General features: G+C 59.4%; 53 protein-coding genes, 6 tRNA genes, 1 pseudogene and 1 riboswitch. Of the genes and pseudogenes, 49 read left to right on the top strand and 11 right to left on the bottom strand.

Annotated features, from left to right (window positions below; all coding sequences use genetic code 11):
- Positions 1–915 (top strand): cell division protein ZapE (gene zapE, locus E4U03_RS05315; protein ID WP_135012175.1); only part of this gene is annotated, 915 nt, incomplete at its 5' end.
- A gap of 75 nt (positions 916–990) precedes the next feature.
- Here zapE and E4U03_RS05310 read toward each other — a convergent pair.
- Complete coding sequence (locus E4U03_RS05310; RefSeq protein WP_167752307.1) at positions 991–1,560, bottom strand: GNAT family N-acetyltransferase; 570 nt, start codon at positions 1,558–1,560, stop codon at positions 991–993.
- 228 nt (positions 1,561–1,788) lie between these two features.
- Between E4U03_RS05310 and E4U03_RS05305 the strand changes: the two genes are divergently transcribed.
- From E4U03_RS05305 to E4U03_RS05240, 13 genes are all read left to right on the top strand, one after another.
- Positions 1,789–1,861: transfer RNA gene (locus E4U03_RS05305), tRNA-Gly, on the top strand.
- Between the two features lie 24 nt (positions 1,862–1,885).
- A tRNA-Val gene (locus E4U03_RS05300) sits at positions 1,886–1,957 on the top strand.
- A gap of 33 nt (positions 1,958–1,990) precedes the next feature.
- Positions 1,991–2,063 (top strand) — tRNA-Gly (locus E4U03_RS05295).
- 274 nt (positions 2,064–2,337) lie between these two features.
- Positions 2,338–2,410: transfer RNA gene (locus tag E4U03_RS05290), tRNA-Gly, on the top strand.
- A 49-nt stretch (positions 2,411–2,459) separates the two neighbouring features.
- A tRNA-Cys gene (locus E4U03_RS05285) sits at positions 2,460–2,533 on the top strand.
- A 1-nt stretch (position 2,534) separates the two neighbouring features.
- A tRNA-Val gene (locus E4U03_RS05280) sits at positions 2,535–2,606 on the top strand.
- A gap of 81 nt (positions 2,607–2,687) precedes the next feature.
- A complete protein-coding gene (locus E4U03_RS05275) occupies positions 2,688–3,515 on the top strand; it encodes an MOSC N-terminal beta barrel domain-containing protein (protein WP_135012171.1) in 828 nt (275 codons plus the stop codon).
- Between the two features lie 200 nt (positions 3,516–3,715).
- Positions 3,716–3,916, top strand: a complete 201-nt coding sequence (locus E4U03_RS05265) for a hypothetical protein (RefSeq protein WP_135012167.1) — start codon at positions 3,716–3,718, stop codon at positions 3,914–3,916.
- Positions 3,917–3,984: 68 nt separating this feature from the next.
- Positions 3,985–5,205: a CapA family protein gene (locus E4U03_RS05260; protein WP_245207671.1), complete on the top strand. Its 1,221-nt coding sequence runs from the start codon at positions 3,985–3,987 to the stop codon at positions 5,203–5,205.
- Between the two features lie 126 nt (positions 5,206–5,331).
- Complete coding sequence (locus E4U03_RS05255) at positions 5,332–6,213, top strand: cytochrome (protein ID WP_135012165.1); 882 nt, start codon at positions 5,332–5,334, stop codon at positions 6,211–6,213.
- A gap of 23 nt (positions 6,214–6,236) precedes the next feature.
- The gene (def, locus tag E4U03_RS05250) at positions 6,237–6,884 is read left to right on the top strand and encodes a peptide deformylase (RefSeq protein ID WP_135012163.1); all 648 of its coding nucleotides are present in this window, start codon (positions 6,237–6,239) and stop codon (positions 6,882–6,884) included.
- 36 nt (positions 6,885–6,920) lie between these two features.
- Positions 6,921–7,847: a methionyl-tRNA formyltransferase gene (fmt, locus tag E4U03_RS05245; RefSeq protein ID WP_135012161.1), complete on the top strand. Its 927-nt coding sequence runs from the start codon at positions 6,921–6,923 to the stop codon at positions 7,845–7,847.
- 2 nt (positions 7,848–7,849) lie between these two features.
- Positions 7,850–9,637, top strand: coding sequence for an RsmB/NOP family class I SAM-dependent RNA methyltransferase (locus E4U03_RS05240; RefSeq protein WP_416220615.1), 1,788 nt, complete (start codon positions 7,850–7,852; stop codon positions 9,635–9,637).
- A gap of 104 nt (positions 9,638–9,741) precedes the next feature.
- Here the strand turns inward: E4U03_RS05240 and E4U03_RS05235 are convergent, their stop codons facing one another.
- Entirely contained in the window at positions 9,742–11,094 is a 1,353-nt protein-coding gene (locus E4U03_RS05235; protein ID WP_135012157.1) for a Na+/H+ antiporter family protein, read from the bottom strand.
- 169 nt (positions 11,095–11,263) lie between these two features.
- Here E4U03_RS05235 and rpe point away from each other — a divergent pair, with 169 nt between their 5' ends.
- From rpe to E4U03_RS05220, 3 genes are read left to right on the top strand one after another with little or no spacing between them, the layout of a single operon-like run.
- Complete coding sequence (rpe, locus tag E4U03_RS05230) at positions 11,264–11,929, top strand: ribulose-phosphate 3-epimerase (protein WP_135012155.1); 666 nt, start codon at positions 11,264–11,266, stop codon at positions 11,927–11,929.
- A gap of 6 nt (positions 11,930–11,935) precedes the next feature.
- Positions 11,936–12,526 (top strand): hypothetical protein, encoded by a 591-nt coding sequence (locus tag E4U03_RS05225; protein WP_135012153.1) that lies wholly within the window; start codon positions 11,936–11,938, stop codon positions 12,524–12,526.
- The gene (locus tag E4U03_RS05220; protein ID WP_135012151.1) at positions 12,462–12,731 is read left to right on the top strand and encodes a tetratricopeptide repeat protein; all 270 of its coding nucleotides are present in this window, start codon (positions 12,462–12,464) and stop codon (positions 12,729–12,731) included. Before E4U03_RS05225 ends, E4U03_RS05220 begins: the two co-directional genes overlap by 65 nt.
- A 6-nt stretch (positions 12,732–12,737) precedes the next feature.
- Here the strand turns inward: E4U03_RS05220 and E4U03_RS05215 are convergent, their stop codons facing one another.
- Both E4U03_RS05215 and E4U03_RS05210 read right to left on the bottom strand, forming a co-directional pair.
- Positions 12,738–12,974 carry a hypothetical protein gene (locus E4U03_RS05215; protein ID WP_135012149.1) on the bottom strand — a complete coding sequence of 79 codons (237 nt, stop codon included), beginning with the start codon at positions 12,972–12,974 and terminating at the stop codon, positions 12,738–12,740.
- Between the two features lie 134 nt (positions 12,975–13,108).
- A pseudogene (locus E4U03_RS05210) lies at positions 13,109–14,245 on the bottom strand (MFS transporter).
- A 213-nt stretch (positions 14,246–14,458) separates the two neighbouring features.
- Between E4U03_RS05210 and bioA the strand changes: the two are divergent.
- The 13 genes from bioA to E4U03_RS05145 all read left to right on the top strand — a co-directional run bounded on the left by bioA (position 14,459) and on the right by E4U03_RS05145 (position 27,765).
- Complete coding sequence (bioA, locus tag E4U03_RS05205) at positions 14,459–15,820, top strand: adenosylmethionine--8-amino-7-oxononanoate transaminase (protein ID WP_135012147.1); 1,362 nt, start codon at positions 14,459–14,461, stop codon at positions 15,818–15,820.
- A complete protein-coding gene (locus E4U03_RS05200) occupies positions 15,817–16,953 on the top strand; it encodes an aminotransferase class I/II-fold pyridoxal phosphate-dependent enzyme (protein ID WP_135012145.1) in 1,137 nt (378 codons plus the stop codon). The genes bioA and E4U03_RS05200 overlap by 4 nt, the downstream gene beginning before the upstream one ends.
- A 14-nt stretch (positions 16,954–16,967) precedes the next feature.
- Positions 16,968–18,134 carry a cytochrome P450 gene (locus tag E4U03_RS05195; RefSeq protein WP_135012143.1) on the top strand — a complete coding sequence of 389 codons (1,167 nt, stop codon included), beginning with the start codon at positions 16,968–16,970 and terminating at the stop codon, positions 18,132–18,134.
- 3 nt (positions 18,135–18,137) lie between these two features.
- Entirely contained in the window at positions 18,138–18,911 is a 774-nt protein-coding gene (bioD, locus tag E4U03_RS05190) for a dethiobiotin synthase (RefSeq protein ID WP_135012141.1), read from the top strand.
- Positions 18,912–18,927: 16 nt separating this feature from the next.
- A riboswitch (FMN riboswitch) is annotated at positions 18,928–19,061 on the top strand.
- Positions 19,062–19,200: 139 nt separating this feature from the next.
- Positions 19,201–19,911 (top strand): nicotinamide riboside transporter PnuC, encoded by a 711-nt coding sequence (gene pnuC, locus E4U03_RS05185; RefSeq protein ID WP_135012139.1) that lies wholly within the window; start codon positions 19,201–19,203, stop codon positions 19,909–19,911.
- Positions 19,912–19,913: 2 nt separating this feature from the next.
- On the top strand, positions 19,914–20,957 hold the full coding sequence (gene ribD / locus E4U03_RS05180) for a bifunctional diaminohydroxyphosphoribosylaminopyrimidine deaminase/5-amino-6-(5-phosphoribosylamino)uracil reductase RibD (RefSeq protein ID WP_135012137.1): 1,044 nt from the start codon (positions 19,914–19,916) through the stop codon (positions 20,955–20,957).
- Between the two features lie 93 nt (positions 20,958–21,050).
- The gene (ribB, locus tag E4U03_RS05175) at positions 21,051–22,364 is read left to right on the top strand and encodes a 3,4-dihydroxy-2-butanone-4-phosphate synthase (protein ID WP_135012135.1); all 1,314 of its coding nucleotides are present in this window, start codon (positions 21,051–21,053) and stop codon (positions 22,362–22,364) included.
- Positions 22,354–22,977, top strand: a complete 624-nt coding sequence (locus E4U03_RS05170; RefSeq protein WP_245207670.1) for a GTP cyclohydrolase II — start codon at positions 22,354–22,356, stop codon at positions 22,975–22,977. Before ribB ends, E4U03_RS05170 begins: the two co-directional genes overlap by 11 nt.
- 90 nt (positions 22,978–23,067) lie before the next feature.
- Entirely contained in the window at positions 23,068–23,538 is a 471-nt protein-coding gene (gene ribH, locus E4U03_RS05165; RefSeq protein ID WP_135012133.1) for a 6,7-dimethyl-8-ribityllumazine synthase, read from the top strand.
- Positions 23,539–23,888: 350 nt separating this feature from the next.
- Positions 23,889–24,152, top strand: a complete 264-nt coding sequence (locus tag E4U03_RS05160; protein WP_135012131.1) for a phosphoribosyl-ATP diphosphatase — start codon at positions 23,889–23,891, stop codon at positions 24,150–24,152.
- A 24-nt stretch (positions 24,153–24,176) separates the two neighbouring features.
- Entirely contained in the window at positions 24,177–25,022 is an 846-nt protein-coding gene (gene hisG / locus E4U03_RS05155; protein WP_135012129.1) for an ATP phosphoribosyltransferase, read from the top strand.
- 81 nt (positions 25,023–25,103) lie between these two features.
- On the top strand, positions 25,104–25,865 hold the full coding sequence (hisF, locus tag E4U03_RS05150; RefSeq protein WP_135012127.1) for an imidazole glycerol phosphate synthase subunit HisF: 762 nt from the start codon (positions 25,104–25,106) through the stop codon (positions 25,863–25,865).
- Positions 25,866–26,040: 175 nt separating this feature from the next.
- Positions 26,041–27,765, top strand: a complete 1,725-nt coding sequence (locus tag E4U03_RS05145; RefSeq protein WP_167752305.1) for an ATP-binding protein — start codon at positions 26,041–26,043, stop codon at positions 27,763–27,765.
- Here E4U03_RS05145 and E4U03_RS05140 read toward each other — a convergent pair.
- Both E4U03_RS05140 and E4U03_RS05135 read right to left on the bottom strand, forming a co-directional pair.
- Positions 27,762–27,968 (bottom strand): hypothetical protein, encoded by a 207-nt coding sequence (locus E4U03_RS05140; RefSeq protein ID WP_135012123.1) that lies wholly within the window; start codon positions 27,966–27,968, stop codon positions 27,762–27,764. The genes E4U03_RS05145 and E4U03_RS05140 overlap by 4 nt on opposite strands.
- Before the next feature lie 9 nt (positions 27,969–27,977).
- Positions 27,978–28,766, bottom strand: a complete 789-nt coding sequence (locus E4U03_RS05135) for a type I restriction enzyme subunit R domain-containing protein (RefSeq protein WP_135012121.1) — start codon at positions 28,764–28,766, stop codon at positions 27,978–27,980.
- A 517-nt stretch (positions 28,767–29,283) separates the two neighbouring features.
- Between E4U03_RS05135 and E4U03_RS05130 the strand changes: the two genes are divergently transcribed.
- The 4 genes from E4U03_RS05130 (at position 29,284) to E4U03_RS05115 (ending at position 34,340) form a co-directional block, all read left to right on the top strand.
- Positions 29,284–29,526, top strand: a complete 243-nt coding sequence (locus E4U03_RS05130; RefSeq protein ID WP_135012119.1) for a helix-turn-helix domain-containing protein — start codon at positions 29,284–29,286, stop codon at positions 29,524–29,526.
- Positions 29,527–29,533: 7 nt separating this feature from the next.
- The gene (locus E4U03_RS05125) at positions 29,534–29,845 is read left to right on the top strand and encodes a class I SAM-dependent methyltransferase (RefSeq protein ID WP_135012117.1); all 312 of its coding nucleotides are present in this window, start codon (positions 29,534–29,536) and stop codon (positions 29,843–29,845) included.
- 4 nt (positions 29,846–29,849) lie between these two features.
- Positions 29,850–31,373 carry an Eco57I restriction-modification methylase domain-containing protein gene (locus tag E4U03_RS05120; RefSeq protein WP_245207669.1) on the top strand — a complete coding sequence of 508 codons (1,524 nt, stop codon included), beginning with the start codon at positions 29,850–29,852 and terminating at the stop codon, positions 31,371–31,373.
- Between the two features lie 189 nt (positions 31,374–31,562).
- Entirely contained in the window at positions 31,563–34,340 is a 2,778-nt protein-coding gene (locus E4U03_RS05115) for an Eco57I restriction-modification methylase domain-containing protein (RefSeq protein ID WP_135012113.1), read from the top strand.
- Positions 34,341–34,723: 383 nt separating this feature from the next.
- Here the strand turns inward: E4U03_RS05115 and E4U03_RS05110 are convergent, their stop codons facing one another.
- The gene (locus E4U03_RS05110; protein WP_228065873.1) at positions 34,724–35,059 is read right to left on the bottom strand and encodes an HsdM family class I SAM-dependent methyltransferase; all 336 of its coding nucleotides are present in this window, start codon (positions 35,057–35,059) and stop codon (positions 34,724–34,726) included.
- 404 nt (positions 35,060–35,463) lie between these two features.
- Between E4U03_RS05110 and E4U03_RS05105 the strand changes: the two genes are divergently transcribed.
- A complete protein-coding gene (locus E4U03_RS05105) occupies positions 35,464–36,234 on the top strand; it encodes a PhzF family phenazine biosynthesis protein (RefSeq protein ID WP_135012111.1) in 771 nt (256 codons plus the stop codon).
- 394 nt (positions 36,235–36,628) lie between these two features.
- Here E4U03_RS05105 and E4U03_RS12780 read toward each other — a convergent pair whose 3' ends face one another.
- Positions 36,629–36,778, bottom strand: a complete 150-nt coding sequence (locus tag E4U03_RS12780) for a hypothetical protein (protein WP_167752300.1) — start codon at positions 36,776–36,778, stop codon at positions 36,629–36,631.
- Positions 36,779–36,835: 57 nt separating this feature from the next.
- Positions 36,836–37,267: a maleylpyruvate isomerase family mycothiol-dependent enzyme gene (locus tag E4U03_RS05100; protein ID WP_135012109.1), complete on the bottom strand. Its 432-nt coding sequence runs from the start codon at positions 37,265–37,267 to the stop codon at positions 36,836–36,838.
- 129 nt (positions 37,268–37,396) lie between these two features.
- On the opposite strand from E4U03_RS05100, the gene hisI reads away from it, so the two are divergent.
- From hisI to E4U03_RS05085, 3 genes are read left to right on the top strand one after another with little or no spacing between them, the layout of a single operon-like run.
- Positions 37,397–37,792, top strand: a complete 396-nt coding sequence (gene hisI, locus E4U03_RS05095) for a phosphoribosyl-AMP cyclohydrolase (protein WP_209304122.1) — start codon at positions 37,397–37,399, stop codon at positions 37,790–37,792.
- A gap of 31 nt (positions 37,793–37,823) precedes the next feature.
- On the top strand, positions 37,824–39,392 hold the full coding sequence (locus tag E4U03_RS05090; protein ID WP_135012107.1) for an anthranilate synthase component I: 1,569 nt from the start codon (positions 37,824–37,826) through the stop codon (positions 39,390–39,392).
- Positions 39,393–40,016, top strand: a complete 624-nt coding sequence (locus tag E4U03_RS05085; protein ID WP_135012105.1) for a Trp biosynthesis-associated membrane protein — start codon at positions 39,393–39,395, stop codon at positions 40,014–40,016.
- 72 nt (positions 40,017–40,088) lie between these two features.
- Here E4U03_RS05085 and hutC read toward each other — a convergent pair whose 3' ends face one another.
- Positions 40,089–40,835 (bottom strand): histidine utilization repressor, encoded by a 747-nt coding sequence (gene hutC / locus E4U03_RS05080; RefSeq protein WP_209304121.1) that lies wholly within the window; start codon positions 40,833–40,835, stop codon positions 40,089–40,091.
- A 147-nt stretch (positions 40,836–40,982) separates the two neighbouring features.
- Between hutC and hutU the strand changes: the two genes are divergently transcribed.
- The 9 genes from hutU (at position 40,983) to lgt (ending at position 51,065) form a co-directional block, all read left to right on the top strand.
- On the top strand, positions 40,983–42,647 hold the full coding sequence (gene hutU, locus E4U03_RS05075) for a urocanate hydratase (protein ID WP_135012103.1): 1,665 nt from the start codon (positions 40,983–40,985) through the stop codon (positions 42,645–42,647).
- Positions 42,648–42,649: 2 nt separating this feature from the next.
- A complete protein-coding gene (hutI, locus tag E4U03_RS05070) occupies positions 42,650–43,840 on the top strand; it encodes an imidazolonepropionase (protein WP_135012101.1) in 1,191 nt (396 codons plus the stop codon).
- Positions 43,840–44,847, top strand: a complete 1,008-nt coding sequence (hutG, locus tag E4U03_RS05065; protein ID WP_209304120.1) for a formimidoylglutamase — start codon at positions 43,840–43,842, stop codon at positions 44,845–44,847. The genes hutI and hutG overlap by 1 nt, the downstream gene beginning before the upstream one ends.
- A gap of 32 nt (positions 44,848–44,879) precedes the next feature.
- Entirely contained in the window at positions 44,880–46,421 is a 1,542-nt protein-coding gene (hutH, locus tag E4U03_RS05060; RefSeq protein ID WP_135012099.1) for a histidine ammonia-lyase, read from the top strand.
- A 146-nt stretch (positions 46,422–46,567) separates the two neighbouring features.
- Positions 46,568–46,816 (top strand): HGxxPAAW family protein, encoded by a 249-nt coding sequence (locus E4U03_RS05055; protein WP_135012097.1) that lies wholly within the window; start codon positions 46,568–46,570, stop codon positions 46,814–46,816.
- A 189-nt stretch (positions 46,817–47,005) separates the two neighbouring features.
- Entirely contained in the window at positions 47,006–47,833 is an 828-nt protein-coding gene (gene trpC / locus E4U03_RS05050; RefSeq protein ID WP_135012095.1) for an indole-3-glycerol phosphate synthase TrpC, read from the top strand.
- A gap of 110 nt (positions 47,834–47,943) precedes the next feature.
- The gene (gene trpB, locus E4U03_RS05045) at positions 47,944–49,296 is read left to right on the top strand and encodes a tryptophan synthase subunit beta (RefSeq protein WP_135012093.1); all 1,353 of its coding nucleotides are present in this window, start codon (positions 47,944–47,946) and stop codon (positions 49,294–49,296) included.
- The gene (trpA, locus tag E4U03_RS05040) at positions 49,296–50,144 is read left to right on the top strand and encodes a tryptophan synthase subunit alpha (RefSeq protein WP_135012091.1); all 849 of its coding nucleotides are present in this window, start codon (positions 49,296–49,298) and stop codon (positions 50,142–50,144) included. The genes trpB and trpA overlap by 1 nt, the downstream gene beginning before the upstream one ends.
- Before the next feature lie 12 nt (positions 50,145–50,156).
- Entirely contained in the window at positions 50,157–51,065 is a 909-nt protein-coding gene (gene lgt / locus E4U03_RS05035) for a prolipoprotein diacylglyceryl transferase (protein WP_135012089.1), read from the top strand.
- A 650-nt stretch (positions 51,066–51,715) separates the two neighbouring features.
- Here the strand turns inward: lgt and E4U03_RS05030 are convergent.
- Positions 51,716–52,738: a phosphotransferase gene (locus tag E4U03_RS05030; RefSeq protein ID WP_135012087.1), complete on the bottom strand. Its 1,023-nt coding sequence runs from the start codon at positions 52,736–52,738 to the stop codon at positions 51,716–51,718.
- Positions 52,739–52,918: 180 nt separating this feature from the next.
- Between E4U03_RS05030 and adhP the strand changes: the two genes are divergently transcribed.
- Together adhP and E4U03_RS05020 are read left to right on the top strand one after the other, a co-directional pair.
- Positions 52,919–53,962, top strand: a complete 1,044-nt coding sequence (adhP, locus tag E4U03_RS05025) for an alcohol dehydrogenase AdhP (protein WP_228065866.1) — start codon at positions 52,919–52,921, stop codon at positions 53,960–53,962.
- A gap of 564 nt (positions 53,963–54,526) precedes the next feature.
- Positions 54,527–57,626 (top strand): glutamate synthase central domain-containing protein (locus E4U03_RS05020; protein WP_245207668.1); only part of this gene is annotated, 3,100 nt, incomplete at its 3' end.

The raw sequence follows: 57,626 nt of genomic DNA, 5'->3' as shown, positions 1-57,626 counted from the left end.
GCTGTTGACGCCCTGCGCGCCTTCGGCGAAACTATCAATCGCGGCGGATTAACCAGCGGGGGCGGCTTCTTCGGCAAATTCTTCGGCGGCGGCAAAAAGAAGGACGACACCAAAGCCGGTCTCTACCTCGACGGCGGCTTCGGCGTGGGTAAAACCCACCTGCTCGCCTCCCTCTGGCACATGGTCGAAGGCCCCAAAGCCTTCGGCACCTTCGTCGAATACACCAACCTGGTCGGCGCCCTGACCTTCCGCAAAACCGTAGAAGCGCTCTCAAACTACAAACTGGTCTGCATCGATGAGTTCGAACTCGACGACCCCGGCGACACCGTGCTCATGTCCCGCCTCATGCGCGAACTCGCCGAAGCAGGCGTCAAACTCGTCGCCACCTCCAACACCCTGCCCGGTGCCCTCGGCGAAGGCCGCTTCGCCGCAGCCGACTTCAAACGCGAAATCCAGGTACTCGCCGACCAGTTCGACGTACTGCGTGTCGACGGTGAAGACTTCCGCCACCGCGGCCTACCCGCTGCCCCCGCACCCGTCACAGACACCGACTTCGACGCCCTCGTCGACACCCGCTTCGGTGAGCTCGGCACCGTCGCCATCGACGACTTCGAAGCCCTCATCGACCACCTTTCCCGCGTGCACCCCTCCCGCTACCGCCAATTCATCGATGGCCTCGACGCCATCGCCTGGCGCAACGTCACCACCATCACCCAACAAGCAGTCGCCCTGCGCTTCGTCGTCCTCGCCGACCGCCTCTACGACAAAGACCTACCCATCATCGCCTCCGGCGTACCCTTCGACCGGGTCTTCACCGAAGAAATGATGACCGGCGGATACCAGAAAAAGTACTTCCGTGCGGTTTCACGCCTCACCGCCCTGGCGCGTGAAGGTATGTTGGACGATAAGGCCTAAAACAAGGACGCCGGAGCGCACTCACCTGCTACAGGCAGACGGGCGCGCACCGGCGTCCTTATTTCCCACAGAGACCTAGCCAGGGAAACCCAGCTCAGCCCAGCGGTCGCGCGTCAGCTCAGCGGCGCGCATATCAAGCAGGGGAGTGGAACCGTCCTCAAGCGGGCGCCCCGGCTGGCTTTTCACCAAAGTACGGAAATTGGTAAATCCAACCCTGCGAGCCACGCGCTCGGACGCCCCGTTATCAGCGAGCGCCTTCCAACTCAGCTGGTCGAGACCCAGCCCCTGGGGATCCAGGGCAAAGCCCACTACCATACCTAGGGCCTCGGTTAGAAACCCCTGACCGCGACTCCCCGGCGCCAACCAGTAGCCGACCTCAGCCGAAGAATCCGTGACGTTAAACAGGCTCACCACACCGGCAAAAACCCCGCTTGCATCAATACCCCACACCAGCTCATGCCCGCTCTCACTCGCCTGATGGGTGTAGGCAACGAAATCACGGGCAGTCTCTTCCGTATAGTTCAGGGGTACGGATAGACAAAAACGAATAATGTCCGGGTCTTGGCAGGCTTGAGCCATCGCTGCCGCATCTGCCTCGCGCAAGGGGCGCAAGGTAAAACGTTCGGTGAGAAGCTGGGGGTGCATGAAAACTCCACGATGAATAGAAATGTTTTTTACAGTGTACGCGCCCAAAGATGTGGTGCAGGGCATAGAAGAAAAATTTTGAGCTGGGCGGGGCTGCGGTGGTAAAAACCGCGAAAACACGCGGTAAAAAAGGGTTTACGTGAAGGCATGTTTCGATTTGGCAGGAGCTAGAAAAGAGTGTAAAGTATTTACTCGTTGGCTCGGTTCCCTGAGGAACTGAAAGACAATGCGGTTGTAGCTCAGTTGGTAGAGCACCACCTTGCCAAGGTGGATGTCGCGAGTTCAAGTCTCGTCAACCGCTCGCAACACTCCTTGCGAGTGTCATGCGCGATTGGCGCAGCGGTAGCGCACTTCCTTGACATGGAAGGGGTCACTGGTTCGATCCCAGTATCGCGCACTGGACGAAAATCCAATGCAAATAATTGCATATGCGGTTGTAGCTCAGTTGGTAGAGCACCACCTTGCCAAGGTGGATGTCGCGAGTTCAAGTCTCGTCAACCGCTCCGCGTAAGCCCCGGTTCATTGAGCCGGGGCTTTTGTTTTATGTCGTGTGCGCGTGGTGGTGCATGGCTTAAGGTTTTTCAGCCGAGCGTGCGTCATATCGCTGTGTAGGGTGGCAGATGCGCGTGGTGGTGTGGGTGCTCGTGAGGGTGGTCGATGTTCGTGGGGGCGGACGCACGGGGCAGCCTCGGCCTGGCAAGGAAGTCGAGCGGGCGTAGAGTGACCTAGGCAGCTCGGTTGAAACTCTGCCTGGCTTCGTGTAAAGTAATGCGAGTTGCGGTTGTAGCTCAGTTGGTAGAGCACCACCTTGCCAAGGTGGATGTCGCGAGTTCAAGTCTCGTCAACCGCTCTCTCGAAAACAACTCGTTTTCGCAACTCAGGCCACGGTCTGAGCGTGTGGTGGGGTGGTCGAGTGGTTAGGCAACGGTCTGCAAAACCGTGTACGCGGGTTCGAATCCCGTCCTCACCTCCACGCGCGATTGGCGCAGCGGTAGCGCACTTCCTTGACATGGAAGGGGTCACTGGTTCGATCCCAGTATCGCGCACAAAGAAAGGCTCCCTAGCTAAAGCTAGGGAGCCTTTTGCTTACCCCGCATCATCAGAACACACTGTGCAAGACTAGAACCATGCACCTCACCGTCACGCACTTCGGTTACAGCCCCCTCAAAGGCGCCCGCCATCAAGTGCGCACCACAGCCGAGATCACCGCGTCCGGCCCCCTCTACAACCGCCGCTGGGCCCTCGTCTCACCCGCCGACCGCACCGTGCTACGCACCGTCGCCTACCCGGCCCTGATGGGCGTCACCACCGATCTGACCGCCCGCGACGGAAAGGCAGAGCTCACCCTGCACATACCCGGGGCAGGTAGCTACACCGTCCCTGCCCTCACCAGGGCTGCCACCAGTACCTTCACCTCCTGGGGCGCCGAGAAACAGCTTGCGGTCTACGACCACCCGGTCAACGAAGCCCTCAGCGCCTACCTAGGAAAGCCGGTGGCCCTGGCCTTCGCACCCCGGCAGAACCTGGTATACGCCGGGGCCTTCTCGCTAATCGGTACCGCCACCCTGGCCGAGATCGCCCGCCAGCTCAACCCTGAACAGCCGCCGAGCCCGGATGAGATAGCGGCCAGGCTACGCTGCAACCTGGTGGTCGAGACCTCAACGCCCTACATCGAAGATAGGTGGCAGGGGAAAACGCTTACCCTCCAGGCAGGACGCGGCGTGCCGGCTGAGCTGCACGGCCTGCCGCTGGTTGCCGGTGAAGGCATCGGCAGATGCGCCGTCATCGACGTCCAGCCAGACACCGGCCAGCGTACAGCCCGGTTGCTCAAACTTCTGGCCTGCTACCGGCCCCGCAATCTACGCGGTGAGCCAACGGCGGGTATATACGCGAGCCTTGTAGCCGCCGCGCCGGGTCTGCCGCTCGGCCCTGTAAAGGGTGATAATAAAGGGTAAAGACCCTCAACGAAGAAGGTACCCCCCGTGACCGTCCGCCGTTATATCCCCGCTGCCGCAAGCTTGCTAGCTGCCGGCGTCCTGCTCCTGACCGCCTGTAGCACACCCGCCACGACCGCAACCGACCAGGGGAGCGGGGTTGACATGGCGAGCCTGCTCACCGTGCAGGCGCCTACCGGCACACCCTCCACCGAACTGGAATGGGCGGACGCCACACCGCGACCCTGCCCGCCAGCACCCCGGCCATTGCCGGTCGGGTGACGGACTATAGCGACGGCTACTACATGCCCTCGGCCGTCCACCTGGCTCTGCCCAAGGAGCTGCAAGGGGCTACGGTAACGTCCATCGAGTTGCAGGGCGGGGCTTCAACCTACGCTCTGGCAGGCGTAGACATCTGGTAACAATATGTGCCCTGCGGCACTTTTGGGTAGGGTGGTGCTGGTAACACCCCTGCTGAAAGGACCCCACCGTGCACCGTCGCCTCTTCGCCTTTCTCTGCCTGAGCGCCCTGGCCCTGGCAGGTTGTAGCTCGCAGACTACGGAAAGTAGCGGGGCAGACGCCGCCGTCCAGCAGGACGGGCAAGGGCAGGTGACACGCGCAGAGGCAGGGCAGGCCAGCGAATCGGGTACCCTGACTGCTTCAGCCGCCGGCGGGGCCTGCGGCGAAGGGGACTGCGTCTCCCTGCTCTTCGCCGGCGATTTTCTGATGCACAATATGCTCTGGGACCAGGCAGAGGCTGACGCGGCGGCAGCCGGTAGCTCGGGCCTGGACTTCACACCCCTGATCAGCGAACAGCGCCCCTACCTAGACCGGGCTGACCTGGCGGTCTGCCAGATGGAAACAGTGGTTGCTAATGCGTCCGGCCCCTTTTCTGGCTACCCCAACTTCAACGTGCCGCCCCAGACTCTGACGGCGGCCGCTGAAACCGGGTGGGACGTCTGCATGACGGCATCTAACCACTCCTACGACCAGGGCACCGAGGGGCTGGAGCGAACCTACCGCGCGGTCGAGGCTGCAGGAATGGGCGTTACCGGCACTTCTCTCACCGAAGAAGAGGCAACCCAGCCCGATATTTTCACCACCGCCAACGGCGCCCGGGTAGCAATCATCACCGGAACCTACGGTCTCAACGGCTACGTTCCTGAACACCCCTGGCAGGTCGATATGCTCGACTCAGAAGCCATGATTGCTAAGGCTGCCCGTGCCCGAGAAGAGGGCGCTGACCTGGTCATTGCCAACATGCACGCTGGCGATGAGTACGTGCATAAGCCCTCTGCCCAGCAGGTCGAGGTGGCACACGCTCTCGTTGATTCAGGGGAGTTCGACCTGATCGTGGGCCAGCACGCCCACGCCGTGCAGCCCATCGAATACTACAAGGGAACCTGGATTGTCTACGGCATGGGGAACAACCTCACTGAGCTCTCACCCTCCTACGTTGCCAACAACGAGGGAATTATGGTCAACCCTATTTTTGAGCGAGGGGAGGACGGCACCTGGCAGGTGCGCGATTTCCGCTGGGTTTCTAGCACTATGGTCGATAACCCTGCCTACCGTTACTGCATTACCTCACCCAGCCGTCTTGCCTCCGATTGCGTTGATGAAGACTACGCCCAGCAGTCCAATGCCCGCGTCCAGCAGATTGTTGAGTCTTTGGGGGCAGCTGAGGCTGGTGCCCGCCAGTGGAGCTAAGGTAAGCGGTCTAACCCGCCCGCCCTCTCGTGCCCGGGAAGAGAGGTGCGTATAATCGATAGAGCGCCAGATACGCTGTGAAGGCTGGGCGCTTTTCGATTTTTCTCCCGACGTCAGGACGGCCGCGTGACCACACCCATGCTAGCGTCAGCAACCGACCACGGTCGCATGTACGCGCGCACGGTCGGCGGGGAGCTACTGGTTCCCTCGATCACCACGGTGATTGGGCAGCAGGCTAACGACCTCTCGGGCTGGCACGGCTACATGGCGGCCAAGGCCGCCCTGGAAGACCAGCGCTCCTACCGGGCTTCTAGCTCGGCCGGGCTTAAATTCGCGGTGATTCGGGACGCCGCAGCCGCCTCGGAGCGTTACCGCGACGCAGCAGCGGCGCGGGGGGACCGCGTGCACACCTATGCAGAGCAGGTTGCCCTGCGCGCCATGGGGCTGCCCCACGAAGTTGAGGGCTACCGGGAGAACCTCATTGCCTACGGCGAGCAGGCCTACGCCGACCGGTTTGATGAGTGGTGGGAACTCTACCGGCCCAAGCCTCTAGCTACCGAAGTCACCATCTGGAACGAGACTGTTGGTTACGCGGGCACCCTTGACCTGGTAGCCGAGATAGCCGGGCACACCTGCATCATTGATTACAAGACCAAGGGAACCGACCGGAAGGGGCGGGTGAAGCCGCTCGACGATAAGGTCGTCATGCAGCTGGTTGCCGGGGTCAAGGCTGAAGAAGCCCTCATCGACGCCGAACACGGCACCTGGGAACCCTGGAAGCACGGGGGCGCAAGCATTTTGATGGGCGTGGCCCTGGGCGAGACCCAGGTGGTACCCCAGCAGGCTAACCCCCAGGTGTTAGAGCGTAACTGGTACAAGTTCTGCGCCCTTAAACGGGTCTGGGATCTCAACCGCGACCTCTCAGAAACCCCCGAAGATTCCCTCATGCCGGTGGTGGCGCCTCCGCTTGCTGCCGGCACAGATTTACCCGACGCGGCGGCGTCCTAACCTCACCGACGAGAAAGAGAAGCATGACTATTCTGCCCATTCGCACTGTAGGCGACCCCGTTCTGCGCACCGAGTGCGACGACATCACCGTGTTCGACGCCGACCTTGAAAAACTGGTGGCCGACATGCTCGAAACCATGTATGACGTTGAGGGCGTAGGTTTAGCTGGGCCCCAGGTGGGCATCTCTAAGCGCATCTTTACCTTCGGCAACATTGACGGCCGCGAGGGGCACATCATCAACCCCGTGCTTGAGGTAGGCGACGAACCCCAGGAGGGCGGCGAGGGCTGCCTGTCGGTCCCCGGCCTATCGGCTGCCACCCCGCGTAAGAACTGGGCACGGGTTACCGGCGTGAGCTGCAAGGGTGAACCGGTGGTCTACGAGGGCGAGGGGCTCTTTGCCCGTATGCTCCAGCACGAAACCGACCATCTCTACGGCACCATGTTTATTGACCGGGTTGAGGGCGAAGATAAGAAGAATATTTGGCGCAAGATTCGCCAGGCAGACTACAACCAGGTTGCCGCTGCGGTGCAGGGTGAACGCGCCGCGAAAACCTCATCGGGCTTTGGTGCCCTGGGTGGTTCCTTCGGTGCTGCTGCCCAGACCGGCGGGGCTCAGACAAGCAGGGCCCAGCAGTCTGCCGCCAAAAAGCCCGGCGCTTTTGGTATCTAAACCTGCTGGTTCGAAAGTTTGAGTGGAAAGGTAAGCATGAAGGTTCTCTATGCCGGTACCCCGGAGGTCGCCGTCGCGCCCCTGAACGGTCTGCTTGAGGCGGGCTATGAGGTGGTGGGGGTGCTCACCCGCGAGGATGCCCCCGTTGGGCGCAAGCGGGTGCTGACCCCGTCCCCGGTGGCAGCCCGCGCCCAGGAGCTGGGCCTGCCTATCATCAAAGCTAATCGCTGGTCCGATGAGGTTGCGGACGCCGTCGCGCAGCTGGGTGCCGATATTGCGGCGGTAGTGGCCTTTGGCGTCCTTCTGCCGCAGAGCGCCCTCGACCTGCTGCCCCAAGGCTGGATTAATTTGCACTTTTCGCAGCTACCTGCCTGGCGCGGGGCTGCCCCTGTGCAGCGGGCCCTGATGGCGAGGGAGACCGAGCTTTTCTCCAACACCTTCCGTATTGACGCAGGGCTTGATACCGGCCCGGTTTTCCGGTCCGAATCGGCTACGGTGGGGGAACTCGATACCGCCGGGGATATGCTCAACCGTCTGGCTTCGACCGGCGGTGCCCTGCTGGCTGCTACCTTTGACGATATTGCTGCCGGGGCTACCGGCACCCCGCAGGCCGGGGAGGCCACCCACGCAGCCAAGCTCACTATCGCCGATGGCAGGGTGGACTTTGCCCGTTCCTGCGTTGACGTTATTGCCCAGCTGCGCGGTGTGACCCCCGAACCCGGGGCCTGGGCAGAACTCGACGGGGCCCGCTTCAAACTCGGCATGGCCAAGACCAGCCATGCGCAGCCTGTGGGGGAGCCCGGAACCCTCTTCTGGGCCGGTAAAAAGGTGGCTGTCACCTGCGCCGACGGTGCTCTAGAACTGATCCAGGTGCAACCTGCAGGCAAGAAAATGATGAACGCCGCCGACTGGGCGCGCGGTCAGGGCTCGGCCCTGGTAGAAGGGAAAGTGGTGCTGGTATGAGCATGAACGCAGGTGGACGCGGAGCAGGCGGACGCTCGAACGGCGGCAAGGGCCGGGCGGGGGCTAACCGCTCCGGTGCTAACCGGGCTGGCCAGGGCCGCAGTGGGGCCCGCAAGCGCGACGACCGCACCCAGCAGGGGCAGGCCGGGGGCACCCCGAACCCCCGTGGTTCGCGCGGCAACCGCAACCCAGGCGGCGAGCCCCAGGCCAAGCGCGGCGGCGGGGGAGAGACCCGCCGTAATACTAAGGGGCACGAGCGCAACCGCAAGGCGGTCAAGGACCGGGCGTTTTCGGCGTCTGCTCCCTCCCAGCGCGCCCGCACAGCAGATAGGGCCCGCGCCGTGGCCTTTGAGGTGCTGAGCGCTGTTGCCCTGGATGACTCCTACACGAACCTGGTGCTGCCCAAGGCGATTCGCTCTGCCCGGCTTGATGCCCGCGATTCTGGCTTTGCCACCGAGCTGACCTACGGCACCCTGCGCAACCAGGGCACCTACGACGCGATTTTGGCTCACTGCGTTGATCGCCCGGTGGAGAAAATCGGTACCAAGATTCTGCTGGTGCTGCGCTTGGGCGTCCACCAGCTGGTGGCCATGCGCGTGCCTGACCACGCTGCCCTCAACCAGACGGTTGCCCTGGCCCGCGCCGAGATCGGCACCGGCCCGGCTAACTTTGTGAACGCGGTACTGCGCAGGGTCTCTGAACGAACCCCCAAAAACTGGTACGCCCTCATCGCAGACGAAGCCCCCGACGAGCTCACCCGCCTGGCCCTTGAGAAGTCTCACCCGGCCTGGGTAGTGCGCTCCTTCCGTCAGGCCCTGACGGCCCACGGCCGTACCCCCGGTGAGGTTGAGGCCCTGCTGGATGCCGACAACGCTTCACCCGTGGTCAACCTGGTCGCCCTGCCGGGCTTGGGAACCCTGGATGAAGCCCGCGCCGCCGGTGCCGAGGACGGCCCCCTGGTGGAGGGCTCCGCCCTCTACTCGGCAGGTGACCTGGCCCGCCTTGAATCGGTGCGGGAGGGGATTGTACGAGCCCAGGACGCCGGCTCCCAGCTGGTTGCCCGCGCCCTGGCTGAAGCCCCCCTTGAGGGCAGCGACAGCAACTGGCTTGACCTCTGCGCCGGCCCCGGCGGCAAGGCCGCCCTGCTCGGTGCCCTGGGAGCCCAGCGTGGGGCCCGCCTGCTGGCCAATGAAGCTGCCGAGCACCGGGCCGAGCTGGTACGCCGTTCCCTGGCACCGCTGCCGTCCGCCTCCTACTCGGTGGTAGCCGGTGACGGCCGCCAGATTGCGCGCACCGTCGCTGCGGGTACCAACCTGCCTGCGGGCATGCCCAACGATGTGCTCTTTGACCGCGTCATAGTCGATGTGCCCTGCTCCGGCCTGGGCGCCCTGCGCCGCCGCCCCGAAGCCCGCTGGCGCAAGAGCCCCCGCGATATCGCTGAACTGCTGCCCCTGCAACTCGACCTGTTTAAGGCAGCAGCATCAGTCACCCGCCCCGGCGGTCTCATCGCCTATGTGACCTGTTCCCCCCACACCGCAGAAACCCAGAGCATCGTGCACGATATTCTGCGCAAGGTCGATGTGACCCTGCTGGACTCCGGTGCTGCCCTCCGGGCCGTTGCCCGCAGGGACGAGACAGGGGCGTCCGTCCTTGCCGGGGAACTGGACCCGGCTTTCACCCCCGAAGCGCTCAAGGGTGCCACCCTAGCTGAGGGGGCTACGACCGCCCAACTCTGGCCGCATATCCACGGCACCGACGCCATGTTCTTCGCCCTCTTCCGCAAGAACTAGGCTCCTGAGCTTTCACTGAACACAAGGGGACCGCAAAACTTAAAAAGGACCGCATAATACGCGGTCCTTTTTAAGTTTTGCGGTCCCCTTAGACCATAGGGCGATTAGAGAACCATCGCCGCTACCCAACCTGCAATCAGCAGGGGGATGTTGTAGTGGATGAAGGTGGGAATCACCGAGTCACGGATGTGGTCGTGCTGGCCGTCCGCGTTCAAACCGGCGGTGGGGCCCAGGGTGGAGTCGGAGGCGGGGGAGCCCGCATCGCCCAGGGCACCTGCGGTACCGATGATAGAAACCGTAGCCAGGGGTGAGAAGCCCAGAGCCAGGCAGAGGGGCACGTAGATGGTGGTGATGATGGGCAGGGTAGAGAAGGACGAGCCGATACCCATAGTCACAATCAGGCCCACTACCAGCATGGCCATGGCAGCTGCTGCCTTGTTGCCCGCGAAGAGGTCAGCCACGGTGGTCACCAGGGGGTTAACGTCGCCGGTGGCATCCATGACCGCGGCGAAACCCTGGGCCGAGATCATGATGAAGCCGATCAGGGCCATCATGCGCATACCCGCGGTGAAGACGTCGTCGGCCTCCTTCCACTTGACCGCACCGGTCACCATGAAGATGGTCAGACCCACCAGGGCGCCAATCAGCAGGGAATTGGCCTCGGTACCCATGGACTGCATGACCACCTGAACCACGAAGGTTGCCACGATAGCGATGATCGCAACGACCACGTTGAACTTCTTGACCTCGGTGGTTGTACTCTCGGTGGGTGCCAGTTCAACGGTCTGGTAGGCGCGGGGCTTGCGGTAGCTGAAGAAGACCGCAATCAGCAGGCCAATGACCATGCCCAGGGCGGGGATGGCCATGGCGGTCATGACGTTAATACCGCTGGTATCCATACCGGCTAGTTTGATGTTGCCCAGCAGAATATCGTTCAGGAAAATCGCGCCGAAGCCTACGGGCACGTACATGTAGGTGGTGACCAGGCCGAAAGTGAGCACACAGGCAATGAGCCTGCGGTCTAGCTTCAGGCGGTTAAAGACGGCCAGCAGGGGCGGAATAATCAGCGGAATGAAGGCGATATGAACGGGAATCAGGTTCTGCGACATAATCGACATGGCCAGAATACCGGCCAGCAGCAGCCACTTGACGGTGTATTCGATGCGATGGTTGGTCTCTGAGCTTTCTGAGCCGACCTTGGCAATGATGCCGTTGGCGATGAGCTGGGGCAGGCCCGAGCTTGAAACCGCCATGGCGAAAGCACCGAGCAGGGCGTAGGAGAGCGCCAGCATGGCGCCGCCCGAGAGGCCCTCCTGGTAGGCGACCATGGTGCCGTCCAGTCCGAGCCCGCCGAGAAGACCACCCACGAGAGCTCCGATGAAGAGCGCCAGGACGACGTGTACGCGTGCTGCGGAGAGGACGAGCATGACCAGGACCGCAAGCAGAACCAAGTTCATAGTTTTCCTAACCGTTGAATAAATATGTCAAAGACCGTTAAAGTGTAGTCCTCCACGGCCTTGCATCATCCCCGTAAACCACCAGTTGGACTGTGACGGGCCTTGCTTTTCGCCCCCTGCAAGCTCGCGGCACTACGATGGGTATAAGACCGGCAACGAAAGGACGCCCATGACCTGCCTGATTAACCCTTCCATTCTGAGTGCTGACTTCTCCCAGCTGGGGGAGGAGCTCACCGCTATCTCGACCGCTGACGCCGCCCACATCGATGTGATGGACGGTCACTTTGTTCCCAACCTGACCTGGGGGCTGCCGGTCGTGAAGCGTCTCAAAGAGGTTTCGCCCATTCCCTTTGATGTGCACCTGATGATTGAGGACGCCGACCGTTGGGCCCCTGCCTACGCTGAGGTTGGTTGCGAGTCGGTGACCTTCCACGCGGAGGCCGCTATCGCTCCCATCAAGCTGGCCCGAACCCTGCGTGAAGGCGGTGCTAAGGCGGGTATGGCCCTGCGCCCTGCCACTGGCGTTGAACCCTATATGGATATGCTCAGCGAACTGGACATGCTCCTGATTATGACTGTTGAACCGGGCTTCGGCGGCCAGGCATTCCTTGACGTCACCCTTCCCAAAATTAAGCGGGCGGCCACCGCCATTGAGGGCTCAGGGGCTGAGGTGATTCTGCAGGTTGACGGTGGTATCACCGAAGAAACGATTGTGCGTGCGGCCGAGGCCGGTGCCACCTGCTTTGTTGCCGGTTCGTCTGTTTACGGTGCGGACGACCTCGAAGCCGCTATCGCGGGCCTGCGCCGGGCTGCCGCGTCCGCCCACACCCACTAGGACGCCATGACCCAGAACCTAACTCCCCTTGAAGAAGCCGACCGCGAGCTAGCCCGCGCCCAGGAACTCATCGCCGCCGGGCAGCTGGCCGACGCCCTGCCCATCCTGCAGACTGCTGCTGGTGGTTTTGAGAGTGCTGGCGAAGTCTTCGGGCAGATTCTTGCCTTGAAAATTTTGAGCGAGGTCAACCGCGACCTGGGGAATCTCGCACCAGCTCTCACAGAAGTCACGCGCGCCCACGCCCTGCTGGCCGATGCTAAATCTGATGCCGAGCAGCTGCCCGACTTCGCCACCGAGGTGGGATCCCTGCACGCTGAACTGGGACACTTCGAGCGCTCTAAGACCTGGTACACCCAAGGGCTGCGCGGCTATGAAGCTCAGGGGAATGCCGAAGGCCAGGCCCACAACCTGGTGGCGCTGGCGGGACTTGCCCGGCAAGCCCAGAACGAAGCTGGTGCCCAGAGCTATCTGGCCCAGGCGTACGAGCTGTACGCCTCGGGCAATCACACGGTTCAGCTCATGCACGTGCGCAATGCCCAGGCTCAAGGGTTGCTGGCGGTGGGGGGAAGCGGACGCTGCCCGCCCCCTGCTCACTGAAGCTCTTGACCTTGCCCGAGAACTTGATGACCAGGCTTTTCTTGCCGAGACCTACCAGCTGCTTGCCCTGGTCACAGCTCAAGAAGGGGACGCGGACGCCGCCCAGGGCTACTTGGAGCGGTCGGCGGAGCACTACGCCGCCGCTGGGGATGCCGATAACGAGGCCTTTGTGAAGGAGCTGCTGAACCGGCTCCCCGGTAACTAGTGAGCCTTAGGCCAGGTTCTTCTCGGCCCGCTCGGCTGCCTGCTCGTTGCCCATAGAGCGGTGGATGGTGGCCAGCATGGTGTAGTAGGCTGCGGCGTCCTTAGACCCGGCAACTAGTACGGGCTTGGCAAGGGTCAGTACGTTCAGGGCCTGCTTGCCCTGGCCCTCGTCCAGTAGTTTCTGGGCGCCCTTCACAGCGCGGGCGACAGCCTGCTCGGGCTTACGCTTGACCAGGTGCGCCACGGCACCGTGCTCCTGCTTGAAGGTGGTATCACGTTTTGAATATTGGCGGGTTTCGCGTCAGACACAGCTCACCTAAGGTCGGGGGTAGAAAACTTTATGCACCTCAAGTGTAGCGACTGATGACCGTCTCGGGGTTAGGCGAGCTGCCTGCCGCGGGTTTCAGGCAGCAGGAAGGTCGCGCCAGCTGCCGTGCAGAAGGCTAGAGCAAACAGAACAAAGAGCCCCGAAATACCTACCAGCGGCATCAGGGCGGGCACGAGTAGGGGAGCGGTGATAGAGGCTAGACGGCCGAACCCGGCAGATGCACCCGTGCCGGAACCGCGCAGGTGGCCGGGGTAGAGTTCTGGGCCGATGGCGTAGAGGGCACCTCAGGCACCCAGGTTGAAGAATGAGAGCATGCAGCCGCTAGCTACCAGCGCCCAGACGTCGTGGGATAGGCCGTAGGCTACCGCAGCCAGCGCTGAGCCCAGTAAGAAGGTAGCCAGGGTGGAACGCCTGCCCCAGCGCTCAATCAGCCAAGCGCTCACCGCATAGCCCGGTAGCTGGGCCAGGGTCATAATGAGGGTAAAGGTAAAAGAGCTGACTAGGCCAGCTCGGTTGGGGCCTGCCCAACCGTGGCGGGGGCGGACGGCGTCCGCGCAGCCTCTGCTCGCAAGGGCAGGGACGCAGCCGATGGCAAGGGCCCAGCGCCAGCCGTCCTCGGAGCGGCTTACGACGAAGGTGCCGATCAGGGCAGCGAGGATCCAGCCGACCGCCCAGAAGGCTTCAAGAATAACGACCATACGGCCGCGCACAGCCCGCGGGGCAAACTCAGAAATATAGGTGGAGGCTACCGGCAGCTCAGCGCCGAGCCCCAACCCCACGATGAAACGCAGCACCAGCAGGACTGTGAAGGTCGTAGCGAGGGCAGAAAAACCGGTGGCTAATCCATAGACCAGAAGCGTGCCCGCAAAAATCACGCACCGCCCGAACTTGTCAGAAAGACGGCCGCCCAGGGTTGCCCCAATCGCCATGCCCAAAAATCCGATGGACCCCAGCACGGAAGCCTGCCCCGAGGAAATACCCCAGTGGGCAATCAAGGCGGCCATGACGAAGGAAATCAGGCCGATATCCATGGCAACCAGGGCCCAGCCGATACCCGTTATACCCAGGAGCTTTGCGTGTTTGCGTGTGATAGGCATGCGATCGAGCTGCTCAATGAGCTCTGAACTTTGGGTAGGGGGCACTTCCGGAGTGTGGTGAAGTGCCCCTGTACTTAGATTTGTGGGCATAAAAACCTCAAAGTGTGTGTAGGACATTATGGTGCGGGGGGGGGCTAGTTTTTAGGTTGTGGTGACTATAACCAATGTCTGACTTTAGCGCGGACAGCGTCCTCTTCGGGTGCTACTTGATGCCTTGTTTTGTTTAAGTCAGAAAATGACCTGCCGAGGACGTAATGAAAATCTACGGTTGGAAAAAATGCTCCAAAGTGCAATATTTGAACAGTGTTCAAAAAATATTTTTCTGCAGGCAAAAACCTTGTAGCCCGAGATAGGAACCTGCTCTGGCACCCCTACGCCCCCCTCAATGTCAACCCCCTCTACGCAGTAACCTCTGCTCACCGCAGCACACTCACACTCGAAGACGAACAAGGACGCACCTACCAAGGCCTCGATGCCATGAGCTCCTGGTGGTGCCAGGTTCACGGCTACACCAACCCCCACCTCAATCAGGTACTCAACGAACAAATTCAGCTCTTTTCCCACGTCATGTTCGGCGGTCTAACCCACGAACCAGCCATTCAGCTAGCAGAAAAACTAAAAGAACTAGCACCAGAAGGGCTAGACCACATCTTCCTTGCCGACTCTGGCTCAGTGTCAGTAGAAGTAGCACTCAAACTAGCAATCCAATACCAGAACGCCCTAGGGCGTTCCCACAAGGGTAGATTCATTGCCCTACGCAAGGGCTACCACGGCGACACTATAGGTGCCATGGGAGTCTCAGACCCCCAAAGTAGCATGCACCAAGACTTCCGCAAGGTAGTACAAAGCCAATTTTTCCTCCCTCAACCACCAGTAGCCACCTATGACTCAGAAGCCGAAACCTGGTCAGTAGACCAGGCAGAACAAACCGCCTGGGAAGAAGCAGCCCACTATATTATCGCTAAACACGCTTCGCAAAGTGCAGCCATCATCGTTGAACCCATCGTTCAAGGTGCTGGCGGCATGCACTTTTACCATCCACAATGCCTACAACGACTCAAAACCTGGGCCGAACAACACCAGCTTCTCCTCATCTTCGATGAAATCGCCACAGGCTTCGGACGCACCGGTAAACTTTTCGCCTCCCACTGGGCTGACGTCATCCCTCATATCATGACCGTAGGCAAGGCCATGACCGGCGGTTACATGACCCAAGGAGCAGTCATCGTCCACACCGAGATCGCTCAAGTCATCAGCAACTCCACCTACAAAGCCCTTATGCACGGACCAACCTTCATGGGCAACCCCCTCGCCAGCGCAGTCTCATCAGCCTCCCTTGATCTGCTCACAGGAACAATCCCCTCAGAGAGTAGCTGGGAAGACAACGTCCCACGGCTCACCCACCAACTCGTCAAAGGCCTTGAACCCGCCCGCCCCCTCGAACCGGTAAAAGACGTCCGCACCCTCGGCGGCATCGGCGTCATCGAACTCGCCACACCCGTAAAAACCGCTGAAATCGTCCAGGCAGCCCTAGAACGCGGAGTATGGGTCAGGCCCTTCCGCAACTTGATTTACACCATGCCCACCTATCTTTGCACCAACGACGAACTAGAACAGCTCACCGCCGGGCTCATCGGCGCCATCCAAGAGGTCTACCCATCATGAACCAACCCCACGCCTTTAACCCCCTGCTAACCCGATCAGCACGGGTACGATCGCGAAGAGGCAGAGAACGAGCCACCCAACCGATCACCGGAATCTGGTGCGACCTTGCATCGAATGACTACCTGGGGCTATCTAAAGACCCACGAGTGATTGATGCTGCCCACTGCGCTCTGGACAAATGGGGAACCTCAGCCCGCGCCTCACGGGTAGTGACCGGCACAACCCTCGCCCACCAAGAGGCTGAACAGGCTCTAGCTGACCTCACCGGAGCAGAAAGCGCCCTAATTTTTTCAAGTGGCTACACCGCTAACCTGGCTGTGCTAGCTGCCTTAGGACGACCCGGTACCAGTCTTCTTATGGATGAGCATATTCATGCCTCACTTCATGATGGTGCCCGCCTCTCAACAGCAAGAGTGACCCTCTTTGAGCACAATAACCTGGTGCACCTGCACCAGTGCTTAGACCAGCAGGAAGGCAAGCCCACCCTGATTATCACAGAGGGCATCTTTTCTGTTCTAGGCGATAGCGCACCGGTGAAAGAACTCCTCGATTTAGCCACTGCCTATGGTGCTTTGCTGATTGTGGATGAATCTCACTCTGTGGGGGTCCTAGGGCAGGGTGCAGGACGCTGCCACGAAGCGGGTATTGCAGGAGCCAACAACCTCATCATCACCGCTTCTTTGGGTAAGGCCCTAGGCTCCATGGGAGGAGCAATTCTAGGGCCAGCAGAATTTCGAGATTATTGGGTCAACACCGCCCGAACCTTCATTTTCGATACGGCCTTAGCCCCTGCCAATGCTGTTGCAGCTAGTCGGGCAGCTCGCATTATCGCAGACGAAGGCAATTCTCTCACCCGCCAGCTCTTCTCAAATGCTGCCCACATCAGTAAGGCCTTGGGGCTGAACCAAAGTAGCGGCGCTGTCCAGTCCCTCCCTATGAGGGCAGGGTCTGCTGCGACAGCAAAACTTGTCCAAGAGCTACTTGCTGCCGGAGTGGCGGTGGGATGTTTCCGCCCGCCAGCAGTGCCTGACGGAATCAGCCGACTGCGTTTTACAGCCTGCGCCGATATCGAAAAAGGCACCCTTGACCAGGCCCTTAACCTTATCAATGAACATCTGGAAAGCCTACAGTAACCAGGAGGATCCCCGTGACTTCGCAACCCACCTGCCCCTTCGATAAGCTCAAAGACGACTACGGCATGACCAGGGCATCAGCCTCTTTGTCCTTGGTCTCTGACCCCAAGGAGGTCAAAGAAATACTAGGCGCCCCAGATATCTTTGTTCCCGGGAACGCCCTAACCGCCGCAGTAGATCTCAGCCCAACCTCCCTCCGAATCCTTCTGAGGTACAAGTTCGAACTGCCTCCGATTCTGGCCAGTGCAAGCGGCGCAACCCATCGTCAGGTGCGCTCAATCGTTGCTTCATTCTTCTCTCCAGCACGCGTCCGCGCCCAAGAAAGCTCAGTACGCTCCGCCATATCCCGCTACCTCTCTGCCATCACACCGGATTCCCAGAACATAACTCAGGCCTTCTACGATCTCTCCCACGGGGTTCCAACCATGCTCATGTGGGACCTAACTGGGGTAAATCCGCAGGTACGAGAAGCAGTAAATCTCGACGATCGAACTCTCTGGGCCCACTCCATTGATGCTCTAGAACTTTTCTGGGGTTGGCCGGACGCTGAACGTCAGGAAGAACTAGCTCACAGTGTCGGCAAACTCCACCGAACCCTACGTCGCATGGTTACCTACTGCAAGGGCAATCCTTCATCACTCTACGGAAAGCTTTATGAAGTAGGTAAGAGCGAGGCCGAAGTGACCTCATTGGCCTTTTTCCTCACCGTGGCAGGGCAATACACCACCACCCTCCTAATCAACAGCATCATGTACTACGCCCTCACCGGCCAAAAAGATATTACCTTCAAGCAGTGTGCAGACCCTGAGCAAGCAAATCTGCTAGTGCGCCGCGTCCTCGAAACTCAATCTTCTGTACCAACCTGGCGCCGCATGGTTGCAGAAGAAACCACAGTGGGCGGGCGCACCTATTCTGAGGGGGCAGAAATATTACTGCAACTCTCTGGTCGCCCCTCAGAGAACGAAAACCCCGATACTTCCCTCTCATTCGGTTGGGGTCTGCATCGTTGCCTTGGCGCCCTGCTGGCTGAGTCCGAATCTACCTGGCTTATCAACGAATGGGCACGGTGGGCAGAAGACCAGAACCACACCCTGGAGCTAGTAGAGCAACCACAGTGGATCGAGCTGCTCTCCTTCCGGGCAGCAAACGACGTCAAAATCAAAATCGCTGAAAGCAAGTAAGTCATGTCTGAAAGCACCATCATTAACATCGTCGGAACCGACACCGATGTGGGCAAAACCGTGGTGACGGCTGCCCTGGCTGCTGCACTGGTGAACCAGGGGCGTTCGGTAGCCCTCTACAAGCCGGCACAGACCGGTGTCCAACCCCAAGAAATGGGCGATGTTCAGTACGCGGCAGCTCTCTCAGGCGCTAGCCCCTACGAAGGCGTTCGTTTCTTGTACCCGATGGCACCGGTAGCTGCCGCCCAACGCGAGAATCGCGAGAATAAAGACCTGCCATCTCTACAGGAACACCAAGAGGCTATCCAGGAGCTAGCTGACCAGTTTGATGTGGTCATCGTTGAAGGTGCTGGTGGAGTGACGGTAGATCTTACTGTCCCCTTGAGCACCGGAACCGGTTACACCTCCCAAAACCAGGCTGACCTAATCAGGCTCCTGCCCTCAGAGGCCGTGACCTTTATTATCGCCAGGGCAGGGCTGGGGACCTTGAACCACACCGCTTTGACCGCTGACTACCTTGGTCAGCGGGGCATTGAGACTCGTGGCGTCATCATAGGTTCTTGGCCTCAGAACCCCCAGCCAGTTGAAGAAAGTAACCTTCAGTCTCTGGCCCGCCAGGGCTTTACCGTGCTAGCCACACTACCTGCTGGCGCTGGAAAGTCCTTTGTGGTGGGGGGAGATGAAGCCCTACCTTTCAGCGAGCAAGAGATCAGGCAGTTTAGGCAGGACTCTTCCCAATGGATGCAACATGCGCTGGTAGCCTTGGATATGTCATAATGCCTATAGCTAATTATTCGTGCTCCGGGACCCGGTGAAAATCCGAACCTGCGGTGACAGCCCGCTAATTGACGGCACATTCACGTGCCCGATACCTGCAAGGTGGAATTCCTTGGCAGACAGTACAGTCTGGATGGAAGGTAGCACGAGCAAACCGTAAGGTGCCCCAGCGGCACCTGCCGTACCCGACTGCCTGGCCCACCGGCGTCCTCACCGACGCCCACCGAAGCCAGCCAACACCGGGTACCCTCGATTTGTTCTCCCGGAGCCACTCGCTTTGGGAGTTTTTATGGATTTCTTGCGGTGGCTCTTCGACGCTCAAATTGCGATTGGTGATAACCAGTCCCTCTTGGTGCGCGAAGTCCTTGGCAACATCTTTGGCCTACTATCAGCCCTCGGCGGCATGCGCCGCAAAGTCTGGGCATGGCCCGTCGGCATTCTCGGCAACCTGCTTCTGCTCACCGTCTTCTTAGGCACCCTCTTCGGGTCAACCTACGGCACCGCTAACCTGCTGGGGCAGGCAGGCCGCCAAATCATGTTCATCGCCGTTTCCGTCTGGGGCTGGTACCGCTGGAACCAAACCCGCAAGACCGGCGACGCAGACCAGGCAGCAGTGATTCCCCAGTGGGCCAGCTGGCGCGAACGAGCTTTCATGGTGGCCTTCATGCTGGTTGGCACCGGCGTTCTGACCCCCATATTCCGCGCCCTGGGCTCCTACGAGCCGGTCTGGTCAGACGCCTGGATCTTCACCGGCTCCCTGCTCGCCACCTACGGCATGGCTAAGGGCTGGGTAGAGTTCTGGCTGGTCTGGGTCGCCGTGGACGTGGTCGGCGTGCCCCTGCTCTGGTCCGCAGGCTACTACGCCAGCGCCTTCATGTACCTCTTCTACGGGGCCTTCACCCTCACCGGCTTCTTCGTCTGGTGGCGCACCCGCAACCGCGAAATGGGCAAGGTTGAGGTCGAAACAGCCTTCCCCGACCCCACCGTCGACGTACGCTAACCATGGCACTCCTTACCGACACCCAGGCTATGGGCCTTGCCCTCGATAAGGCCGGCAAGGGCGTGCGCGGGGCTAACCCCCTGGTCGGGGCAGTAATTGTGGACGCCACCGGGCAGCTGCTTGCTACCGGCTGGCACCGCGGCGCCGGCAGCCCCCACGCCGAAGCTAACGCCCTAGCAAACGCGCGCGAAGCCGGAATCGACGTGCGCGGGGCCCGCATGTACGTCACCTTAGAACCCTGCAACCACACCGGCCGCACCGGCCCCTGCTCCGTTGCCATCGCCAAGGCCGGTATCGCCGAGGTCATCTACGCCTACACCGACACCACCGAGGACGCCGCCGGGGGAGCCACCTACCTGCGCTCCCAGGGCATCACCGTGCGCGGCGGGGTACTCGAAGGCGAAGCCTACGCCCTCAACGCCCGCTGGTTCGCAGCAGCTGCCGGGAAGCGTCCTTTCGTTACCGCCAAAATCGCAAGCTCCCTCGATGGCTACATCGCAGCCGCCGACGGAACAAGCCAGTGGATCACCGGGGAAGAAGCCCGCGCCGACGGCCACGCCCTGCGCGCCCGCGCCGACGCCATCATGGTCGGCACCGGGACTGTGCAGGCCGATAACCCGCACCTCACCGCGCGGACGGGCACCGGGCAGCTCACCGAGCATCAGCCCCTGCGCGTGGTGGTGGGGGAAAGTGCTTTGCTAGAGGGCAGCCACCTGGCCCATTCTGTAGCAGAGGGCAGTGCCCTGCACTACCGCACCCACGACCTAGCCACCGTACTCACCGACCTACACGCCAGGGGAGTGCGCCACCTCATGGTAGAAGGCGGCCCCACCCTCATCACCGCCCTCATCCGCACCAACTTCGTCGACGAACTCTACTGGTACCGAGCACCCCTGCTGCTCGGCGCCGGAAAACCAGCCCTGGGCGACCTTGGAATCAACAGACTGAACCAGACAAGGCGCTGGCAGCTCGACCCAGCAGGGCAGACTTCCGCTCTAGATGTTCTAGGTGTGGATACTCTGACTCGCCTCATACCTGTGTCCTAGAGATTACTTAGGGAGCGAGCCAGCAGCTTCGCTGTGATTCTGCCTCGCTTACCCCAAACAAACTAATCTCCGAAACTTTCTGAAAGACTTCCTATGTTTACCGGAATCATTGCCGCTGTCGGCACCGTAGAATCTCTTGAACCCGTACTCGATAGCTCGGGCCGGGTTGAATCAGCCGTTGTGACGATCAAGGCGGGCTCGATTATCGACGACCTGGAACACGGTAGCTCCCTGTCCGTCAATGGCGTCTGCCTGACTGCTACCCGCACCCGCGAGCTTGCCGACGGCTACTTCGCCGCCGACATGATGGGCGAAACCCTGCGCCGCACCAACCTGGGGCAGCTGGCCCCTGGCGCGCGCGTCAACCTTGAGCGCTGCATGCCAGCCGACGGACGCTTTGACGGTCACGTTGTGCAGGGCCACGTGGACGGGCTCGGCACCGTGGTCAAGATTGAAGACCACGAATCCTGGCGTACCGTGCGCGTGCGCGTGCCGCGGGATATGGCAGCCCACCTGACCGAGAAGGGGTCTATCACTGTTTCGGGTGCGTCGCTGACCGTCACCGCTGTATCCCACCCGCAGGCCGACACCCACTGGTTCGAGGTAGGTCTGATCCCCGCAACACTTGAAGCCACCACCTTAGGCGAGCTGACTGTGAGCGATACCGTCAACCTCGAAACCGATGCCCTTGCCAAGTATGTGCAGCGTATTCTGGCGGTATCGGGGTCGGTTACCGGTCTGGGCGTTACCCCCACTGGTAGCGCTGGTGGCTGGGAACACCGCGCCGCCGCCCTCGACACCATCGACCGGGCGGTTGCCGAAATTGCCCGGGGCGGGGCCGTCGTCGTGGTCGATGACGAAGACCGCGAAAACGAAGGTGACATCATCTTCGCCGCCGAACACGCCACCCCTGAACTCATGGGATTCACCATCCGCTACACCTCCGGCGTCATCTGCGCCCCTATGAGCGCCGCCCGGGCAGATGCCCTGAACCTGCCGCCCATGGTTGCAGTGAACGAGGACGCCAAGGGCACCGCCTACACCGTCACCTGCGATGCCCGCGACGGTGTCACCACCGGCATCTCAGCTGCCGACCGGTCCCGTACCGTACAGGTACTTGCCAACCCGGCGTCTTCTGCGGGTGACCTGACCCGCCCCGGCCACGTGCTGCCCCTACGGGCAGTCGATGGGGGAGTGCGCCAGCGCCCCGGCCACACCGAAGCAGCGGTAGAGCTCTCCCTGCTCGCGGGCCTATCGGAGGTCGGCGTGATCTCTGAAATCGTGAACGACGACGGCACCATGATGCGCTTCGACGCCCTACGTGCCTTCGCCACCCAGCACAACATGCCCATGATTTCCATCGCTGACCTGGTCACCTACCTGCAGGAGCGCGACGGTGACCGATAAAAACACCCTGGTAGCCAGTAGCGAGCCGGTACTGGTACCCACCCCTCACGGCACCTTCGCCGTGTCTGCCTACGAGTTTGCCGACGGCACCGAGCACATGCTCGCCACCGCAGTCGGCGCGGACGGACGCCCCCTCACACCTGAGCAGGAAGGGCAAGACCACCTGGTTCGGCTCCATTCCGAATGTGCCACGGGCGACCTGCTGGGGTCCCATCGCTGCGACTGCGGGCCCCAACTGGAAAAAGCTCTTGCCACCGTACAGGAACTGGGCGGTTCTGTGCTCTACCTGCGCGGGCACGAAGGGCGAGGCATCGGCCTAGTCAACAAGCTACGAGCCTACGCCCTACAAGACGCTGGGGACGACACCCTCGACGCCAACCTACACCTGGGCTTCCCAGCAGACGCACGGGACTATACCCAGGCGTCCGCCATCTTGAAAGCTGCCGGGCTGACCCACGTCCGCCTACTCACTAACAACCCGGCCAAGGCGGAAGCCCTGATCGAGCTGGGAGTGCAGGTGACCGGGCTGGTGCCCGACGTGATTGCACCCCGGCCCGAAAACGAGCGCTACCTCGCCACCAAACGCGACCGTATGCGCCACATCCTCAACTAGGTACCATCTGAGTCAGAAAAACCCATCTAGTTTGTGGTCATTTCTGAATTAGCTGGTACCTACCCCAAACCCAACCCTAAGGAGAACACTATGAGCGGAGCAGGAGCACCCGCCCCCAAACCCAACCCCGCAGACACCGCAGGTCTGAAGGTCGCCGTGATTGCGGCATCTTGGCACACCCAGATCATGGACGGCCTGCTCGACGGTGCCCGTCGTGCCGCCGCGGACGCAGGTATCGAACCGACCATCGTGCGCGTGCCCGGCACCTTCGAACTGCCGGTAGCCGCCGTAACCCTGGCTGAGAAGTACGATGCGCTCGTCGCCCTGGGCGTGGTCATCCGCGGCGGAACCCCGCACTTTGACTACGTCTGCGACGCCGCCACCAGCGGCCTGACCAAGATATCTGTAGAAACCAAAACCCCCGTCGGGTTTGGCGTGCTGACCTGCGACACCGAAGAGCAGGGCATCGACCGTGCCGGCCTGCCCGGCTCCAACGAAGACAAGGGCTACGAAGCCATGGCAGCGGCGCTGGAAACCGTGGTAGCACTCAATCAGGTTTAGTTGCATTCAAGGCGCTCCAAGCTCGCGCTCGCTGCCGATCTTGAAGAACTAAAACAAATGCGCCCGGTCGATTCTCAAGACCTACAGCGTTTAGTAAACGACATGCATGCTGAGGCTCGTGTTTTTCAGCTACAGGAGCTCCGTAAAGATTTAGGCATGACTTCCCGGTAGGGACCCGCCACAAGATTTACAGCACCTTGTAAGAAATCGCGGACGCCCGCCCTCCTGCTCTGTCGTGGGCGGTGGAGCGGGCGTCCGTCCGAGCATCTCATCCTGTGCGCGTGACCGAAAGATGAAATCTAAACCTGCTCGGTAACGTCAGCACCTCAAAGAGCGGTACGCTAGAGACCGTGAAGAACTTTGAAACCCTATTCGCAGAGCTAGCCGAAAAGGCTGAAACCCGCCCTGAGGGCTCCGGCACCGTTGCGGAACTCGACAAAGGCGTGCACTTTATCGGCAAGAAAATCGTAGAAGAAGCAGCGGAAGTCTGGATGGCCGCTGAATTCCAGTCTGACGCCGAGTTCGCTGAAGAGGCTTCACAGCTGATTTACCATTTGCAGTGCATGATGATCGCCAAGGGACTGACTCCCGAAGATATCTACAAGTACCTCTAAACCATCACTGCAAAGGAAAAACCTATGCTGCGCGTTGCAGTTCCTAACAAGGGCATGCTCTCTCAGGCTGCCATCACCATGCTAACCGAAGCTGGCTACCTCCAGCGCCGCGACTCCCGCGAGCTGGTGCTCGTTGACCAGGACAACGAGGTCGAATTTTTCTACCTGCGCCCCCGCGACATCGCCGTGTACGTGGGCGAGGGTACCCTGGACGTCGGCATCACCGGCCGTGACCTGCTGCTCGACTCCGGCACCCACGCTGAGGAAGCGCTCAAGCTCGATTTTGCTCGCTCCACCTTCCGCCTGGCAGGGCCCGCCGGTACCTACATCGACCCGTCCGAACTTGAAGGTAAGCGCATTGCTACCAGCTACAAGCGCCTGCTGACCGACTACCTGGAACGCTCCGGTATCAACGCGTCGGTGGTGCGCCTGGACGGTGCTATTGAGTCCTCGATTCGTCTGGGCGTTGCGGACGCCATCGCCGACGTCGTGGAAACCGGCAACACCATGCGCGCGGCCGGCCTGGAACCTTTCGGCGACCCGATTATGCGCTCCGAGGCCCTGCTGATTAAGCGCCCCGGCGTTGAGGACCACGCCGGTCTTGAACGCCTACAGCGCCGCCTGCAGGGTGTACTGATTGCCCGCCAGTACGTGATGATTGACTACAACATCGAAGAGGCTAACCTCAAGGCTGCCACCACCCTGACCCCCGGCCTTGAAGCCCCGACCATCTCGCCGCTCTCGCGCGAGGGCTGGGTTGCCGTGCGCTCCATGGTGCCGCGCAAGGCGGCGAATAAGGTCATGGATTCCCTCTACGAGATCGGCGGCCGCGGCATCCTAGTCACCGCCATTCAGGCCGCGCGCCTGTAACTTTACCCGGCGGCGTCCTTGCCCCTGATATGGGCGGATGCCGCCGCTTCAGTTTTGCTTTCAAGGAAAGGGGGCGCGCCCGTGGGCGTTGCCATTCGTGTTATTCCGTGTCTTGATGTGGACGCCGGCCGCGTGGTCAAGGGCGTCAAGTTTGAGGGCCTGCGCGACGCTGGCGACCCGGTAGAACTCGCCAAGCGCTACAACGCTGAGGGCGCCGATGAGCTGACTTTCCTGGACGTCACCGCCTCTTCTTCTGCCCGCCAGACCACCTTCGATGTGGTGTCGTCGACCGCTGAGCAGGTCTTTATCCCGCTGACTGTGGGCGGGGGAGTGCGCACCGCTGAGGACGTCGACCGCCTGCTACGCACCGGCGCCGATAAGGCCTCTATCAACACTGCGGCTATTGCCCGGCCCGAGGTCATCAACGAGATAACCGAGCGGTTTGGCTCCCAGGTGCTGGTGCTCTCAGCGGACGCCAAGAAGTCGAGCGCCACTCCGTCCGGCTACGAGGTGACCACCCACGGCGGCCGCAAATCCACCGGGCTTGACCTGCTTGAATGGGTTGCTGAGGCCCAAGAGCGAGGTGTGGGCGAGATCCTGCTGAACTCCATTGACGCCGACGGCACCAAGGCCGGCTTTGACCTGCCCATGATTCGCGCGGTGCGCTCTGTCGTCACCGTACCCCTGATTGCTTCGGGCGGCGCGGGCGCCGCCGAGCACTTCCCGCCCGCCATCGAAGCAGGTGCGGACGCTGTGCTGGCCGCTTCCATTTTCCACTTTGGCGAGGTCAGCATTGGGGAAGTGAAGGACGAAATCCGAGCGGCGGGGTACGAAGTACGGTAGGAAAGCATCTTGATGATGACTACTGAGGTGAACTAGTTAATCCACCTAGTGCTTTTAACAACTTGTACCTTCTATGTGCAAAATTTTGTGCATCGAATGTACAATTTGACCTATGACGTTCTATCCCAGATTCCTTGAGCCCAAGATACTTGACCTACTTGCTGTTGCGCCTGTCGTGATTATCGAAGGCGCTCGTGCAGTGGGGAAGACAAGCTTGGTGAACAAGCTGGCTCATGAGGGGCATCTGAAGGCAGTTTATTCGATGGCTGATACCGGTCTGCGAGCAGTGGTTGAGGCTGATACAGTGGGTTGGCTCCGTGGTTTAGAGTGGCCCTGCGCAATCGACGAAGCTCAGCTGGTTCCTGAGCTGCCGGTTGCTGTGAAACAGGTTCTAGATGAGAACCAGGACTCAATTCGTCTGGTTCTTACCGGTTCTTCAAGCATCGGGCAAAGTGGTTTTGGCGGCACTGACCCTCTGGCACGCAGGGCTTTACGAGTATCATTAGAGCCTTTGAGTGAGGCAGAAATCAGCTCTCCCCATCAGCAGCCGTGGTCTGTGATAGATGCTCTATTTGATGCAAATCCGGTTACAGGGGAACAAGTACAACCTCTGGATATTGAATCTGATGCGATTGTTCTAGGAGGTATGCCCCAGTATCGTCGGTTTGCTGGTTATTCAGTGACCTCTACTTTAGGGCTGGCTATTGACGAGGGTATAAGAAGCATCTTAACTCAGCGGGTAAAGTCAGGTGAGTCGTTTGATCAGGTGCGTGCACACGAGATTTTGGCTTATGTTTTAAGGCACCCTGCTTCAGAGCTAAATATCTCTGAAATGGGCAGAGAACTCTCAATGGACCGCCGCACAGTTGATTCTTATCTCGACGCTCTCGAAAAACGTTTCTTAATCTATGAGGTTCCTAACCTACATCGGGCTTCAAAGAGGTCTCTGCGGTCTTCAGCTAAGTTTTTCCCCGCAGATGTGGCTTTATCCGCCCGGTCTTTGGTAAGTACGAGTGATGCACAGTTAGTTGATGCAGATGTACGAGGGCGCCTGGTTGAGACGCTGGTGATGCAGCAGGTACGCGCCCATGCTGGATGGGCTGAGCGTAGTGTGGATATATTCCATTGGCGACAGCGGATTAAGAACAAGGACGTTGAGGTCGATGTAGTCTTGCGTGATTCTGCGGGTTCTCTCATTTCTGTGGAAGTGAAAGCTTCTGCGCGTGTAAAACCTGAATTCTTGAAGGGGCTAAAGGCCTTTCAAAAATTGTATGGTGACAGGGTAGCTCGGGGTTTCGTCGTTTGTAATGTGGCTCGGCCTGTGCCATTAGGTGAGAACATATGGGCACTTCCCTTGGCCGCCTTGTGGGACGCGAGTTTGTGGCAGGGGCTGATGAACAGAGCGCGCGCAACTGCGATTGAGCCACGGGCAGAGCTTGAGCCCTCTAAGAACACTGGCGATGTTGACCTGCGTGTCGTTGCTAGTTTCGCTGCGGCTGATGGGGGCTCTGCGTTAGCAGGGAATATTTGTGGTTTTGCTGAAGATGTTGCTGATGCTGTTGAAGGCCTGTCTGGATTGAGTGTTGAGCTCATCTTTGATGATGATTCGACAGGTCTGGCCGATACCTTTGGGGCGGACGCTGACGAGCAGATACCTCATGTTGGCTTGGCTTTGGTGACGCCTCGCTGGGTAAAGCAAATAAGTGACTTGTCTGTGTTAGACGGCAAGAATGTTGTGCCGGTTCTGTGGATTGCTAACTCTAAGATTCCAGAGGAACAGAGTAGGGCTGTTCTTGATTTAACGGATGTGCGTCGTGCAGATCGTGATTCCGCACAGTACCGCCTGGGTGTGGAACAGGTGGCGGAGAGCTTGCTCTCTAAGACGTCCCACAATATCTAGTGGCTCAGCTCCTCCACCTTCTCGCCCCGGAGCAGCTCGTACAGGCCCATTTCGAGCATGAACTCCACGAACTGCTCCGGGGGTAGCTTGCGTACATGGTCAATCAGGTCAGCTGTATCTGAGCTGTAGTCCCAGAGCTTATTCGCCAGGCCAACAACACGCACATTCTTCGAGTGGTAGAAGTCCACCTTGGTGTTGGCCATCGTCATGCCCTACAGACCAGCTGCCTGCGAGGACGAGAGCTTCAAGTCTTCCTCTTCACGCAGCTTTTCGAGGCGGTAGTGGGTGAGTACGAAGTCGTCCACGTTCACTACCTCGGGTGACACCTCATCGAGGGTAAAGCGGCGCAGCTTGCGCGCGAGCAGATCCGCAAAAGCAAAGAGTTTCTCGTAGTAGGGGTCGCCGAAGTTGAAGATTTGCGAGAAGAAGGCGTAGGACTTCACGTACTGGGCGAGGGTTGAGCGGAACTCCAGCAGTACCTCAAGGGCGGCTCGGTCAGTAGAACCATCAACTCCTTCCTGCGCCGCCCGCCAGCGCGTCACAAACCGCTGCACGGGAATAGAGATGAGGGAGTCAAAGGACGCCTGCCGGGCACCGGGTGCAACCCACTTTTCCCAGAACTGTTCCACATCTGCCCGGTTGTAGATACTAGCGGCGTCGAGCTTGTCGACCTGCTTGGCAACCAGGTCGAGGTCCGATTCGGTCTCGATACGGGCGTCCTCGTAGTACTCGGCAAAGGCGGCGCGAATCTGCTCGGGGTCGTTGACGAAGTCCAGAATGTAGGTGTTCTCTTTGCCGTCAGCGCGGCGGTTGAGACGGGAGAGGGTCTGCACAGCGGTGATACCCGAGAGCTTCTTATCCACATACACGGCAACCAGAAGGGGCTGGTCAAAGCCGGTCTGGTACTTGTTGGCCACGATCAGAATATGCTGGCCGTCCTGGTTGAAGACCTCAGCCAGGTTCCTGCCTTTGAGGTCAGGGTTCATGGACGCCTCAGTCACGGTGGGCGTATCAACCCCGGGCACTATAACGTCGGGGTCGGGCAGTTCACCGGAGAAAGCAACCAGCGTATTCAGCGGCAGGGCCCTTGGATCTAAACAAAGTTAATCAGGCTTTTTTGGTGCCCTTGCGGATGTCTAGTTCTTCATCTGCCCCGCTATCCTCATTAGTTACCGTAAAACCGAGATTCTCGATGGCAGAAGAATGGGGAAATGGCAATAGCGCTTTTCTCCACTGCATTCTAAATTTATTGACTTCTCATCGTACCGGAATCAGAGGGCTCTAATTCCGGTTGGTGTCCAACCACTTGGTATAATAGTACATAGGTTCGATTAAGATGACGAAGTCGTGGAATGCTCGTTGCGACAACAGCAAATCATCGTAATTGAAAACATGGATAAACTCGCCGGGATAGACGAGATTCTGTTGGGAGGACAAGGTTACCTTTACAAAGAGTAAGACCAACGGACGCTACGGGTATCTCGAAGGTGTTTATGACGTATCGGAACAGGATTCGTAATGAATCAAGAGAACCACACCATCAGCTACAAGCCTCTGTGGAAGCTCCTCATGGATCGGAATATGACGAAGCAGGATTCGAGGAAGGCTACAGGACTATCGGCTATAATCATCGCAAAGAGGGGTAAGGATGGAAACATCACCACCGAATTCCTATCTAGAGTTTGTGCAACGTTAAAAGTAAACATTGATGATAATAGTGAGGTCATCGAAGTTACTCAACCCGAGGAAATAAAGGAATAAAATATCGATGAAACCTCTAGAATCAGAATCACTAGAGAAACTGCGTGGTGGATTCTACACTCCAAAGCATATCGCTGAATTTTTGGGGAAATGGGCTGTTGCGGGTGCAAAGAATGTGCTTGAGCCCTCAGCTGGTGACGGTGTTTTTTTACAAGTAATTTCAGAACTAGATCAACCGCCAGTTAATATTACCGCTATCGAACTTGACCCAAATGAAGCTGAAAAAGCTAAAATTCAATTACATAATGTAGAAACCTCTAGAATCAGAATCACTAGAGAAACTGCGTGGTGGATTCTACACTCCAAAGCATATCGCTGAATTTTTGGGGAAATGGGCTGTTGCGGGTGCAAAGAATGTGCTTGAGCCCTCAGCTGGTGACGGTGTTTTTTTACAAGTAATTTCAGAACTAGATCAACCGCCAGTTAATATTACCGCTATCGAACTTGACCCAAATGAAGCTGAAAAAGCTAAAATTCAATTACATAATGTAGAGGGGCGTGTTCTAAACCAAGATTACTTAGATTATGAACCGGCCAATCCAGTAGACGCTGTGGTTGGTAACCCACCCTTTATTCGATACCAGTATCTTAGCGAGAGTACACAACTTAAGGCACAAAATTTATATAAAACTTTAGGACTGCAATTTACAAAACATACAAATGCATGGGTACCGTTTGTTATCAAGGCATTGATGGAGTTGGAACCTGGTGGTCGTCTGGCAATGGTAATTCCAGCAGAATTACTGAGCGTATTACATGCAGGAGCTGCTAGAGAATATCTGTTAAAGACATGTGAGTCGATACTTGTCCTAGACGCTGACGAATTATTTTTTGAAGGAACTCTGCAGAGGACAGTATTGTTAGCTGCTGTTCGTCGAAGGGCAGGGTTTCAAGGTAAGTCAAAAATTGCATTCGAAAAGATTTCTACTGATACCATCAGAAATTCATCGATAGATACTATTTTTCATAGTGCGCGATTTGTTGAGCGTGAAGCTGGTTCGGCAAAATGGATGGATGGCCTTCTAACTGATACAGAACGTGAAGCCCTTTTCTCGCTGAGCGGTAACACCAATATTCGCTTATTTTCAGATGTGGCAACTGTCCAAGTGGGAATTGTAACGGGCGCAAATTCATTCTTCGTTATCTCTAAATCGATAGCTGACAAATATAATCTTCATGAGTATACGCGACCGATGTTTGGCAGAAGCTCACACGTTCGAGGGCTCACGTACACTTCAGCTGATCACGAGGCTAACTTGAAAGCTGATTTACCTTGCCTATTCCTGGATTTGAACGCAACAGATTGGACAGACCTCTCACCTGGTGCAAAGGAGTATTTGCAGCTAGGCGAGTCTCTTGATCTTCACCTTCGGTATAAAACCCGAATCCGTAATCCTTGGTGGCATGTGCCGTCTGTATACAGGACAAATATCAGTTTGCTGAAAAGATCTAATGAAGCCCCCCGACTAATCGCTAATGATATTCAAGCCCTCACCACGGATACTGCGTATCGAATTTCCTCAACAATTGATTCCAGATTGTTAACATCTACTTGGTTGAATTCACTAACACTACTGGCTTGCGAACTGAATGGAAGAACTTACGGTGGCGGAGTTCTTGAACTCGTCCCAAGTGAGATTCGCAATACGCCTATTCCTGTGATTTCTAATCTAGGTTCCTTTGAAAAATTAGATGAGTCTTTGCGTAAAGGAGCCTCAATTTCTGAGTTACTTCCACAGCAAAATAAATTAATCGCAATGACGCTAGGTATTGGCTTGGAAGAACTATCGGCGCTTGAAAACGCACGTCAAAGGATGCTAACTCGTAGAACCAGGAAGGCCAACTAATGTCAACTAATCAGGAATCACTAAAATCACTTGTAGATTCTTTCAAATCAGGTGAGTCTACCTACTTATCTTCTGGCGGATACACTGAGGCTGAGACGCGGTTAGAATTTATTGATAAATTTTTCATTCTTCTCGACTGGGATGTTCATAACAGTTCGATGCTTCACCCCTCGATGAGAGAAGTGGTTATTGAAAGAACCAATCAGAGTAGTATGCGCCCTGAATTATATGTTTAGAATCAACGGTGAACCTCAGTTCTACGTGGAAGCTAAAAAGCCAGCGGTAGATATTTTTGTAGATAAAAATTCTATTTTTCAAGCCCGCCGCTATGGATATACGGATGAGCATCCCATAGTAGTTATTACTAATTTTCGCCAACTTTCAATTTATGATTCATCAATCCCAGTTGATGCATTGCGTGATCAAGCTGAGACCGGTTTACTATTCTCGTGCGTTTACACAGAGTTTGAATCTACATTTGAAGTTATCTGTAACTACTTATCCCGCTTGAAGGTTGGTACTGAAAGGTGGAACGAGCTGGTATCTGCGCATAAGCCAGTAGAATATCTTCCTGCTGGCACTCAGTTTCTCCAGCATCTGCAACAGTGGCGACTGGAGCTAGGGTCAAGCATCGTTACACGATCACCCAATATTGATGAGAGTGAGTTGAATGATATTGTTCAACTAATTATCAATAGATTTCTTTTCATTAGGATGTGCGAGGACCGTGGAATCGAGTTAGAAGATGAGCTGCGAACCGCAGCTGGAAACATTACAGTATCGATTGATAATCTTTTCGCTCGGATGGATAGACGCTACAATACAGGGCTTTTCGAACAATCCCCTCATTCTCAAAGCCCGATTTCATTGGTTGATGGTGTAACTTTATGTAATATTATTAATCGGCTCTACGCACCTACTTCACCCTTCTCGTACGCAGTTCTAGATGCGGATTTTCTCGGGCGAGTATACGAACAATCGCTGTCAGAAGGGCTGCGAATCGACCGTGACGCAAATAATGTCCCGAGGGTATCTCTCCAGCCAAAATCTGAATATCAACACCGCGATGTAGTTACGACTCCGCAGCCTTTGGTTGATGCTGTGGTCCATAAAGCAATCGATGAACTAGCTGGTAAGATTACCCAACCTAAAATTTTGGATTTTGCAACTGGCTCTGGACGTTTTTTGGTCTCTGCATACAGAAAGCTTGTGGATATTCTCATTGCAAATAGAATTGCCAACGGTCAATATGGATCCTTAATTAGGCGCAGCACAAACGACTATGGTTTGCCTTTCAGTGATAAGAAATCAATAGTCACTGAATCTTTGTTTGGTATCGATATTGACTTTAATGCTGTTGAAGTTGCACGTTTCAGCTTGCTCGTTGTTTTACTTGAAGATGAAACCTTGGATACTCTCCCGGTTGGCGGTTCTATTCTTCCGAATCTCCATAGCAACATTATCCATGGCAATAGCCTTGTGGGTCCCTCACTGGACCATCCCGATTGGCTTGAGGAACCGATTTACGCTGTAGACGTAGAGGCAATTGGTTTCACTGAGTTTGATGTAGTTGTTGGAAACCCTCCATATGTTTCAACAGAAGATATGCGTAAACTCAATATTGTCGAATTTAATATATTGCAGAATACGTATTCATCTCTTTCGCGTCAATGGGATAAATACTTTGCGTTCGTTGAATTTGGGATTTCTATGCTGTCACCAAACGGTGTCATTGGTGTTGTTATACCAAATAAGTGGATGACTGTTGTTTCTGCATCGTCATTTAGAGAATTGCTAGCGACATCTGTTCATATTAACTGGCTCAAAAATTTCACTCATCATTCGGTATTTGAGGAGAGGCAAATATATGTTTGTGGACTAGTTGCATCAAAAAATGAATCGCCAAGGATCGACTATTCCGAACCTTCTTCACTTTCCGACGGAGTTAATTCTGCATCAATGCACCAGCTGCAAAGAGCGACTTGGTTGCCTTCTCCTGTTTCGAAACCTTGGGTTCTGCCTGCGAATAGTGAGCAAGAAAATGTTTTACAGGCAATATTTCACCAATCAATACCATTAAAGGAAATTATGGAAGCTCGAAATGGGCTTCAAACTTCTGCAAACGATGTTTTTCTTATTCGAAACCCAACTGTTAATCTAGACGGTACAGTTACCTTCAATGCAAAGCTGAGGGGAAGCGGCAGTGTGCGGACGTGGACCATTGAATCTGACCTGTTGATTCCATATCTGGATGATTCCAAAAATGTGCTTTCATTCAGAACAATTGAAAGTGATTCCTATTTAATTTTTCCATATGTAGAAAACTCTGGGCGGGCATCTGGAAAATCATTAATTTCTGAAAACGATCTGCAAAACAATTATCCTAAAACTTATGAGTACCTGCTTAGCTGCAAAGAAAGGCTCCTTAATCGAGACCGAGGCGCAAAACAGCAAATGCGTGATGGTGGAGCTTTCTATGCTTATGGGCGTGGGCAAGCCCTCGGGTACGCTACTCAACGCCCAAAGATTTTCTATTCAGTGAATCAACGTGGCGACAAGTATGGGCTGGATAATCGAGGCGTTGCCTTTCAGTCTGGCGGTACAGCAGGAGAAGTAGCTTTGTTTCCACGCGATACGCCCTATGATATTGACTTTATATTGGGTCTCCTCGCACAGCCTGAGATAGAATTATTTTTACGAAAGCGTGGAAGCCCATTTCGGGGTGGTTTTTTCGCAAGGGGTACAGATGTGATTTCTTCTGTTCCAGTCCCAGAGCTAGACTTTACTGCTGATGTGGATATCGAATTCCACGATAAAGTTGTCTCTATTGTTAGAAATATTCGTAATAAAACGCAATCCCTTGCTAGTTGCCCTAGGCGTCTTCTGGATATTAGGAGGCGAGAAATTCAGCATCAAGAGAGACTTTTGTCTGAATTATTCAGAAGGAAATGGGGGTTGGTTGATTAATAATTATCAGATTTATCGCTTTGTTGAAATATGTTTCTAGAGAAATTTCTTTATTTCTCTGTTTGAAACAAGCTAGATAATATTTAGAATTTATGTGATTCGGTTATATTTTCTTAAACTGCGTACTCGTATAAAATGACGCTTGCCTGAACAATTCCACGACAAGTAGCGCCATCGCATCTTTGGGCGCAGTGGCGCTATTGCTCTCGGGGCTTGAAACAGAAAAACCGCCATACAGGCGGCATCAAATCGATAATCAAAGCGGCCTTCGTTCTCGTTAGGACGCTGTCAACAGTTATTGGTCCTAGTTTGACGGGCTTAGGCTGCAAGCTAGAACGCAGACTTGCCGTTATTTTGTACCAATTGGCGCGTCGTCTTTTTGCTCAGTCCGTAGTGGAGGGTTCGGTTCCAAAAGCTGGGGCATCCAGTGCGTTACCCAGGGCGGTGTTATCGATGTCTTGACCCATCACCACCATGTAAGCCTTACAAATCGCGTACGACTCTGGGTTGAGCTCCTGACCCAGCAGGCTCATATCGGCGGTGGGGTTCAGCTGATTAATCTTATCGTCAGCCACCGACAGCATACCGCCGGTGCCAGCCGTAGGGTCATAGACAGACCGGGCAATGTAATCAGTACGCAGGTCTTCATCATCAGCCAGCAGCAGGTTGACCATGAGCTCAATAACCTCACGCGGGGTAAAGTGCTCACCGGCAGTCAAGTTCTAAGCCTCAGCGAACTTGCGAATTAGCTCCTCAAAGATGTTGCTCATCTGCTCGTTAGTCACATTTTCGGGACATAGGTTTACCCGTGAGAAGTGCTGAATCACCTGAAAAAGTAGGTTTAAGGTTGCGCATAATTTAGCCACATTCCAAATGAACTGAGAATAGTTCAAAGAAGACACACAAGCCCCTCAACATTGGCAAACTAATGGCTCCGAATAAAAGCCCTAGCCACTGGGCAGAGCTATTACTCCGATAAAAACTAATAATACTCAAGGGGCAGGCTGGGAAGACGAAGTGCAGCTCTTGTGTCTCATCTGCTCACCAGGGCTGGGAGGTGAGCTAGCCAGGTGCTGGGTAGGGTAGAGGTAAACCCCGTAGAAGCGTAGGCGAAAGGACCCGCATGAAAACCCGCCCCTTCACCCAGGTCGATGTGTTCGGCTCGGCTCCGCTCAAAGGCAACCCCCTCGCCGTGGTGCTCGACGGCAGCGGCCTCACCGACGCTCACATGCAGGACTTTGCCCGCTGGACCAACCTCTCAGAAACCACCTTCATCACCCAACCGACTGACGCTCGGGCCGACTACGCCGTCCGTATCTTCACCCCCGGCGGCGAACTGCCCTTCGCCGGGCACCCCACCCTGGGTAGCGCCCACGCCTGGCTAGAAGCCGGTGGCGAGCCGCAGCGCCCAGACGTCATCGTGCAAGAATGCGCCGCCGGGCTCATCGACATCACCCGCAGCGGCCAAGAGCTCGCCTTCGCTGCCCCGGCTACCGTCCGCTCCGGTGCCCTCGACGAGGCAACCCTGGCAGACATCGCCACCGCCCTAGGGTTAGAGCGCAGCCAGATTCTCTCCCACCAGTGGGTCGACAACGGGCCCGGCTGGTCCGCCGTCGAAATTGCAGACCCCGACCGTCTGCTCGCCCTCACCCCGGACTTCGCCCGCGGCACAGATCTCAAACTCGGCGTTTTCGCCATGCACCCGGAAGGTTCAGAAATCGCCTACGACATCCGCGCCTTCGTGCCCGGTATCGGCGTTTCTGAGGACCCGGTCACCGGCTCCCTCAACGCCTCCGTCGCCCAGTGGCTTGCCCGCGAAAACCGGGTCGCCGGGACCTACACCGTACGCCAGGGCACCTGCCCCACCGCGACGGCAGACTCACCATCACGGTAGGGCAGGATGCCGGCCCCACCATCACACCCGATATTTGGGTTGGCGGGACAACCCACACCCTCATCAGGGGAGAGGCTAGTCTCTAGGTCTTTCACCACCTGCCGGGCTGAGCTGCCCCGCTAAGCCGGGGCAGGCGTCCGTCCCCGCTCATTGAATGTAACCGAAAATGCCATCTGCGCGTTCTTTGTTCGCGCAGATGGCATTTTCGGTTACATTCAAGAGTTCGCGTGCGCGCCTGCATGGAAGGAATTTGCGAGAACAGGGCAACCTACCGGCAGGGGTTATTTAACAACTAGGGACCAGATTCCTCCCGAAATCCTTGTGGTGCACACATACTATTGGGAGTTTTCTGGTCCCTACTTGGGGCGGAGCGGGCGTGCGCCGCAACCGGCCCTTAGCTCACCTCAACCTGGGCCGCGGCCTCGCGCCCGAACAGGTAGAGCACCAGTTCGCCCGGCTCGCCGGTCAGCACAGTCGCAACCTGGCCAGCAGGCGGAGCAATCACAGTATGAACAGCGGGGGAGTAACCCGGTGCTTCCAGCACCAGTCCCTGAGGGTACTTTGTCCCGGCCATAAGGCGAGCACGCGCCCGCAGAACCTTTCACATTTTCTCCTGCACACCCTCAGCCAGCACACGAGGGGCAGGCTGCTCGCCGTTAGTGAGTGAGGCGCGGCGGACATCCTCGGTATGAACAAAGTACTCAATCAGGTTCATTGCCTCGTCCAGGCCCGGGAAGCGCCTGCGCATGTGTAGGTAACCCGGCAACGTCTCAAAATCGCGCAGGGCCTTCTCGTAGCGGCGCTGGCCGGTCAGCTCATCAGCGAGCTGGATGGTGTGGCGCTCGGTGCGCGCAGCCAGCGGCCCGCCCATCACGCCTGCTGCCAGCGTTGGCTTGGACTCCCGCAGCAACAGGTGGGCTGCCATGTGGCGGGTTTCCCAGCCCTCGCAGAGGGTGGGGGCGGACGGCCCCGCGGCAGTGAGAGCATCTAGTAGGGCGGTGCGTTCTGAGGTAACAAGGGCAGAAGAAGTCATAGGCCCAGTCTAAACCCGAACGACGGATTACTCAGCCCAGGCACCAGCCCTACAAGCATCAGCCCCAGCCTGTAGCCAGATGCTGAGAGCTGCCCCAGCCCCGCTACCACCATCAGCTAGGATGGAAAGGTGAGTACACCAGCACCCAGCGCCACCGAGGGCGCTTCACTGCCCGTCGATATCGCCGCCCGCCTCAAACGCGATGAGCACGGCCTTTTCGCCGCAATTATTCAGCAGCACGACACCCGTGATGTGCTCATGCTCGGCTGGATGAACGACGAAGCCCTGCGCCGTACCCTCACCGAAGGCAGAGTCACCTACTGGTCCCGCTCCCGCCAGGAATACTGGCGCAAGGGCGATACCAGCGGCCACTACCAGTACGTCAAAAGCGTCAGTATCGATTGCGACGGCGACGCCCTGCTCATCGAAGCCGACCAGGTAGGCGCAGCCTGCCACACCGGAACCACCACCTGCTTCGAAGCCGGCGGGCAGCTGCCCGCCGCAACCGGCGTCCGCCCCGAATAGCTCCCCAGATACACCACAACCAGAGGAAACCATGCACGACTTGGGAATCGTCGAACCGACCCTAGAAGAGTTCCGTGAACTAGCAGCCAGCCGCCGCGTCATTCCCGTGCGCGTCAAAGTTCTCGCAGACGCCATGACCCCCATCGGCATCTACCGGGCCCTGGTCGCCGCCGACGGCGTACCCGCCCCCGGCACCTTCCTGCTGGAATCAGCTAACGAGCAGAAGCAGTGGTCACGCTACTCCTTTATCGGTGCCTCCAGCCGCTCAACCCTCACCACCAAGAACGGGCAGATTGTCTGGCAGGGGCTCACCCCCTCCGGCGCACCCACCGAGGGCGACCCCGTTGAGGCTATCCGCGAGACCCTGGAGATGCTGCATACCGAGCCCCTCGATAACCTGCCTCCGCTTACCAGCGGCCTGGTCGGCTACATGGGCTGGGACGTCGTGCGCCGCTGGGAGAAACTACCCGGCGGCCCAGCGGACGACGTCAACCTGCCCGAGTTTGCCCTGAACATCGTCTCAGATATGGCCGTGCACGATAACTCCGACGGCACCGTCACCCTCATCGCCAACGCCATCAACTTCAACGGCACCGACGACAACATCGACGCCGCCTACGCCGACGCGCTCTCCCGCGTCTACGCCATGATGGACAAACTCGCCCAGCCCGCCCCCGAGTCGGTCTCAACCCTCACCGGCACAGCGGACGTCGAGGCGCAGGTAGCCCGCGTCAAGCACACCTGGGCAGAACAGGGCTTCTTGGACGCCATTGAAAAGTCCAAGAAAAACATCATCGACGGCGACGTCTTCCAGATCGTGATCTCCCGCCGCTTCGAGGCAGAAAACCGCGCCAGCGCCCTGGACGTCTACCGGGTGCTACGCCAGTCCAACCCCTCGCCTTACATGTACCTCTTCAACTTCGAATCCACCGAAGACGGCGAGCCCTTCCAGATTGTCGGCTCTTCCCCCGAAGCCCTGGTTACCCTCAAAAATGGCATCGCCACCACCCACCCCATCGCCGGGTCCCGTCCGCGCGGTGCCACCCGCGAAGAAGACCTTGCCCTGGACGAAGAGCTGCTTGCCGACGAAAAGGAGCGTTCTGAGCATCTCATGCTCATCGACCTGGCCCGCAACGACCTCTCCCGCATCGCGATACCCGGCAGCGTCAGCGTCACCCAGTTCATGGAAGTCGAGCGTTTCAGCCACATCATGCACATCTCCTCCGAGGTGCAGGCCCAGCTGGCCGAGGGCATGAACGCCTACGACGTACTGCGCGTAACCTTCCCCGCAGGCACCCTCTCGGGCGCGCCCAAGCCCCGCGCCATGCAGCTACTCGATGAGTACGAGGTGAGCGCCCGCGGTATCTATGCCGGGGTCTGCGGCTACTTCGACTTTGCGGGCAATATGGATATGGCGATTGCCATCCGCACCGCGGTGCTCAAGAGCGGACGCGCCTACGTGCAGGCTGGTGCCGGTATCGTCATGGACTCGGTGCCCGCTTCTGAAGCCCAGGAAACCGTGAATAAGGCAGCTGCCCCGCTGCGCGCCGTGCTCACTGCGTCGGGTCTGGCGCCCCTGTCGACCGAGGTGATTGACTAGATGAGCGAGTCACAGGCCCAGCCTGCTGAGGTTGCTACCGCGCGCCCGGTGCCGGGCTGGGCTAAACCTGCCCGCGTGATGCTGGGGGCCATGGCGGTTTCTGCTGCCGCCTTCCTCACCACTTTGCCGACCTGGATTCGCGCCGAGGTCAGCACGGTCGTTTCGACCTCCACCCTGGACATTTCGGGGGCGGACGCCGGTTCCACCGTCTCTGCCCTAGCCCTGGTTGCCCTGGTGGCGTCGGTTGCCCTGCGGATTGCCGGGTCTAAGCTCCGGAAGGTGCTGGCTCTCTTGCTGGTGGGTGTGGGGCTGGGCCTGGCGGTAGCTGCCTTTGGTGTGAACGCCGACCCGCAGGCTGCGTCTATGGCCCAGGTCAGTGCGATGACCGGTACTAACGCCCCGGCTAACTCCTACGCTGTGACCGTCATGCCCCTGCTGGCGACCGTGTGTGGTGTGCTGGTTGCCCTGGCCGGTGTGTGGGCCTTTGTCGCTACCTCCCACTGGAAGACCGGGCGTAAGTACGACCGGTCAGCTGCTCGGGCAGCCCGTGTGGCTTCTGCCGAAGAAACGGACGAGATTGATGCCTGGGATTCCTTGAGCGAGGGCAAGGACCCCACCCTGTAGGAGGGGGCAGAACGTTTAAAGCCGCAGACCCGTTGCGATAGCGGGCTGCGGCTTTGCTGTATCTAGAGGGGTTTACAGGCCGAAGGACCCCTCTAGGCGGCTGCGGGAGCCTGGGTGTAGCAGTACCACCTGGCTGATAAGCTCATCGCCTGACCAGGTGCTGCGCAGTAGGCGCAGGCAGGGCTCGGTGGGGTTAATCTGCAGGTCGGACGCTTGTGAGCTGGTGGGTAGCACCGCTTCGACGGTGTGCGTGCCCCGGGTAATAGGGGAGCACTGCCCTAGGTAAAAGTTGGGGGTGAAGCTGGTGAAGTCCTGCTCTAGGTAGTCGGGTATGGCTACGGCGTTGACGTAGCGTTCTTCGCGCTGGATGGGCATCCCATCGTCGTAGTGGACCAGTACGCTGTGAAAGACCCTCTCACCCAGTTCGGGGGCTAGGCGGCGCTGGGCCTGGGCTGCCGGTATCTCTTCGAGAGCGAGTACCTTACTGCTGTGGGCGTGGCCGCGTTCGGTGATTTCATCGGCAATGTTGCGTACCTCAAGCAGGGCAGAGGGGTTCTTGTTCTCGGCTACAAAGGTGCCGACCCCGCGGGTGCGCACGAGCAGGCCCTCAAGCGTCATCTCGCGGATAGCTCGGTTGACGGTCATACGGGAGAGGCCCAGGGCGCTAGCGAGCTCGTTTTCTGAGGGGATGCTTTCGCCCGCTGCCCAGTGGCCGCTGTTGACTTGCTCGGTGATGATGGTTTTGAGCAGCTGGTAGGCGGGGGTTTTTGTGGCCTTGTAGTCAGCGAACTGCTGGGACAAGTCGGTGATTTTTTCCACGCCTACTCCCTTGACAACCAGTTGTATATACAAGAAGATAGGTGTGTGACCCTCTTCATCTTTCCACTGTACCGCCCCGGCGCGGTCAGGCAAAAGTAAAGAACCAGAAGCTGGGCAAAGCAGACCATCATGTACAAAGGAGTAGACATGACCACCAGCGGCCCCCGCCCCGTCCGCGCCCCTCGCGGCTCCGAACTCAACACCCTTGGCTGGCAGCAGGAAGGCGCCCTGCGCATGCTCATGAACAACCTTGACCCCGAGGTAGCCGAGCACCCCGATAACCTGGTGGTCTACGGCGGCACCGGCCGCGCAGCCCGCTCCTGGGAGGCCTTTGACGCTATCGTCGCCACCCTCAAGACCCTCAAGAGCGATGAGACCATGCTGGTGCAGTCCGGCAAGCCCGTGGGCGTCTTCCGCACCAACGAATGGGCTCCGCGCGTGCTACTGGCCAACTCCAACCTGGTCGGCGACTGGGCCAACTGGGAGCACTTCCGCAAGCTCGAAGCCGAAGGCCTGATGATGTACGGTCAGATGACCGCAGGCTCCTGGATTTACATTGGCACCCAGGGTATTCTGCAGGGCACTTACGAGACTTTCGGTGCGGTAGCCCGCAAGCGATTCAACGGCACTCTGGCCGGAACTATCACCCTCACCGCTGGCCTTGGCGGTATGGGCGGTGCCCAGCCCCTGGCTGTGACCATGAACGAGGGCGTGGCTATCTGCGTGGACGTTGACGAGTCCCGCGTTGACCGCCGCATCGACCACAAGTACCTGGACGTCAAGGCCCGCGACCTCGACCACGCCCTAGAGCTCGCCATCGAGGCCCGCGACGCCAAGAAGCCCCTGTCCATCGGCGTCGTCGGCAACGCCGCCGAGATCTTCCCCGAGCTGCTGCGCCGCAAGGCCCCCATCGACATCGTTACCGACCAGACCAGCGCCCACGACCCGCTCAGCTACCTGCCCACCAAGGTCACCTTCGAGGACTGGAAGGCAGAAGCTGCCCGCGACCCCGAACTCTTCACCAAGCGCTCCCGCGAGGCCATGGCAGCCCACGTTGAGGCAATGGTTGGCTTTATGGACGCCGGTGCCGAGGTCTTCGACTACGGCAACTCCATCCGCGATGAGGCCCGCAAGGCAGGCTACCAGCGCGCCTTTGACTTCCCCGGCTTCGTACCCGCCTACATCCGCCCCCTCTTCGAAGAGGGCCTGGGCCCCTTCCGCTGGTGCGCCCTCTCCGGCGACCCCAAAGACATCAAGAAGACCGATCAGGCCATTCTCGAACTCTTCCCCGAGAACGAGCACCTCAAGCGCTGGATCACCATGGCCGGTGAGAAGGTCGCCTACGAGGGCCTGCCCGCCCGTATCTGCTGGCTGGGCTACGGCGAGCGCCATAAGGCAGGTCTCAAGTTCAACGAGATGGTGGCTAGCGGCGAGCTCTCTGCCCCCATCGCCATTGGCCGTGACCACCTGGATTCCGGTTCGGTAGCATCCCCCTATCGTGAGACCGAGGGAATGAAGGACGGCACCGACGCCGTTGCCGACTGGCCCCTGCTCAACGCCCTGGTGAACACCTCATCGGGTGCGTCCTGGGTATCCATCCACCACGGTGGCGGCGTGGGCATGGGCCGCTCCATCCATGCGGGCCAGGTCTGCATCGCTGACGGTTCTGAGCTGGCCGCTGCCAAGCTGGAGCGGGTACTGACCAACGACCCCGGCATGGGCGTGATTCGCCACGCGGACGCCGGCTACGAGTATGCCCAGCAGGTTGCGGCTGAGCGTGGGGTTCGTATTCCCATGCAGGAAAACCGCTAGCCATGACCAGCCGTCTCTTTATCAACATCGGGTCACTGGTCACCAACGACCCCACCCTGGACCGCGGGCCCCTCGGCGTACTCGAAAACGCCGCCTTCGTGGTGGAGCAGGGCCGAATCACCTGGGTTGGCGCAGCCAGCCAGGCACCGGCGTCCGACCGCTGCCTAGACCTGGGCGGGCGCGCCGTGCTGCCGGGCTTCGTGGAGTCCCACTCCCACCTGGTTTTTGCCGGGGACCGCTCGCACGAGTTTGCCGCCCGTATGGAGGGCAAACCGTACGAAGCTGGTGGCATCCGCACCACCATCGAGGCTACCCGGGCCGCAAGTGCAGCTGAGCTGGAACTCACCACCCGCTCGCTCATGCAGGAGTACGCCCGGGCCGGGGCGACCACGATTGAGGTGAAGACCGGCTATGGCCAGTCGGCTGAATCTGAACTGAAATCGGTGCAGGTCGCTGCGGCCTGCACCGACGAGGTCACCCTGCTGGCTGCCCATGTGGCTCCGCCGGAGTACCGGGATAAGCACGATGAGTACGTGCAGATGGTGGTTGACACCATGATCCCGGAGTGCGCCCCCTACGCCTCATGGATTGACGTATTCTGCGAGCGCGGTGCCTTTAGCGAGGACGAATCCCGGGCCGTTTTGCAGGCCGGTATCGCTGCCGGTTTGAAGGTGCGCGTGCACGGGAATCAGCTGACCTACGGGGCCGGTGTGCAGCTGGCGGTTGAGCTGGGCGCTGCCAGCGTGGACCACGTGGTCTACCTGACGGACGCGGACGTCGACGCCCTAGCTAACAGCTCCACGGTGGCTACCGTGCTGCCCGGGGCAGATTTTTCAACCCGGGGCGCCTACCCCGACGCCCGCCGCCTGCTGGATGCCGGGGCAACGGTGGCGCTGGGGGCAGACTGCAATCCCGGTACCTCCTTCACCACCTCCATCCCCTTCTGCATCGCCCTGGCCGTGCGGGATCTGCACATGAGCCCCGATGAAGCCGTCTGGGCGGCAACCGCCGGGGGAGCGGCAGCCCTGGGGCGCACCGACATCGGTGCCATCACCGTGGGAGCCCGCGCCGACGTCCTCGCCCTGGATGCCCCCAACCACCTGCACCTGGCTTACCGCCCCGGCGTGCCCCTGGTCGCAGGTGTCTGGAAGGACGGGCAGACCGTCGTACCCCTGTACGAGGAGGAAAACTAGTGATCCAGGCAATAACCGACCGGCCAGCCCTGGCATGGAGCGGACGCGACGACGGGGCCGGAGCCGAACACCGCAGGCTCTTCCAGGCCGTGCAGCCGCTCGCCCAGCTCACCCAGAAGCCGGACGCCCTCTTCATCGGCTTTGCCTCCGACGAGGGAGTGCGCCGCAACCAGGGGCGCACCGGCGCCGCCGAAGGGCCCACCGTCCTGCGCTCTGCCCTGGGCACCCTGGCCCTGGCCCAGAGCGCGTCTGGCAAGCGCCGCACCGACCTCGTCCTGGGGGACGCCGGTGATGTCGTCGTCACCAACCGCGACCTCGTCGGTGGCCACCGCAGGCTATCAGAAGCCGTCACCGCCACCATCGACGAAGGCTCCCTGCCCGTGGTACTCGGCGGCGGGCACGAAGTCGCCTACGGCACCTACAAGGGGCTGGCGGCGTCCGCCCGCAGAAAAAATCACCGGGGGCAGGGCAGAGCCGCGCGCATCGGCATCCTCAACCTCGACGCCCACTTCGACCTGCGCGAAGCGGACGAACCCACCAGTGGAACCCCCTTCAGCCAGGCGCTCGCCGACGAAGAATGGGCAGGCACCGAACTGACCTACGCGGTCGTGGGCATCTCTGAGGCAGCCAACACCCAGGTACTCTTCGACGCCGCAGACCGCGCCCGCGTGCACTACCTGCTCGATGAAGAAACCCACTGGGGCAACCTACAAGCCATCGACAAGTTCGTTGAGGTCTTCACCGCAAACGTCGACCTGATCTACCTGACCCTGGATCTGGACGTCCTGCCGGCGGCCGTTGCCCCCGGCGTCAGCGCCCCTGCCGCGCTGGGCGTAGACCCTGCCATCATCAACCGCATCATGGGTAGGGTTGCTGCCTCGGGTAAGCTCGCCGCCTTCGACGTGGCCGAACTCAACCCCTCCCTCGACATCGACGGACGCACCGCCAAAACCGCAGCCCGCCTGATTCACACCGTCCTGACCTGGCATACGCCTCTGCCGGAGTAGGGCACCTCAATACACTTTCAAAGGAGAAAACCATGACCACCACCATCACCGTCGGCATCGGGCCCGTGAGCTTCGCCGACCTGATTGCAGTTGCCCGCCACGGCGCGGCCGTCACCATCAGCGACGAAGCCCTGGCTGAAATCGAAAAATCTAGCCAGCGTATCCGCGACCTTGCCAACTCCGATACCCCCGTCTACGGCGTCTCCACCGGCTTCGGCGCCCTGGCTAACAAACACATCCCCCTTGAGATGCGCAAGGCACTGCAACGTGGCCTGATCCGCTCCCACGCGGCAGGCTCCGGCCCCGAGGTTGAAACCGAAGTGATTCGCGCCCTTATGCTCCTGCGCCTTTCAACCCTGGCAACCGGTCGCACCGGCGTCCGCCCCGTCGTCGCCCAGGCCTACGCCGACATGCTTTCTGCCGGCCTCACCCCGGTGGTGCGCGAGTACGGTTCGCTGGGCTGCTCCGGCGACCTGGCGCCCCTGTCGCACTGCGCCCTGGCCATCATTGGTGAAGGTCAGGTGCGGGACGCCGACGGCCAGCTCTACGAGACTGCTGAGGCTTTCGAGAAGTTCGGGCTGACCCCGGTTGAACTGGCAGAGAAGGAGGGCCTGGCCCTCATCAACGGCACCGACGGCATGCTGGGCATGCTGGTGATGGCCCTGACCGACCTGGACGCCCTGGTCAAGCTCGCCGACATCGCTGCGGCCATGAGCGTGGAGGGTCTTGCCGGGACCGACCGCGTCTTCGCCCCCGACCTGCACCAGCTGCGCCCCCACCCCGGCCAGGGGGCAGCGGCTGCCAACATGAAGAAGGTGCTGGAGGGCTCCGGCATTATCCAGCACCACGCCGAGAACGTGACCACCTACGTGCAGGACGCCTACTCCCTGCGCTGCGCGCCCCAGGTCGCCGGTGCCGTGCGCGACACCATCGAGCACGCCCGCACTGTTGCCCTGCGCGAGCTGGCCTCGGCGGTCGATAACCCCGTGGTGACCCTCGACGGCCGTGTGGAATCCAACGGTAACTTCCACGGCGCCCCGGTCGCCTACGTGCTGGACTTCCTGGCTATCGCCGTAGCCGATGCTGCCTCCATCTCGGAGCGCCGCACCGACCGCTTCCTCGATGTTGCCCGCAACCGCGGCCTGCCGCCCTTCCTGGCCGACGACCCCGGCGTGGACTCGGGCCACATGATCGCCCAGTACACCCAGGCCGTGATTGTCTCTGAGCTCAAGCGCCTGGCTGTGCCCGCCTCGGCAGACTCCATTCCTTCCTCGGCTATGCAGGAGGACCACGTCTCCATGGGCTGGTCGGCTGCCCGCAAGCTGCGCAAGGCGGTGGACGGGCTCACCCGCGTCCTCGCCATCGAAATCCTGACCGCCGCCCGCGGTATTGACCTGCGCGCCCCGCAGACCCCTTCACCGGCAACCGCCGCTGTGATTGAGCGCCTACGCAAGGACGTCGCTGGCCCCGGCCCCGACCGCTTCCTCTCACCCGAAATCGAACAAACCGTGGAACTGGTCGCCAACGGTGAGCTGCTGGCTGCGGCTGAAAGCGTCACCGGCCGTCTCGCCTAGTTCTCCGTCTTACGGAAATATAAAGGCACACGGGTGCCTAAACTGGGCCAAAGAGCCCGCTATCTTCTAAGATAGAGATAAGCACCCGTGTGCTCGGCACCCCATACACCTGCGAACGCACGCCCACACACTACAAGGAGACTCACATGGCACAGCAGACCGTTGAGATGGTCCCCGACCTGCCCTACAACAACCACGGCAACACCACCGCCTCATGGGCCATGGTCATTATCATGATTGTCGGCGCAATCATCGGTGCCGTCGGCTTCTGCATCTCAAACACCCCCATCTTCGTTGTCGGCGTCGCCATCATCGCCATCGGCGTTGTTGCCGGTATCGTGCTGCGCTCAGCTGGCTACGGCCAGGGCGGCAAGCACACCAAGTACCACCACTAAAACCCAAACCCACCCGGGTGAGGTTTAGAGAAGGGGCACCCCGCACAGGCGCGAGGTGCCCCTTACCTTTTCTTCACATGTGTTCTCACCCGGTGAACCCGTCTGGCAAACGTTCAGCCACCTGAGCGATACTAGAGGGGCACCACCAACCCAACCTGCGCCGTCCGCGCACCAGCACCAAGGGGCACCATGACCGTACTTGACGACATCATCGTAGGCGTCCGCGAAGACCTCGAAACCCGCCGCGCCGCCCTGCCACTGGACGAGCTCAAGCAGCGCGCCGCCGCCCAGGCTCCCGCGCTTGATGCCCTAGCCGCCCTGCGCGGTGCCGAAACTGGCAGTGTTGAAATTATTTCAGAGGTCAAGCGGTCCTCACCGTCTAAGGGCGCCCTCTCCGACATCCCTGACCCCGCGGAACTGGCCGCCGCTTACCAGGCCGGGGGAGCAGCCGCTATCTCGGTACTCACCGAAGAGCGCCGCTTCAAGGGAACCCTGGCTGACCTCGACGCCGTCCGCGCCGCCGTCAGCATCCCAGTGCTGCGCAAGGACTTCACCGTCGACGAGTACCAAATCTGGGAGGCCCGCGCCCACGGTGCTGACCTGGTTCTGCTCATCGTTGCCGCCCTCGACGACGACACCCTGCGCCGCTTTCTCGACCTCACCCACGAACTCGGCATGAATGCCCTGGTCGAAACCCACACCCCCGAAGAAATCGAGCGGGCTGTTGCAGTGGGCGCCCGTATTGTGGGTGTGAACGTGCGCAACCTCAAGACCCTAGAGGTCGATAACGCCAACTTCAGCAAGCTAGCCCCCCTGCTGCCCGCCGATGCCATCATCGTGGCAGAATCCGGCGTTGCCAGCCCCGAGGACGTCGCCGACTACGCCTCGCACGGCGCCAAGGCTGTGCTGGTGGGCGAGGCCCTCGTAAAATCTGGCACCCCCACCGAGACCCTGCGCGACTTCCGCGCCGCCGGTGTCCAGGCCCGGCAAACCTGGCTGGGCTCCCAGCCAGCCTAACCCCACACCTGCTTACCCCGCACCGCGCCTGCCGCGCCCCGAGAGAGCCGAGCACAGGCGTCCGCCCCCCCATCAGACACTCAACGTTTAGCCCACCGAAGGGAAACCCCATGACTGAAACCCTCGCAGACCAATTCCTGGCCTCGGGCCAGAGCCTCAAAAACGCGCCCGGCCCCTACTTTGGGCAGTACGGCGGGCGCTACATGGCAGAATCCTTGATTGCCGCCATGGACGAGCTCGAAGCCACCTTCAACGAGGCTAAAAACGACCCCGAATTCTTAGCCGAGTTCCGCCGCCTCTCGGCCGAATACTCCAACCGCCCCTCCCCGCTGACCGAGGTTCCCCGCCTCTCCGCCGAAGCCGGGGGAGTGCGCTTCTTCCTCAAGCGCGAAGACCTCAACCACACCGGGTCCCACAAAATCAACAACGTCATCGGCCAGGCCCTGCTGGCTAAGCGCATGGGCAAGACCCGCCTCATCGCCGAAACCGGCGCAGGCCAGCACGGGGTCGCCACCGCCACCGCAGCCGCCCTCTTTGGCATGGAATGTGTGGTCTACATGGGCGAAGAAGACACCGAACGTCAGGCCCTGAACGTCGCCCGCATGCAGCTGCTGGGCGCAACCGTCATCGCCGTGCAGACCGGCTCCCGCACCCTCAAAGATGCCATCAACGAGGCTCTGCGCGACTGGGTATCCAACGTTGACACCACCCACTACCTGCTCGGCACCGCAGCAGGCGCCCACCCCTTCCCCGCCATGGTGCGTTACTTCCACGACGCCATCGGCACCGAAGCCCGCGAACAGTTCCTCGAAGCCACCGGCACCCTGCCCACCGGCATCGCAGCCTGCGTCGGCGGCGGCTCCAACGCGATCGGCCTCTTCCACGCCTTCCTCGACGACGCCGATGTCAAAATCTACGGCTTCGAAGCCGGCGGCGACGGGATCGACACCGACCGCCACGCAGCCACCATCAACCTGGGCCGCCCCGGCATGCTCCACGGCGCCATCACCTACCTCATGCAGGACGAAGACGGCCAAACCATCGAGTCCCACTCCATCTCAGCAGGCCTCGACTACCCCGGTGTCGGCCCCGAACACGCCTACCTCTCAGACATTGGCCGCGTAGACTACCAGGCCGTCACCGACACCGAAGCCATGGACGCCCTGCGCCTGCTCTGTCGCACCGAAGGCATCATCCCCGCCCTCGAATCGGCCCATGCGCTCGCCGGTGCCCTGCGTGTTGCTAAGGAATGGGCGGACGCAGACCCCGCGACCGCTCACGAAAAGTCCATGATTGTCTGCCTTTCCGGCCGCGGAGATAAGGACATGGAAACCGCCCTCAAGTGGTTTGGCTTGGGCAAGGCTATTCCCTCGACCAGCCTGAACGTGGGGAACAAGGAAGCCGCGGCGGAAACCGCCTCGCAGAACGATACGACCGCACAAAACGAAAGCAAGGGTGCCTAATGAGCCACATCGATTTTCAGGACGAAACCCGCTACTCCGTGCGCAAGGGTAGCTTCCCTGCCCCCAACCCCGACTCCAAGATGGCCGTCCGCCTTGCCGAGTGCAAGGCTGAGGGTCGTGCTGCCCTGATCGGCTACCTGCCGGTAGGCTACCCCAGTGTTGATGAGTCTATCGAGGCTGCGATTGAGATGGGCCGGAACGGGGTCGACATTATCGAGCTGGGTCTGCCCTACTCAGACCCGGTCATGGACGGCCCCGTGATTCAGCGGGCCACTGTTGAAGCCATTGATAAGGGCTTCCGTACCGATGATCTCTTCCGTGCGGTCCGCGAGATTACCGCCGCCACCGATGCCGTGGTGCTGGTGATGACCTACTGGAACCCCGTGCTGCGCCGCGGCGTCGACCGTTTCGCCCAAGAGCTGGTTGCAGCCGGTGGTGCGGGTCTGATTACCCCCGACCTGGTTCCCGATGAGGCCGCTGACTGGTTTGAAGCGTCCGAGAAGCACGGCCTGGACCGCATCTTCCTGGCAGCAATCTCGTCCACCCCTGAGCGTCTAGCCCTGATTTCGAAGGCTTCGAGCGGCTTTGTCTACGCTGTCTCGGTTATGGGCGTGACCGGTGCCCGCTCGTCGGTGAACACCGCAGCAGAGACCCTGGTTTCTGACCTGTGTGCCGCCGGTGCCCCCGCTGTCTGCGTGGGGCTGGGCGTTTCAAAGCGTGAGCACGTTGAAGAAATCGGTGCCTACGCCGACGGTGTCATCGTGGGCACTGCCCTGGTGAAGGCTCTGGCTGAGGGCGGCCCGTCCGCTGTGGGTGCTCTGACCCGCCAACTAGCTGGCCGCGAGTAGGGTAGGGGCCGAATGACTGCTACTGTGCTTGCTTCCATCCCCTCGCCGTCCATCTCGACTATCGAGCTGGGCCCCCTGACCATCCACTTCTATGCCCTCTGTATTTTGGCGGGCATTATGGTGTGTATGTGGCTCACTGGCCGCCGCTGGGCCGCCTGGGGCGAGGACCCCGAGAGGGTCTGGGACGTTGCCATGTGGGCCATTCCCTCCGGCATTATCGGTGCCCGCCTCTACCACGTGCTGATTACCGACCCGGGCTCCTACTTCGGTGAGGGCGCTGACCTGCTTGATGTCTTCAAGATTTGGGAGGGCGGTATCGGCATCATGGGCGCGATCTCGGTCGGTGGCCTGGGTGCCTGGTACGCCTGCCGCCGGTACGGTATTTCGCTGGCTAAGTTCGCGGACGCCGCCGCCCCCGGAATCATGATCGCCCAGGCTATGGGCCGCTGGGGCAACTGGTTTAACCAGGAGCTCTTCGGCAAGCCCACCACCCTGCCCTGGGGCCTGGAAATTTCGGCTACCTCGCCCAACTTCCCTGATCAATACCCGGCGGGCACGCTCTTTCACCCGACTTTTCTCTATGAGTCCCTGTGGAACCTGGTGGGCGCGGCCCTGCTGATTGCCCTGGGCCGTCGCGGCATCTTCCAGCTGGGCCAGACCTTCTGGGCCTACGTTGTCTGGTACGGTTTTGGCCGTCTCATGATTGAGACTTTCTTGCGAATCGATACCGCTGAGATGCTGCTGGGGGTTCGTATTCACGTGTGGACGTCCGGCGCAATCTTGCTGCTGGGCATCGTCATGTTCGCGCTGATGGGGCTACGAGCGCGTAGGCGTGGCGAGCTCCCGGGGGCCTATAGGCAGGATGCTGTCGTGCCCAGCGCGGACGAGTCCGCCCCGGCGTCCGTCCGATCCGGCGACTAGCGCACAAGCATAGAAACTAATCCGCACTTATTCTGAATAGTCCGCAACTAGTTGCGGGTACATCAGAATAAGTGCGGATTACTTTTTACTCTGGGACAGCCTGGCATGACTCTCGGGCTTACCACTTGCGGCAGCTGGCTTAGACCCTACTCTTTTTCTCTTGACCCTACGGTTTATCTCGGGGCGAAGAGAGAAGGGGCAGGGTCTTATTGCATCACTTAACAAATTGATATGTCTGCTTATCAAAAGGTAGGGTTAAGGTAAGTATTATGGATTGCGTCAATGACTGGCGCAGATTTCACCTGGGTCACGACGCTCACGGGGCTGGTTGTAGGGCTTCCGTTCGCCGCTGCTGGTTTTAACCGAAACCTGGCGCAGTGGGAGCGTAACGAATACCAGCAGGTGCGATAAAAGGTGGTGTGTAGATGTGAAGCGACAGCGCTTACAAATGCTTGGGCTAACGGGAATGATGCTCTTGTCTGGTTGTTCCGCGTCTGAAGCTGGTGTTGATACGGTGAGTCTGGAACCACCTGCGGGCGCTTATGCGTGGACTCCAATTACTAAAGGTTTTGACCATCACATTAGAACCTGATCCGCACTTATTCTGAATAGTCCGCAACTAGTTGCGGGTAAACCAGAATAGGTGCGGATTACTTTTTGCCCTGGGCTAGTCTGGTGAGCAGGGCGGACGCGCGGTGGGCCCGCATACTCACCAGCGACGAGTTCGTAGAGTCACTGGGCTTCTGTATAGAAGCGTAGAGATAGTAGCCCGCCAAAGCGACAACAGTAGCCTGCAAGAACCCAATCGCAGGGCGCCCGGACGTCGGCATCAGCTCGTATACCTCAGCGAGAGTCAGCTCGGGGTCAGCAATCAGAGCATCAGTTGCCACCGAGGCCCAGTCAATTTGGGTGTTACCCACCGTCGCCCAAGGCCAGTCAATCAAAATAGCCTCGCCAGTGGGGCGAATCAGAATGTTGTCGCCCCGCAAATCGGTATGCACATAGGAGCTCCCTGCCAGATGGGCGACCAGGTGCTCGTCTACAAAGGCGGCAAACTCGGCGGCTTTCATGTTGATAAAGGGCAGTAGCTGCACCAGCTGCTGATAGGAATCAGTGGCCTGAACATAGACCAGGTGCTCTTGGGTTACACCCCGAGCGAGTTTGTACCAAAAAATGAGTTCCTCGGTCAGGTCAGCTTCGGTGGTTGGTAGGTTTAGGTCTGGGTCAACCGGAACCCGGCTCATGCTCTCTAAGGACCGAAAAACGGCGGCCAGTTCCTCTTTCTGCCAGGGGCTTGCCGGGTGCCACCCCTCGATATCTTCCAGAAGCAGAGCAACCCAGCCTGCGTCGTCCGCCTCGGGAAAATCGCGGGTGGCAAGGACGGACGGGATCGGGGTGCTGCTGGGGAAGGACGCGGTGATGCGGCCCTCCTGCCGGTGCAGGTCAGCCGTGTGAGGATGGAGGCTAGCGTCAACAGCCTTGAGGAAAGCCCTGTGCCCGCTTGCAGTGACTAGGCGGTCGGCGGTGCCCAGGCTGTACCCGCCGCTTTGCGACTCAGCGCCTACCACGGGGCTGCCTAGCTCTTCTTCAACCCATGCCTGTACGGAACGGGGGAGGTCTGCCCAAGTGGCACGTTGGCTGGTGGCTACTGCGGATGCGGTCTGGTCGCTCATGGCTCTAGTGTAGCTACCAGGTGCTGCCAATGGCGGTACATCCCCTTCGGCGCTCTTAGTGTAGTTTGCGCCGTAACAGGGCAGAAAAAAGCTCAGAGCCCTGGCGCCTAACCGTATTCAACACCTAGGCTTTAAGTGAGCCACACCACCCAGTCTGGTTTACTTTGAAGGAGCTATCACATGGACACCATGAAAGCCGTTGTTGTTTCTGACCGCCTCGATGGAACCGTAGATATCAAGGACGTCCCCGTACCCGAAGTAGGGCACGGGCAGGTGCTTGCCAAGATTGAATACTCGGGCATCTGCCACACCGACCTGCACGTAGCAGCCAGCGATTTCGGCGAAAAGCCCGGTCGCATCCTGGGGCATGAGGGCGTCGGCGTGATTACCGAAGTTGGCCCCGGTGTAGACCACCTCGAGGTAGGCGACCGTGTCTGCGTTCCCTGGTTCTTCAAGGGCTGCGGCCATTGCGAATACTGCACGGACGGCCGTGAAACCTTCTGCCGCTCCGTCATCAATGCCGGCTACACCGCCGATGGTGGCATGAGTGAATACACCCTGCTCTATGCTGACTACACCGTCAAAGTCCCTGATGCCCTCGACCCGGTCGAGGCGACCTCTATTACCTGTGCGGGTGTGACCACCTACAAGGCTGTGAAGGAAAGCGGCGTGCGCCCCGGCCAGTGGATTGTCTGTTTTGGTGCCGGCGGCCTGGGCAATCTCTCTGTGCAGTACGCCAAGAACGTCTTTGGCGCCCAGGTCATTGCCGTTGACCTCAACGAAGACAAGCTGCTGCTGGCTAAGGACAGCGGTGCAGACGTAGTCATTAACGCCAAGAACGTTGAAGACGTTGTAGAAGAAATCAAGAACACCACCGGCGGCGCTGGTGCCCACGTTGCTGTTGTTACCGCCGTGGCTAAGGCAGCCTTCAACCAGGCCGTTGACTCTGTGCGCGCCGGTGGCACCGTGGTTGCCGTTGGTCTGCCCACCGAGTCCATGGACCTCAACATCCCCCGCCTGGTGCTTGACGGCATTAAGGTGCAGGGCTCCCTGGTGGGTACCCGCCAGGATCTCGCCGAGGCCTTCGAATTTGGCGCCCAGGGGCGCGTCAAGCCCGTGGTTCAGCTGCGCCCGGTCGAAGATGCCCAGGCAATCTTTGACGAAATGCACGCCGGCTTAATTAACGGACGCATGGTGCTCGACTTTACGGGGGCAACCCACTAAATGGCCTACCGCTGGGTGGGGCTCTGGAGCTTTCCAGGGCCCCACTTTTCTACTCTCTATATGAAATATTTATCTCATATAGCAAGATTTAAAGTTTCAAGTCTGTTTCAATTTACCGCCGCTGCGTAACGTCACTCTTTGAATAATTACGCAAAATATTCATGACCTAATCCGGCTTTGCCTAGGTCACACGGGCTCAATTTCTAGACAAAGAGCGTATCTAGTAGGGGAGTGACCCCAAGCCCACCCGTGTAACGCCCAGCTGCCTGTTGAATCTTTACACGCAGGGGCGTATAAATTTACACATACGTAACGAAGTCTCTAGAGACTGATGGAACATTACTCTCGCACCTACCCGAATGCGAGGCGAACCGCAGGCTCAGGCCCCCACCCGGGCGTCCTTGAGTCACCACACGCTCCATCGTCACAGCGAGGCGACCACCGACATCTTGTGCTACAACGGAGCGGCTAAACCGCAGGTATCCTGTGCCATCAGCTCCAGCGCGCCAGCCGTTTAGCCCATTCCACCGGCACCAGAGCCCAACGTAAGTAGGAACGGCCCACATGAGTCACACCACGCTCGGCAGTGCAGTCCACGCCGATAAGACCTTCACCCAGGACCCCCACACCCTCGGGCACGCCCCTTCACCCTTCACCACCTTTGCTTCCATTCCCGAGGCTACCGGTCTCTACAGCCCTGAGAATGAAAAGGACGCCTGCGGTCTGGCGATGATTGCCACCCTGCGCGGTACCCCCGGCCACGACATCGTTGATCACGCACTGACAGCCCTGCGCCGTCTGGAGCACCGTGGCGCTGTTGGTGCGGACGAGGGAACCGGCGACGGCGCCGGTATTCTGCTGCAGATTCCCGATGCCTTCCTGCGCGAGGTCGTAGACTTCGACCTGCCCGAACTCGGTAAGTACGCAGTGGGCACCGCCTACCTGCCTAGCGGTGGTGAGAACGCCGAAGAGCTCAAAGAGGGCCTGACCCAGATTGCCCAGCGCGAGGGCCTGCGCGTGCTTGGCTGGCGCGAGGTGCCGGTCAAGGCAGATATCGTCGGTAAGGCTGCCCGCGAGGTCATGCCCTACTTCGTGCAGATGTTCATCGCAGAGGCATCCGGCGAAGACCTGGATGCCGTCAACGCCCCCTTCACTGGGCACATCCCCGTCATCAACCTGGACGAAGATTCAGAGCGCCGCCAGCTCGACCAGAAGGCCTTCCGCGTGCGCAAGCGGGCCCAGCACAAGCTCGGCGTCTACTTCCCGTCCTTCTCATCGCGCACCATCGTCTACAAGGGCATGCTGACCACCGCGCAGCTTGAACCCTTCTACCCGGATCTCTCCGACCCGCGTTTTGCCACCAAGCTAGCGATCGTCCACTCGCGTTTCTCGACCAATACCTTCCCCTCCTGGCCCCTGGCCCAGCCCTTCCGCACCATCGCTCACAACGGCGAAATCAACACGGTCAAAGGCAACCGCAACTGGATGCGCGCGCGCCAGTCCCAGATTAAGTCCCCGGTTCTGGGCCGCAACCCCGAAGAGCTCTTCCCGATTTGCTCGGTGGGTGCCTCTGACTCCCAGAGCTTCGATGAAGTTGCAGAACTGCTGATGCTCTCGGGCCGTTCGGCTGCCCAGGTGCTGATGATGATGGTTCCCGAGGCCTGGGAAAACCACGAGACCATGGACGAGGACCGCCGCGCCTTCTACCGCTACCACTCATCCCTCATGGAGCCCTGGGACGGCCCCGCCGCTATTGCGTTTACGGACGGCGATAACGTCGGCTCCGTCCTGGACCGCAACGGTCTGCGCCCCGGCCGCTACTGGGTCACCGACGAGGGCCTGGTCATTCTGGCCTCTGAGGTTGGCGTGGTCGACATGCCCGAAGAGAAGATTGTTGAGAAGGGCCGCGTTTCGCCCGGCAAGATGTTCTTCGTTGACACGAAGGCAGGACGCCTGGTGCCCGACAAAGAGGTCAAGGCAGCGGTTGCTGCCGAGCAGCCCTGGAAGCAGTGGGCCGATGAGAACATCGTTGACCTGGCTGACCTGCCCGAGCGCGAGCATATCCGCGCCTCCCGTAAGTCGATTCTCAAGCGTCAGCAGACCTTCGGCTACACCGAAGAAGAGCTGCGGAAGATTCTCGCCCCGATGGCAAAGACTGGCGCTGAACCCATCTACGCCATGGGCACCGACACCCCCATCGCGGTGCTGTCCACCCGCCACCGCCTGCTCTTTGACTACTTCGTGCAGTCCTTTGCCCAGGTGACCAACCCGCCGCTGGACTCCATTCGTGAAGAGCTGGTGACCAGCCTCAAAACCTCTATCGGTGCCGACGGCAACCTGCTGCGCAACGGCCGCGTCAAGGTACAGCACGTGGGGCTCAACTTCCCCGTCATCAACAACGACGAACTCGATAAAATTGCCCACATCGAGGACGAGGACGGCATGCCCGCCGCTCTCAAGGTCAGCGGCCTCTACCCGGCTCACGGGGGAGAAGAAGCCCTGCGCGCCCGTATCGCTGAAATCTGCGAAAAGGTTTCTGCCGCTGTAGAACGCGGCGTGCAGTTCCTGATTCTTTCAGACCGTAACTCCAATGGCGCCTGGGCACCCATCCCGTCCCTGCTGCTGACCAGCGCCGTCCACCACCACCTGCTGCGCTCAGCTACCCGCACCAAGGTCGCCCTGATTGTTGAAGCGGGCGATGTGCGCGAGGTGCACCACGTTGCCACCCTGATTGGCTACGGCGCCTCGGCCGTCAACCCCTACCTGGCCATGGAATCAGTCGAAGAGCTGGTAGCCCAGGGCGAAATCACTGGTGTAACCGAGTCCGAAGCGGTCTACAACCTCATCAAGGCTCTGGGTAAGGGTCTGCAGAAGATTATGTCCAAGATGGGTATCTCCACCGTCTCCTCCTACTGCGGTGCGCAGACCTTCGAGGCTCTGGGCCTCTCCCAGCAGGTCGTTGACCAGTTCTTCACCGGCACCCACTCCCAGATGGACGGTGTGGGCCTGGACGTCATCGAAGCTGAAACCCGCAAGCGCCACCACGATGCCTACCCCGACGACGGCGTTTCTGTACCCCACCGCGCCCTGGAAACCGGCGGTGAGTACGACTGGCGTCGCGAGGGCCCGCCCCACCTCTTCAACCCCCAGACCATCTTCCGTCTGCAGCACTCGACCAAGACCCGCCGCTACGACATCTTCAAGTCCTACACCAAGCTGGTCGACGACCAGGCCAAGGACCTGATGACCCTGCGCGGCCTCTTCACCTTCACCGAAGACCGCACCCCCATCTCCATCGACGAGGTCGAGCCCGTCAGCGCGATCGTCAAGCGCTTCTCCACCGGTGCTATGAGCTACGGCTCCATCTCCAAGGAAGCCCACGAAACCCTGGCGATTGCCATGAACCGCCTGGGCGCCAAGTCCAACACCGGCGAGGGCGGTGAGGACGTCGACCGTCTGCTCGACCCTGAACGTTGCTCCGCCATCAAGCAGGTAGCCTCCGGTCGCTTCGGCGTTACCTCCCTCTACCTGACCAACGCCGACGACATTCAGATCAAGATGGCCCAGGGCGCCAAGCCTGGTGAGGGCGGCCAGCTCATGGCCCAGAAGGTCTACCCCTGGGTAGCCAAGACCCGCCACTCCACCCCCGGTGTCTCCCTGATTT

The sequence above is a fragment of the Rothia nasimurium genome, assembly GCF_004569295.1.
Lineage (GTDB): Bacteria > Actinomycetota > Actinomycetes > Actinomycetales > Micrococcaceae > Rothia > Rothia nasimurium_B.
This window is presented reverse-complemented; position numbering and strand designations above follow the sequence as displayed.

Coding starts and splice junctions, on each gene's coding strand:
- E4U03_RS05310 (WP_167752307.1), bottom strand. CDS start 1,560: ATGCACCCCCAGCTTCTCACCGAACGTTTTACCTTGCGCCCCTTGCGC.
- E4U03_RS05275 (WP_135012171.1), top strand. CDS start 2,688: ATGCACCTCACCGTCACGCACTTCGGTTACAGCCCCCTCAAAGGCGCC.
- E4U03_RS05265 (WP_135012167.1), top strand. CDS start 3,716: ATGGGCGGACGCCACACCGCGACCCTGCCCGCCAGCACCCCGGCCATT.
- def (WP_135012163.1), top strand. CDS start 6,237: ATGACTATTCTGCCCATTCGCACTGTAGGCGACCCCGTTCTGCGCACC.
- fmt (WP_135012161.1), top strand. CDS start 6,921: ATGAAGGTTCTCTATGCCGGTACCCCGGAGGTCGCCGTCGCGCCCCTG.
- E4U03_RS05240 (WP_416220615.1), top strand. CDS start 7,850: ATGAACGCAGGTGGACGCGGAGCAGGCGGACGCTCGAACGGCGGCAAG.
- E4U03_RS05235 (WP_135012157.1), bottom strand. CDS start 11,094: ATGAACTTGGTTCTGCTTGCGGTCCTGGTCATGCTCGTCCTCTCCGCA.
- rpe (WP_135012155.1), top strand. CDS start 11,264: ATGACCTGCCTGATTAACCCTTCCATTCTGAGTGCTGACTTCTCCCAG.
- E4U03_RS05225 (WP_135012153.1), top strand. CDS start 11,936: ATGACCCAGAACCTAACTCCCCTTGAAGAAGCCGACCGCGAGCTAGCC.
- E4U03_RS05220 (WP_135012151.1), top strand. CDS start 12,462: ATGCCCAGGCTCAAGGGTTGCTGGCGGTGGGGGGAAGCGGACGCTGCC.
- E4U03_RS05200 (WP_135012145.1), top strand. CDS start 15,817: ATGAACCAACCCCACGCCTTTAACCCCCTGCTAACCCGATCAGCACGG.
- bioD (WP_135012141.1), top strand. CDS start 18,138: ATGTCTGAAAGCACCATCATTAACATCGTCGGAACCGACACCGATGTG.
- pnuC (WP_135012139.1), top strand. CDS start 19,201: ATGGATTTCTTGCGGTGGCTCTTCGACGCTCAAATTGCGATTGGTGAT.
- ribD (WP_135012137.1), top strand. CDS start 19,914: ATGGCACTCCTTACCGACACCCAGGCTATGGGCCTTGCCCTCGATAAG.
- ribB (WP_135012135.1), top strand. CDS start 21,051: ATGTTTACCGGAATCATTGCCGCTGTCGGCACCGTAGAATCTCTTGAA.
- ribH (WP_135012133.1), top strand. CDS start 23,068: ATGAGCGGAGCAGGAGCACCCGCCCCCAAACCCAACCCCGCAGACACC.
- hisG (WP_135012129.1), top strand. CDS start 24,177: ATGCTGCGCGTTGCAGTTCCTAACAAGGGCATGCTCTCTCAGGCTGCC.
- E4U03_RS05140 (WP_135012123.1), bottom strand. CDS start 27,968: ATGGCCAACACCAAGGTGGACTTCTACCACTCGAAGAATGTGCGTGTT.
- E4U03_RS05130 (WP_135012119.1), top strand. CDS start 29,284: ATGAATCAAGAGAACCACACCATCAGCTACAAGCCTCTGTGGAAGCTC.
- E4U03_RS05125 (WP_135012117.1), top strand. CDS start 29,534: ATGAAACCTCTAGAATCAGAATCACTAGAGAAACTGCGTGGTGGATTC.
- E4U03_RS05105 (WP_135012111.1), top strand. CDS start 35,464: ATGAAAACCCGCCCCTTCACCCAGGTCGATGTGTTCGGCTCGGCTCCG.
- E4U03_RS05100 (WP_135012109.1), bottom strand. CDS start 37,267: ATGACTTCTTCTGCCCTTGTTACCTCAGAACGCACCGCCCTACTAGAT.
- E4U03_RS05090 (WP_135012107.1), top strand. CDS start 37,824: ATGCACGACTTGGGAATCGTCGAACCGACCCTAGAAGAGTTCCGTGAA.
- E4U03_RS05085 (WP_135012105.1), top strand. CDS start 39,393: ATGAGCGAGTCACAGGCCCAGCCTGCTGAGGTTGCTACCGCGCGCCCG.
- hutU (WP_135012103.1), top strand. CDS start 40,983: ATGACCACCAGCGGCCCCCGCCCCGTCCGCGCCCCTCGCGGCTCCGAA.
- hutI (WP_135012101.1), top strand. CDS start 42,650: ATGACCAGCCGTCTCTTTATCAACATCGGGTCACTGGTCACCAACGAC.
- hutH (WP_135012099.1), top strand. CDS start 44,880: ATGACCACCACCATCACCGTCGGCATCGGGCCCGTGAGCTTCGCCGAC.
- E4U03_RS05055 (WP_135012097.1), top strand. CDS start 46,568: ATGGCACAGCAGACCGTTGAGATGGTCCCCGACCTGCCCTACAACAAC.
- trpC (WP_135012095.1), top strand. CDS start 47,006: ATGACCGTACTTGACGACATCATCGTAGGCGTCCGCGAAGACCTCGAA.
- trpB (WP_135012093.1), top strand. CDS start 47,944: ATGACTGAAACCCTCGCAGACCAATTCCTGGCCTCGGGCCAGAGCCTC.
- trpA (WP_135012091.1), top strand. CDS start 49,296: ATGAGCCACATCGATTTTCAGGACGAAACCCGCTACTCCGTGCGCAAG.
- lgt (WP_135012089.1), top strand. CDS start 50,157: ATGACTGCTACTGTGCTTGCTTCCATCCCCTCGCCGTCCATCTCGACT.
- E4U03_RS05030 (WP_135012087.1), bottom strand. CDS start 52,738: ATGAGCGACCAGACCGCATCCGCAGTAGCCACCAGCCAACGTGCCACT.
- adhP (WP_228065866.1), top strand. CDS start 52,919: ATGGACACCATGAAAGCCGTTGTTGTTTCTGACCGCCTCGATGGAACC.